The 55,804-nt window shown below is 69.6% G+C and carries 54 protein-coding genes (1 of these 54 cut by a window edge); 28 read left to right on the top strand and 26 right to left on the bottom strand.

The genetic code is table 11. From position 1 onward, the window contains the following. Window positions 1-967: 967 nt before the first annotated feature. The gene (locus ACIBST_RS05030) at window positions 968-2,617 is read right to left on the bottom strand and encodes a hypothetical protein (RefSeq protein ID WP_397169218.1); all 1,650 of its coding nucleotides are present in this window, start codon (window positions 2,615-2,617) and stop codon (window positions 968-970) included. A gap of 2,198 nt (window positions 2,618-4,815) precedes the next feature. Here ACIBST_RS05030 and ACIBST_RS05025 point away from each other — a divergent pair. Further along, window positions 4,816-5,151 (top strand): STAS domain-containing protein, encoded by a 336-nt coding sequence (locus ACIBST_RS05025; RefSeq protein WP_397169216.1) that lies wholly within the window; start codon window positions 4,816-4,818, stop codon window positions 5,149-5,151. 131 nt (window positions 5,152-5,282) lie between these two features. Here the strand turns inward: ACIBST_RS05025 and ACIBST_RS05020 are convergent, their stop codons facing one another. Continuing rightward, on the bottom strand, window positions 5,283-5,534 hold the full coding sequence (locus ACIBST_RS05020) for a hypothetical protein (protein WP_397169214.1): 252 nt from the start codon (window positions 5,532-5,534) through the stop codon (window positions 5,283-5,285). A 234-nt stretch (window positions 5,535-5,768) separates the two neighbouring features. Here ACIBST_RS05020 and ACIBST_RS05015 point away from each other — a divergent pair, with 234 nt between their 5' ends. Both ACIBST_RS05015 and ACIBST_RS05010 read left to right on the top strand, forming a co-directional pair. Further along, the gene (locus ACIBST_RS05015) at window positions 5,769-6,761 is read left to right on the top strand and encodes a magnesium and cobalt transport protein CorA (protein ID WP_397169212.1); all 993 of its coding nucleotides are present in this window, start codon (window positions 5,769-5,771) and stop codon (window positions 6,759-6,761) included. Between the two features lie 302 nt (window positions 6,762-7,063). Next, entirely contained in the window at window positions 7,064-7,273 is a 210-nt protein-coding gene (locus ACIBST_RS05010; protein WP_397169210.1) for a YegP family protein, read from the top strand. Window positions 7,274-7,647: 374 nt separating this feature from the next. On the opposite strand, the gene ACIBST_RS05005 is transcribed toward ACIBST_RS05010, so the two are convergent. Continuing rightward, complete coding sequence (locus ACIBST_RS05005; RefSeq protein WP_397169209.1) at window positions 7,648-11,067, bottom strand: tetratricopeptide repeat protein; 3,420 nt, start codon at window positions 11,065-11,067, stop codon at window positions 7,648-7,650. A gap of 168 nt (window positions 11,068-11,235) precedes the next feature. Here ACIBST_RS05005 and ACIBST_RS05000 point away from each other — a divergent pair, with 168 nt between their 5' ends. Beyond that, a complete protein-coding gene (locus ACIBST_RS05000) occupies window positions 11,236-12,351 on the top strand; it encodes a GlxA family transcriptional regulator (RefSeq protein WP_397169207.1) in 1,116 nt (371 codons plus the stop codon). Window positions 12,352-12,634: 283 nt separating this feature from the next. Then, window positions 12,635-13,657 carry a glycerophosphodiester phosphodiesterase family protein gene (locus ACIBST_RS04995; RefSeq protein ID WP_397169205.1) on the top strand — a complete coding sequence of 341 codons (1,023 nt, stop codon included), beginning with the start codon at window positions 12,635-12,637 and terminating at the stop codon, window positions 13,655-13,657. A gap of 278 nt (window positions 13,658-13,935) precedes the next feature. Here the strand turns inward: ACIBST_RS04995 and ACIBST_RS04990 are convergent, their stop codons facing one another. From ACIBST_RS04990 to ACIBST_RS04980, 3 genes are all read right to left on the bottom strand, one after another. Continuing rightward, the gene (locus ACIBST_RS04990) at window positions 13,936-15,195 is read right to left on the bottom strand and encodes an MFS transporter (protein WP_397169203.1); all 1,260 of its coding nucleotides are present in this window, start codon (window positions 15,193-15,195) and stop codon (window positions 13,936-13,938) included. Continuing rightward, entirely contained in the window at window positions 15,192-16,064 is an 873-nt protein-coding gene (blaOXA, locus tag ACIBST_RS04985) for a class D beta-lactamase (RefSeq protein WP_397169202.1), read from the bottom strand. The genes ACIBST_RS04990 and blaOXA overlap by 4 nt, the downstream gene beginning before the upstream one ends. Window positions 16,065-16,290: 226 nt before the next feature. Continuing rightward, a complete protein-coding gene (locus ACIBST_RS04980) occupies window positions 16,291-17,172 on the bottom strand; it encodes an SDR family oxidoreductase (protein ID WP_397169200.1) in 882 nt (293 codons plus the stop codon). Between the two features lie 86 nt (window positions 17,173-17,258). Between ACIBST_RS04980 and ACIBST_RS04975 the strand changes: the two genes are divergently transcribed. Further along, entirely contained in the window at window positions 17,259-17,837 is a 579-nt protein-coding gene (locus tag ACIBST_RS04975) for a TetR/AcrR family transcriptional regulator (RefSeq protein WP_397169198.1), read from the top strand. A 364-nt stretch (window positions 17,838-18,201) separates the two neighbouring features. After that, complete coding sequence (locus tag ACIBST_RS04970) at window positions 18,202-20,637, top strand: PEP/pyruvate-binding domain-containing protein (RefSeq protein ID WP_397169196.1); 2,436 nt, start codon at window positions 18,202-18,204, stop codon at window positions 20,635-20,637. 271 nt (window positions 20,638-20,908) lie between these two features. On the opposite strand, the gene ACIBST_RS04965 is transcribed toward ACIBST_RS04970, so the two are convergent. After that, window positions 20,909-21,205 carry a hypothetical protein gene (locus ACIBST_RS04965; protein WP_397169194.1) on the bottom strand — a complete coding sequence of 99 codons (297 nt, stop codon included), beginning with the start codon at window positions 21,203-21,205 and terminating at the stop codon, window positions 20,909-20,911. Window positions 21,206-21,477: 272 nt separating this feature from the next. Between ACIBST_RS04965 and ACIBST_RS04960 the strand changes: the two genes are divergently transcribed. Together ACIBST_RS04960 and ACIBST_RS04955 are read left to right on the top strand one after the other, a co-directional pair. Further along, window positions 21,478-22,506: a fatty acid desaturase family protein gene (locus tag ACIBST_RS04960; RefSeq protein WP_397169193.1), complete on the top strand. Its 1,029-nt coding sequence runs from the start codon at window positions 21,478-21,480 to the stop codon at window positions 22,504-22,506. After that, complete coding sequence (locus ACIBST_RS04955; RefSeq protein WP_397169191.1) at window positions 22,503-24,023, top strand: MFS transporter; 1,521 nt, start codon at window positions 22,503-22,505, stop codon at window positions 24,021-24,023. The genes ACIBST_RS04960 and ACIBST_RS04955 overlap by 4 nt, the downstream gene beginning before the upstream one ends. On the opposite strand, the gene ACIBST_RS04950 is transcribed toward ACIBST_RS04955, so the two are convergent. Then, the gene (locus ACIBST_RS04950; protein WP_397169190.1) at window positions 24,020-24,388 is read right to left on the bottom strand and encodes a LysR family transcriptional regulator; all 369 of its coding nucleotides are present in this window, start codon (window positions 24,386-24,388) and stop codon (window positions 24,020-24,022) included. The genes ACIBST_RS04955 and ACIBST_RS04950 overlap by 4 nt on opposite strands. Before the next feature lie 174 nt (window positions 24,389-24,562). On the opposite strand from ACIBST_RS04950, the gene ACIBST_RS04945 reads away from it, so the two are divergent. From ACIBST_RS04945 to ACIBST_RS04925, 5 genes are all read left to right on the top strand, one after another. Beyond that, a complete protein-coding gene (locus ACIBST_RS04945; RefSeq protein WP_397169189.1) occupies window positions 24,563-24,781 on the top strand; it encodes a WHG domain-containing protein in 219 nt (72 codons plus the stop codon). Between the two features lie 55 nt (window positions 24,782-24,836). Continuing rightward, window positions 24,837-25,373, top strand: coding sequence for a TetR/AcrR family transcriptional regulator (locus tag ACIBST_RS04940; RefSeq protein WP_397169187.1), 537 nt, complete (start codon window positions 24,837-24,839; stop codon window positions 25,371-25,373). Window positions 25,374-26,156: 783 nt separating this feature from the next. Continuing rightward, the gene (locus tag ACIBST_RS04935) at window positions 26,157-27,482 is read left to right on the top strand and encodes a hypothetical protein (protein ID WP_397169186.1); all 1,326 of its coding nucleotides are present in this window, start codon (window positions 26,157-26,159) and stop codon (window positions 27,480-27,482) included. 161 nt (window positions 27,483-27,643) lie between these two features. Then, the gene (locus ACIBST_RS04930) at window positions 27,644-28,471 is read left to right on the top strand and encodes an alpha/beta fold hydrolase (RefSeq protein WP_397169184.1); all 828 of its coding nucleotides are present in this window, start codon (window positions 27,644-27,646) and stop codon (window positions 28,469-28,471) included. Window positions 28,472-28,627: 156 nt separating this feature from the next. Then, entirely contained in the window at window positions 28,628-28,981 is a 354-nt protein-coding gene (locus tag ACIBST_RS04925) for a helix-turn-helix domain-containing protein (protein WP_397169183.1), read from the top strand. A gap of 27 nt (window positions 28,982-29,008) precedes the next feature. Here the strand turns inward: ACIBST_RS04925 and ACIBST_RS04920 are convergent, their stop codons facing one another. From ACIBST_RS04920 to ACIBST_RS04900, 5 genes are all read right to left on the bottom strand, one after another. After that, the gene (locus tag ACIBST_RS04920; protein WP_344473378.1) at window positions 29,009-29,599 is read right to left on the bottom strand and encodes an ATP-dependent Clp protease proteolytic subunit; all 591 of its coding nucleotides are present in this window, start codon (window positions 29,597-29,599) and stop codon (window positions 29,009-29,011) included. Next, window positions 29,596-30,222 (bottom strand): ClpP family protease, encoded by a 627-nt coding sequence (locus ACIBST_RS04915; protein WP_397169181.1) that lies wholly within the window; start codon window positions 30,220-30,222, stop codon window positions 29,596-29,598. The genes ACIBST_RS04920 and ACIBST_RS04915 overlap by 4 nt, the downstream gene beginning before the upstream one ends. A 423-nt stretch (window positions 30,223-30,645) precedes the next feature. Then, entirely contained in the window at window positions 30,646-31,716 is a 1,071-nt protein-coding gene (locus tag ACIBST_RS04910) for a hypothetical protein (protein ID WP_397169179.1), read from the bottom strand. A gap of 4 nt (window positions 31,717-31,720) precedes the next feature. Beyond that, window positions 31,721-31,846 carry a hypothetical protein gene (locus ACIBST_RS04905; RefSeq protein ID WP_397169178.1) on the bottom strand — a complete coding sequence of 42 codons (126 nt, stop codon included), beginning with the start codon at window positions 31,844-31,846 and terminating at the stop codon, window positions 31,721-31,723. Window positions 31,847-32,459: 613 nt separating this feature from the next. After that, on the bottom strand, window positions 32,460-33,134 hold the full coding sequence (locus tag ACIBST_RS04900; protein WP_397169176.1) for a TetR/AcrR family transcriptional regulator C-terminal domain-containing protein: 675 nt from the start codon (window positions 33,132-33,134) through the stop codon (window positions 32,460-32,462). A gap of 166 nt (window positions 33,135-33,300) precedes the next feature. Between ACIBST_RS04900 and ACIBST_RS04895 the strand changes: the two genes are divergently transcribed. The 3 genes from ACIBST_RS04895 to ACIBST_RS04885 all read left to right on the top strand — a co-directional run bounded on the left by ACIBST_RS04895 (window position 33,301) and on the right by ACIBST_RS04885 (window position 34,763). Then, the gene (locus ACIBST_RS04895) at window positions 33,301-34,017 is read left to right on the top strand and encodes an NAD(P)-dependent alcohol dehydrogenase (protein ID WP_397169175.1); all 717 of its coding nucleotides are present in this window, start codon (window positions 33,301-33,303) and stop codon (window positions 34,015-34,017) included. Continuing rightward, complete coding sequence (locus ACIBST_RS04890; RefSeq protein WP_397169173.1) at window positions 33,987-34,190, top strand: zinc-binding dehydrogenase; 204 nt, start codon at window positions 33,987-33,989, stop codon at window positions 34,188-34,190. Before ACIBST_RS04895 ends, ACIBST_RS04890 begins: the two co-directional genes overlap by 31 nt. A gap of 96 nt (window positions 34,191-34,286) precedes the next feature. Then, window positions 34,287-34,763, top strand: coding sequence for a DUF6326 family protein (locus ACIBST_RS04885; RefSeq protein ID WP_397169172.1), 477 nt, complete (start codon window positions 34,287-34,289; stop codon window positions 34,761-34,763). A gap of 40 nt (window positions 34,764-34,803) precedes the next feature. On the opposite strand, the gene ACIBST_RS04880 is transcribed toward ACIBST_RS04885, so the two are convergent. Continuing rightward, window positions 34,804-35,358 carry a dihydrofolate reductase family protein gene (locus ACIBST_RS04880; RefSeq protein ID WP_397169428.1) on the bottom strand — a complete coding sequence of 185 codons (555 nt, stop codon included), beginning with the start codon at window positions 35,356-35,358 and terminating at the stop codon, window positions 34,804-34,806. Between the two features lie 145 nt (window positions 35,359-35,503). Between ACIBST_RS04880 and ACIBST_RS04875 the strand changes: the two genes are divergently transcribed. Then, entirely contained in the window at window positions 35,504-36,235 is a 732-nt protein-coding gene (locus ACIBST_RS04875; RefSeq protein ID WP_397169170.1) for a TetR/AcrR family transcriptional regulator, read from the top strand. A gap of 478 nt (window positions 36,236-36,713) precedes the next feature. Here ACIBST_RS04875 and ACIBST_RS04870 read toward each other — a convergent pair whose 3' ends face one another. Together ACIBST_RS04870 and ACIBST_RS04865 are read right to left on the bottom strand one after the other, a co-directional pair. Beyond that, window positions 36,714-37,034 (bottom strand): STAS domain-containing protein, encoded by a 321-nt coding sequence (locus ACIBST_RS04870; RefSeq protein WP_397169169.1) that lies wholly within the window; start codon window positions 37,032-37,034, stop codon window positions 36,714-36,716. 161 nt (window positions 37,035-37,195) lie between these two features. After that, window positions 37,196-37,480 carry a DUF5994 family protein gene (locus ACIBST_RS04865; RefSeq protein ID WP_397169167.1) on the bottom strand — a complete coding sequence of 95 codons (285 nt, stop codon included), beginning with the start codon at window positions 37,478-37,480 and terminating at the stop codon, window positions 37,196-37,198. A 537-nt stretch (window positions 37,481-38,017) separates the two neighbouring features. On the opposite strand from ACIBST_RS04865, the gene ACIBST_RS04860 reads away from it, so the two are divergent. Together ACIBST_RS04860 and ACIBST_RS04855 are read left to right on the top strand one after the other, a co-directional pair. Further along, window positions 38,018-38,224, top strand: a complete 207-nt coding sequence (locus tag ACIBST_RS04860; RefSeq protein WP_370019072.1) for a cold-shock protein — start codon at window positions 38,018-38,020, stop codon at window positions 38,222-38,224. 1,228 nt (window positions 38,225-39,452) lie between these two features. Then, complete coding sequence (locus ACIBST_RS04855) at window positions 39,453-40,628, top strand: hypothetical protein (RefSeq protein ID WP_397169165.1); 1,176 nt, start codon at window positions 39,453-39,455, stop codon at window positions 40,626-40,628. Here the strand turns inward: ACIBST_RS04855 and ACIBST_RS04850 are convergent. Then, window positions 40,603-40,782, bottom strand: coding sequence for a hypothetical protein (locus ACIBST_RS04850; RefSeq protein WP_397169164.1), 180 nt, complete (start codon window positions 40,780-40,782; stop codon window positions 40,603-40,605). The two genes, ACIBST_RS04855 and ACIBST_RS04850, sit on opposite strands and share 26 nt — an antisense overlap. A gap of 432 nt (window positions 40,783-41,214) precedes the next feature. Between ACIBST_RS04850 and ACIBST_RS04845 the strand changes: the two genes are divergently transcribed. Then, on the top strand, window positions 41,215-41,679 hold the full coding sequence (locus tag ACIBST_RS04845; RefSeq protein ID WP_397169162.1) for a GNAT family N-acetyltransferase: 465 nt from the start codon (window positions 41,215-41,217) through the stop codon (window positions 41,677-41,679). 244 nt (window positions 41,680-41,923) lie between these two features. Here the strand turns inward: ACIBST_RS04845 and ACIBST_RS04840 are convergent, their stop codons facing one another. Then, the gene (locus ACIBST_RS04840; RefSeq protein WP_397169161.1) at window positions 41,924-42,589 is read right to left on the bottom strand and encodes a DUF998 domain-containing protein; all 666 of its coding nucleotides are present in this window, start codon (window positions 42,587-42,589) and stop codon (window positions 41,924-41,926) included. Window positions 42,590-42,652: 63 nt separating this feature from the next. Here ACIBST_RS04840 and ACIBST_RS04835 point away from each other — a divergent pair, with 63 nt between their 5' ends. After that, complete coding sequence (locus tag ACIBST_RS04835) at window positions 42,653-42,967, top strand: YciI family protein (protein ID WP_397169159.1); 315 nt, start codon at window positions 42,653-42,655, stop codon at window positions 42,965-42,967. Beyond that, a complete protein-coding gene (locus ACIBST_RS04830) occupies window positions 42,967-44,979 on the top strand; it encodes a sigma-70 family RNA polymerase sigma factor (protein WP_397169158.1) in 2,013 nt (670 codons plus the stop codon). The genes ACIBST_RS04835 and ACIBST_RS04830 overlap by 1 nt, the downstream gene beginning before the upstream one ends. A 329-nt stretch (window positions 44,980-45,308) precedes the next feature. Here the strand turns inward: ACIBST_RS04830 and ACIBST_RS04825 are convergent, their stop codons facing one another. The 6 genes from ACIBST_RS04825 to ACIBST_RS04800 form a co-directional block, all read right to left on the bottom strand. After that, window positions 45,309-45,908 (bottom strand): hypothetical protein, encoded by a 600-nt coding sequence (locus ACIBST_RS04825; protein WP_397169156.1) that lies wholly within the window; start codon window positions 45,906-45,908, stop codon window positions 45,309-45,311. Between the two features lie 474 nt (window positions 45,909-46,382). Then, window positions 46,383-47,294: a hypothetical protein gene (locus ACIBST_RS04820; protein ID WP_397169155.1), complete on the bottom strand. Its 912-nt coding sequence runs from the start codon at window positions 47,292-47,294 to the stop codon at window positions 46,383-46,385. Next, the gene (locus ACIBST_RS04815) at window positions 47,291-47,629 is read right to left on the bottom strand and encodes a PadR family transcriptional regulator (protein WP_397169153.1); all 339 of its coding nucleotides are present in this window, start codon (window positions 47,627-47,629) and stop codon (window positions 47,291-47,293) included. Before ACIBST_RS04815 ends, ACIBST_RS04820 begins: the two co-directional genes overlap by 4 nt. Window positions 47,630-47,919: 290 nt before the next feature. Next, complete coding sequence (locus ACIBST_RS04810) at window positions 47,920-48,792, bottom strand: PASTA domain-containing protein (RefSeq protein WP_397169151.1); 873 nt, start codon at window positions 48,790-48,792, stop codon at window positions 47,920-47,922. Next, on the bottom strand, window positions 48,789-49,289 hold the full coding sequence (locus ACIBST_RS04805; protein ID WP_397169150.1) for a SigE family RNA polymerase sigma factor: 501 nt from the start codon (window positions 49,287-49,289) through the stop codon (window positions 48,789-48,791). Before ACIBST_RS04805 ends, ACIBST_RS04810 begins: the two co-directional genes overlap by 4 nt. A gap of 74 nt (window positions 49,290-49,363) precedes the next feature. Continuing rightward, window positions 49,364-49,522 (bottom strand): hypothetical protein, encoded by a 159-nt coding sequence (locus ACIBST_RS04800; RefSeq protein WP_397169148.1) that lies wholly within the window; start codon window positions 49,520-49,522, stop codon window positions 49,364-49,366. A 146-nt stretch (window positions 49,523-49,668) separates the two neighbouring features. Here ACIBST_RS04800 and ACIBST_RS04795 point away from each other — a divergent pair, with 146 nt between their 5' ends. Then, a complete protein-coding gene (locus tag ACIBST_RS04795) occupies window positions 49,669-50,007 on the top strand; it encodes a beta/gamma crystallin domain-containing protein (RefSeq protein ID WP_397169147.1) in 339 nt (112 codons plus the stop codon). Window positions 50,008-50,257: 250 nt separating this feature from the next. Here ACIBST_RS04795 and ACIBST_RS04790 read toward each other — a convergent pair whose 3' ends face one another. Together ACIBST_RS04790 and ACIBST_RS04785 are read right to left on the bottom strand one after the other, a co-directional pair. Beyond that, complete coding sequence (locus tag ACIBST_RS04790; protein WP_397169145.1) at window positions 50,258-50,707, bottom strand: RICIN domain-containing protein; 450 nt, start codon at window positions 50,705-50,707, stop codon at window positions 50,258-50,260. Window positions 50,708-51,344: 637 nt separating this feature from the next. After that, window positions 51,345-51,869, bottom strand: a complete 525-nt coding sequence (locus ACIBST_RS04785; RefSeq protein WP_397169143.1) for a hypothetical protein — start codon at window positions 51,867-51,869, stop codon at window positions 51,345-51,347. A gap of 145 nt (window positions 51,870-52,014) precedes the next feature. On the opposite strand from ACIBST_RS04785, the gene ACIBST_RS04780 reads away from it, so the two are divergent. From ACIBST_RS04780 to ACIBST_RS04765, 4 genes are all read left to right on the top strand, one after another. Then, window positions 52,015-52,599 (top strand): RNA polymerase sigma factor, encoded by a 585-nt coding sequence (locus ACIBST_RS04780; RefSeq protein ID WP_397169142.1) that lies wholly within the window; start codon window positions 52,015-52,017, stop codon window positions 52,597-52,599. Beyond that, the gene (locus ACIBST_RS04775) at window positions 52,599-53,639 is read left to right on the top strand and encodes a CU044_5270 family protein (RefSeq protein ID WP_397169141.1); all 1,041 of its coding nucleotides are present in this window, start codon (window positions 52,599-52,601) and stop codon (window positions 53,637-53,639) included. Before ACIBST_RS04780 ends, ACIBST_RS04775 begins: the two co-directional genes overlap by 1 nt. Window positions 53,640-53,730: 91 nt before the next feature. After that, window positions 53,731-54,603, top strand: coding sequence for a hypothetical protein (locus tag ACIBST_RS04770; protein WP_397169140.1), 873 nt, complete (start codon window positions 53,731-53,733; stop codon window positions 54,601-54,603). Window positions 54,604-54,862: 259 nt separating this feature from the next. Beyond that, window positions 54,863-55,804, top strand: the start of a protein-coding gene (locus ACIBST_RS04765; protein WP_397169139.1) for a S8 family serine peptidase. 2,133 nt of this gene lie beyond the right edge of the window; 942 of the gene's 3,075 nt are visible here — the first part of the coding sequence; the start codon lies at window positions 54,863-54,865; its stop codon lies off the right edge, out of view.

The following is a 55,804-nucleotide window of genomic DNA, read 5'->3' as shown; positions in this document are numbered from 1 at the left end:
GCTTGACCGGCCACCGGGAGGCTTGCTGGGTCAATCACACCGTGCGCCGGCGCTGCGGAACAGGCGGAACCACATGCAGAAACACTCCCGCAGGTGGTTCCGCCGCTGTTCAGCCGGTCGGCGTACCGGCCCGGCCGGGGGCGACCGGGTCACCCACGCCACCTACCAGACCGTGCTGGGCACAGCCCCTCCCTCAGCGAGGTTGATTAAGGCGATGAGGTCAGCGCCCGCGACGCGACGTCAGCGGCCCGGAGCGCGATCACGGCGAATGAAGGACATGCACCGCGCCACCGCTTCCTCCGCCGCCGGGCGACGTTCACGCCCCTGTGCGGTTGGCCCTTCTGCCGGCCGAGCAAGGCTGTACCGAGGGCGACCACAACGTCGCCGCCCTCGGGGGCGAGGAAGCGTACGGCCAGGAAGTCGGTGTGGAGATGGCCGAGGACGGCGGAGGTCACGCAGGCCCCTTGCGTCGGGCATGTGAGCCACCTGGTCCCCGAACGCCAAGATCCAGACTTCGCCATCTCTCCTGAACCTGTCTGCTGCGAAATCACCGACATCCTGGGCATGGCGGACTGCCTTCACCGAAATGGACGCACGCCCCTGCCGGCTCGCCCGTCACACCGATCAAGACCATCCGGGGGAAGACCGAGGCGAGCAGCCGGGCCACGTTCTGGGCGCCCATGATGGCCTTGGCCAGTTGCGGGGCCTGCCGCAGCCATCGCCCACCATCGACACATCGGCAGCCGTCAGGGTCTACGCTGTGGCGCGCGGCCCCCGCCCGATCTTGGTTTGTCTTCACGAACTCCGAACGATCACGCGGTGGCCGTTGCCACGTGACCCGATCCCACAAGATCGCGAAGTGTCACCGAAGCAGTAGTCATGGACTCCCGGAACCGTCAGGGCCTGGTGAGTCACCACGGATCCCGGCCGAGGTGCCCGGCCCGGCGGCCGGGCACCGGTCGTCGGGTCACTTGACGATGATCTCATGGGTGGCCTGGGCCGGCCCGGTCCCGCCGTCCCCCGCATAGCTCGCGAGGTAGCTGTACCTGCCGGCGTTGGCGGGAATGTCGGTGAACGTGTAACTGCCGTCGGCGTTCACCCTCACCGGCGGGAGCTTGACGGCCTTGCCGCTGGTGCCCTTGACGTACAGGGTGCGCTGCACGGTGAGCGTGGACCCCGGAGAAGGCGGCCTGCCGCCCCCCGCCAGGACGCCGCTCAGCTCCACGGCCGTGCCGGCGACGCCGGACTGTGGCCCTGTCAGGGTGAGCGTGGCTTCGCGCTTGACCGTCACGAGGCCGGAGGCGCTGCTGCGGCGGTGGCCGTCGTCGCCGTCCCAGAACACCCAGTAGATCACCTCGCCGACGTACGGCGGCAGCTCGAAGACGGGCGTGTCCTGGAAGGTGAACGTGCCGTCCTGCCGCGTCGTCACGCCGGTGATCGGCAGTTTCGTCCAGCCGGGCTGGTACTGGATCACCGTGAGCGGCTTGAGCCCGAGCGCCTCGCCATCGGCGCTGGTGAGCCGCCCCTCGACGGTGATCGGCGAGCCTACGTACGCGACTGCGGGGACCGTCACCGTGAGCTTGGTGGCCGGTAGCGCGACGCCCGTCACCCGCCACAGCAGCAGCCGGTCCGTGGAGCTGCGCAGCAGCGCGAAGACGTCCGTGCCGGAGAACGCGACGCCGTCCGGGAGCAGTTCGGCGTCGGGCTGGTCGACGGCGAACAGCTCCGTGCCCGTCGCGGCGTCGTAGAGGGTGAGGTCGGTGCTGCCCCACGGGCCTCCGGCCGCGACGTACGCGCCGTCCGAGCCGAGTGCCACGGAGGACAGGTACCCGTTCCAGCCGTCGCCGTAGGTGCCGGTCGCCGCCAGGGTCCTGGTGTCGTACCTGGAGAGGTGACCGGGGGCGTCGGCCGCGCTGAACAGGGTGCCGCCGTCGGAGCTCAGGGTGAGATCGCGCAGGGAGTCGATGTGCGACTCCTCGCCGTCGATCGTGCCGCGCAGCGCGGGAGCGCCCTCGCCGAGGTCATAGACCAGCATGTCGGCGTGGTGCAGGGCGGTCTGGCCGACCACGAGCGTGTCGCCGGCGGCCGCAAGCACGGGAGGCCGCAGGTGCTCGCCCCCGACAGCCACGGGCGCCGGGACGCTCGCGCTGAGATCCAGGCCGACGACGCCGCCGGGGCCGTTGTCGCATCCGTGCCCCACCCACAACCGCTCGCCCAGCAGCGCCAGGGTGGACGGGCAGGGGTGGGCCGACAGGTCGATCCGGCGGGTGACGGCGAGGCTCGCGGTGTCGATCTCGGCGACCTCGTTCGAGGCGGTGACAGCGGCGTACAGGCGGGTGCCGTCCGCGTTCAGGGCCAGCTGCTGGACGCCGGGCAGGCCGGTGACGACGCCGCCGGTGAGGTTTCCGTCAGTGTCGGCCACGATGATGCGGTCGCCGGCGGGCACGAACACCCGGCCGCCGCCGACGGCCAGGTCCGCGGCGTAGGAGTCGGCGACCCCGAGGTCGGTGGTGGTGCCAGCCGCCGAGGCGGCGGGGGCCGTGACAGTAAGCAGGCCGGTGATCAGGCCGGCGGCACCGCAGTAAGCGGCTAATCGGCGAACCAGGGATGGGGACACGAGAGCCTCCTGCCAAGATGAGAACACGTGTTCTAATAACGTCTCATGGGTGCTCCCGCGTCAAGATCATCCGGCCGTGCGACACCAAACCGTGATCAAGCACCCTCCGGCCTTTAGACCGGAACGATTGTCGGTGCGCGCTGACAAAGTCGCCGCCATGACGATTCCCCTCACGTGGCTCCGCGCCGTCCGCGGCCCGGCGGACTGATGGGCACCTTCTGCCAGATCACGCACTGCGGCGCGAGCAAGAGCCTTTCATGTGCTCACTCGGGGGCTCGCGACACTTGTTCTCGTGGCCCACGGCAGCATCGGGCTTGTCATGGGCCACGAGCTTCACCACTCCAGCCGGTGCCGGGACGAGCCCAGCCAGTCCCGCTCCGCAACAGCTGAAGTGTGAGGGAGGACAGGCACCTGGCGCCTGCTCGCTGCCCGCCTCCCTCACCCCCCGCTTTCGCTGCCCGCCCGTGCCGCCCCTGTGCCCCCGGCCGGCAGCCGCCCATCCTGGGGCCTGTGCGCGGCCCAGGATGAGGCCGTGGGACGGCGTCCGGTCCTGCTGTCCAGCCACGCCGTCCCACGACCGTCCCGCCAGCTCGGCGAACACCGCCATGAACGCCCCCGGGGGGAGGGGAGGACTCGAAGCTTGCCTGCGACTCCAGCATCCTGCCTGACGGCTACTGGCCCTACTGCTCCACGCTCTGCGGAGACTGCCGCCTTCGGCGTGCCGAAGATCACCGCAACGGAGTGGAGGACCTCGTCCTGGCCTCCATGGTGCGGGCCGGTCACCCCCTCCCGCAGGCGCCCACGCCTCGCACCGAAGCTCCCAGGCCGACCGCGGCTTCGGTCCAGCCCGTGCGCTCTGGGCGTGCTCTCCCTCTGACGTTGTCCCGTTGGGAGTGACATGAACCTGCCGGTGCTACTGATCCACGCAGCTGCGCGCCCCACCTCTGGCATGGCTCGCAGTTTCCCGCCCCGATGCGCGGCCCGGCATCGGGACGGCCCAGCCGAGGGGAGGCGGGTCCCGCCGCCCCTCGGCTGCCCTTACGAGTCGCCTCACCCTCCGAGGACTCCCATGCCTGTCCCGCCCCCTGCTCCTGATGGCGGGCTTCTATGGCTTTGTCCCGCCCGGTGAGGAGCCGCCACGCTGGCCATGGCTGATACGGCTGCTGGACGGCTGCGATCGGCTGCGATCTGAGGCGGCCCCCCGCATCAGCTACCGTGGCGCCGAACTCAGGTAAGGGCATGCACGCGCCGCCCCAACGGTAGGCGAGGCCCGCTTGACGAGCGGCACCATGACTGTCACGCGCAAGGCCGATACGGCACTCCCGAGCTCAGCGAGCCCTGGACCAACCCCATCTGGGCTTTTGACACGTCAGGCGACGAGGCCCGGGCAGTGGCGGCAGGCTCGCTCGCCGCCCTCGCCGGTGGCGGGGGATCCTGCCATCCTCACGAAGTGGCCGGCTCGGCCGTAAGCGGCGGCGACGCTGAGTCCGCCGGCGATGCGCGCGATCACCGCGGCGGGGGATCCGAACGCCTGCGGGCGTCATCAGACCGGGTCTCTACGCTCGCGTTCCCCGCCTTGCGCGGGCAGTGCGCATCACCGCGATCAGCACGGCTGCGACAGTGACGATCAGCAGACCCGCCATGGCCGCGAACCTCGTCTCGGGCGCGTTCAGCCATGCCTTCAGTTCTCGTCCCGCCCTGCGCGCCCTTGCTCCGCCAATGGCGGGGACCCTGTCGGTCATCAGCGAGACGATCTCCGCAGTGGCCTGGCGATCTGTGGCCGCGGCGGGCACGGCCGGCGGGCGAGGATGCGTCCGCGGGTCTGGAGCGTTCATCACCGGCCCATTCCCCGCTCACCTCGCTCCTGAACGTCCACCGCGGTGCGCGGAGAACGCGGGCTGTGGAGTCACCTCGATCGGCGTGGAGGTGAAGTGGCTGGAGAGGCGCATCGCGGCCGAGCACTCAGCGGTCCGCCCGGCATGTTCCGCACCGAACTGACCGTCACCGAGCCTGCCTGTGTTGTGGCGACCGCGCCGGGGCCACTGCATCCTGTTCCTGGACGATCCGTACAGGTCCTGGTGGTCGGCAGCGCGGTTTCTCGTGCCTGAAGCGCAGGTGACCTCTAGGCTGACCTGCCAGCAGACATACTCGCCCACATGGGGACGCCTCATGAAAGGACTGGCTTGTCATCGCTTCGTATGCACCATCAGTACTACACCGGCGCGACTGTGATCACGATCGCCGGAGAGATCGATCTGGCCAGCGCCGGCCGCCTGCGTCAGTACCTCGCCGAGGTGGCCTGGTTGCCCGCCGAACATCTGATCCTGGACATGACCGACGTCGCGTTCATGGACAGCACCGGCTTGAGCGTGCTGCTGACGGCCTACACCGCGGCCCGACAGCACGGCGGCATGGTCCATCTGGCCGGCCTGCACGGTGCCCCCGCCCGCCTCATCGAGATCACGCGACTGACCGACCATTTCCGGCTGCACCCCAACACCAGCACCGCGCTGGCTGCCTTGACGACGGGCTGAACTCACGGCGGTTGCCATGCGCAGCTCCAACTCGGGACCGGCATGTCAGGGCGAGCCGGCCTGTGGTCACGACGTCCAGGCGATCATCGCCACGGCTGGCCCCCTCGTGTGGGCGCCAGTACGGCAACACGTCAAACCGGCACGTCGAGGAAGACCTCGAAAGCGGCCTCGCGTTCGTCCTTCGGCGTCAAGCGGTAGAACGCGGCCGTGGTCTGGTCATCAAGCCGATGCAGAGCCCTGCACGTCGGGTGCACTTGCTGCCGGCAGCCCAACTCCAGAAGGGCCTGGCTGACGAACTGGCCTCTGAGCTGCAAGTCCGATCTCGACGGAGTGAGCACGTCAGACTGACCCGGCGCCACTGGCGCGCGACTATCCAGCAGCATGCCGAGAACATCGGTTGTCATCGAGCACGGTTCGCGCCGGATGGACTGAGACGTCAAGGTCGGTGCGTTCCAGCGGTTCCTGGACCTGAGGCAGATCGAAGTGGGGCCGCCAGGCGGGCAGCCGAGGACTGCGACAAGGGAGGAGCCCAGTCCATGCTGACCCTGTCTCCAGCACTGACGTGAAGTCAAGCGGCTTCGGCCGGTGAGTCGCCCCGCTGGGCGACAATGCCGGATGTGATTGTGGACAAGGCGATTTACCGCGACGGCGTACGCCACACCATCCGCGGCGACATCAGCGACGCCTTCGGCGACGCCAGGGCTCGGGGCGGCTGCTTCCTGTGGATCGGCCTGCACGAGCCCAGCCAGGAGGAGTTCGACCTGATCACGAGCGAGGTGAAGCTCCACCCTCTGGCGGTGGAAGACGCCATCCACGCCCATCAGCGTCCCAAGCTCGAACGTTACGGCGACACTCTGTTCGTGGTGCTCAAGACGCTGCTGTACGTGGAGGACGGTTCCGACATCGAGGTCGGCGAGATCAACCTGTTCGTGGGCGCGGACTTCGTGATCAGCGTTCGGCACGGGCAGGCCAACCCGCTGACACGGGTGCGCAGGCGGATCGAGGCCGACGCCGACCTCATGGCCATCGGGCCTGCCGGAGTGCTGTATGCGATCTGCGACCAGGTCGTCGACACCTACTCGGAGATCTCCCACGAGATCGAGCACGACCTCATCGTGCTGGAACGGCGCATCTTCAGCGGCGAGCAGGCCGACGTGACCGAGGACATCTACTCGCTCAAGCGCGAGGTGCTGGAGTTCCGGGCCGCGCAAGATCCACTGATCCCTGTCCTGGAGGAGATGGTCAAGGGGCGGGTGGAGTTGTGCGTCGCGGCCCGCGACCAGTTCCGCGACGTACTCGATCATCTGCTGCGGGTGGACGCCGCCGTCGACGAGCACAACGAACTGCTCACCAACGCCCTGAACGCCCACCTGGCGCTGGTGGGTCGCGAGCAGAGCGCGGCGGCCATGCAGCAGAACGCGGACATGCGCAAGATCTCGTCGTGGGCGGCGCTCATCGCCGTCCCCACCATGATCGCGGGGGTGTATGGCATGAACTTCGACCACATGCCCGAACTGCACTGGCTGCTCGGTTATCCGCTGAGTCTGGTGGTCATGGTCATCGCCGTGATCATCGTGTACCGGCTGCTGCGCAGGAGCGGGTGGTTGTGAACGACACCGCGCCGTCGGGCGTTGGCTGCCGATGAGATGATGCAAAAGAGAGCCCCAGGTGCAAGACGCGCCGACGAGCCACGAGGACGGGTCATCAACGAGGTGCGGCGCCGCAGGTCCGCTCAGGTCATGGCCGCCGGTGGCTTCGCATGCATGGAGGAACTGGTCGGCGTGAGCTCTGGCACGGTTCAGCCGAACAGGGCCCGGAACCGGCGACGCAATGTTTTGGTCATGTTCTCCGGGTAACCGGAGTATCCAGTCCGATGTCTGAATCCCCAAGATCTCGAGACAAGGAGAGTCGCATGGCAGGCCATTATCTTCTGAAGAAGACCCCTTCGGGTTACCGGTTCAACCTGGTGGCAGGCAATGGCGAGATCATCGCCACCAGCGAGAGCTACACGACCAAGGCCAGCGCCCTCAACGGCATCGACGCGGTGCGACGCAACGCCGACAGTCGCATCGACGACCAGACCGGCGAACAGCAGCAGGCCGGGGGCGCTTCTCAGCGGTGACGGCGTCCATCCGGCTGCCGACAAGCTTCAGGGAAGGCAACGGCGGTCGGCTCCGCGCCGCTGCCGCCTTCTCCCGACCGCGCCATCGGCCGGAGCGGTCCGCGCGTTCGTCGTGATCACAGGAACCGCGCGGCCTGGAACAGGCGAGACAGCATGACACTGCTGGAGAAGCCGCTGTAGCTGCCGTTCAGCGCGTGTGGCGGGCCGAAGGTCGGCGCTGTGTCCAAGCGATGTGGAATCTCGTCGCAGGGCAGGGTGTTTGCGCCGCGCACGCCGCGGTGGCGACCCGCGGAGCCGGTGCAGCCTTCACCGGGCGGAGTGGGTCCGTGTCCCGCTGTCGGGTGGAGCGGCCGCGGCGCACCGCCTGCCGGCGGTCACGGTTGCGCGAGCGCCCGGAGCGCGCGGGCCTCTCCCGGACGGTGGCCGGTCTCACGGTGCACGGCCAGGGCGAGGTGGCCCTGGCGGACCGCCTCCGCGCGATCACCGGCGGCCAGCGCGACCTCCGCGAGCGCCGTGTACGCCAGCCCCTCCAGCAGACGGAACGAGCGTTCGCGCGTGATCAGCAGGGCCTCCCCGGCGAAAGCAGCGGCCTCCGCACCGGAATCCCCGCCCGAACCCGTGCCGGAATCCACCGCGCCCGCCAGGCCGATGAGCGCGGCGGCCCGGACGGCCAGGTGCATGTCGCCGGCCAGGTGCAGCGCCCTGCGGTGGTGCTCGGCGGCCTCGGCCCGGCGGCCCGAGCGCCCGCAGACCGTCCCCAGACTGTTGTGCGCCAACGCCTCCGACAGGCGGTCGCCCAGGTCGCGGCTGACCGCCAGGGCGCGTTCGGCCAGGGACCGGGCGGCGTCGTGGTCACCGAGCTCGCAGTGCACCTCGGCGAGGTTGACCAGGCAGGGCAGGAGCACGGCGGACGACCCTGCCGCCTCGGACCGGGCCCGAGCGATGCTCAGGTGTTGCAACGCCTCGTCGAAGCGGCCGAGCAGGTGGCAGACCTCGCCCAGGTTGCGGGAGATCATGCCGTCGGTGTCGGCGGGACGCAGCCCCAGCGCCTGGGTGAGATGGCGGTGGGCGGACTCCAGACGGCCCAGCCGGGCGTGGACCGCCCCCAGGTTGACGAGCTTGGCGGCCTGCCAGAGCGGCAGGCCGTCGGCCTGGTCGCGGGCGATGCCCTCCAGCAGGCAGCGGGCGGCCTCGTGCAGCCGGCCCGTCCGCAGGTGGAGGACGGCCAGGTTGTTCTGGACGGAGGAGACCCCCTCCTTCCAGCCGCCCTCCTCGGCCAGGGCGAGGGCACGGTTGTAGAGCGGCAGCGCCTCCGGGTCCTCCTGGAAGGCGCGCGCGTTGGCCAGGGCGAGCGTGGCGGCCGCCCGCCCGGCCGCGTCGCCCTCCTCGAACGCCGCCGCCATCGCCGACCGCGCGCACGACAGCCAGTGCTGCATGGTGCCGGTGTGCCAGAAATGGCTGCGCAGCGCGTCGGTGAGGAGCCACGCCGAGGCCCACGGGCCCGACCGGGCCGCCTGGTGGACCGCGGCCACGAGGTTGCCCTGCTCGGCCGTCAGCCAGGCGGCGGCGGAGGCCAGATCGCCGAAGGAGCGCACAGCCACGCCCGCGGGCGCCGGGCCGAGCGGCAGCCTGGCGTAGTAGGGGTGGCAGCGGCCGACGGCGGCGCGCGTGTTGAGCAGATACCAGGAGTGCAGCCGCTGCCGGGCCTCGGCGAGGTCGCCGGAGCTCTCCTCCGCGGCGGCCCGCTCCGAGGAGTACAGCCGCAGCAGGTCGTGGAAGCGGTAACGACCGGGCACGTGCTGGTCGACCAGGTAGGCGCCGGTCAGCGCGGACAGCTCCCTCCGGGCCTCGGCCGTGCCGGAACCGGTGAGCGCGGCGACCGCGTCGAGCGGGAAGTCCATCCCAGGCACCAGGCTGAGCAGCCGGAACACCCGGGCCGTCGAAGGGGCCAGCGCCGCGTAGGAGAGCGCGAACGCCGCCTCGACCGCCGTGCCGCCGGCGCCGCCGGTGCTGCCGATCGCCAGCTCCGCCAGCCGGTCGCCGCCGCGCAGGGCCGTGACGTAGGCGGCCGCCGTGCCGTAGCCGCCCCGCTGGATGTTCGCAGCCGCGATCCGCAGCGCGAGCGGCAGGTTCGCGCATAGCCGGGCCAGCTCGGCGAGGACCTCGGGCGGCGTGGCGGCGGCGCCCGCACCGAGGACGTGCGCCAGCAGGCCGGCGGCCTCGCCGGGGCCGAGCACGTCGAGCCGCGTGATCAAGGCGTCGCCGTGGACGTTGAGCCCCGACAGGTCGTTGCGGCTGGTGACCAGGACGGCGCTGTGGCCGCTGGCCGGGATGAGGGGGAAGACCTGCTCGGGGTCGGTGACGTTGTCGAGCACCAGCAGCAGCCGCCGGTCGGCGGTCAGGGACCGGAACAGGGAGACGCGGGACTCCACGTCGGCCGGGACGGCCCCCGGCCGCACGCCGAGCGCGAGCAGGAAGCCGGTGAGGGCGTCGGCGGCGGTCCTGGCGGCCTCGGGGGAGTAGCCGTGCAGGTTGTAGAAGAGCTGGCCGTCGGTGAAGCGCCGGCGCACCCGGTGGGACCAGTGGACGGCGAGCGCCGTCTTGCCGACCCCCGCCGTGCCGCTGACGACCGCGACCCTGGCCGCCGTCGGGGCCGGGTCGCCGATGCCGAGATGGGCGGTCAGCTCCCGTAACTCCCGCTCGCGGCCGGTGAACGTGGCGATGTCGGGCGGCAGCTGGGCCGGAACGGGCGGCCTGGAGGACGGCGGCGGCGGCTCCGCCGACCGGCTGCCGCTGGACGTCACGGCCTGATCGGAGGCCATGGCAGCTCCCGGGCCGTGGGGCGCGACGGCCCCGCGGCGCAGCACCTGGGCGTGGGCGCCGGAGAGCTCGGGGCCTGGCTCGACGCCCAGCTCGTCGCGGAGCCGGCCGCGCAGCTCGCCGAACAGCCGCAGCGCCGCGGCCCGCTGACCGGCCCCGGCCAGCGCCAGCAGGACGCGCGCGTTGAGGCCCTCGTGCAGGGGCTCGGCCGCGACCACCTCCCGCAGCCGCGCCAGCGCCGGCTCGTGCCGCCCGTGGGCCATGGCCAGGTCGGCATAGGCCAGGACGGCGGTCAGGCGCTGCTGGGACACCCCGACCACGACAGGATGATGGGCGGCACGCGGGGCCAGACCGGCGAGCACCTGCCCACGCCACAGCAGCAGCGCCTGCTCGTAGGCCCGCTCCGCCTCCTCCGGCGCGCCTGCCGCCCGGTGGGCGGCGGCGACCGCCAGCGTGGCGGTGAACACGAGCAGGTCGCTCTCGTCGCCCGCCAGCCCGAGCCGGTAGCCCTCGCCGACCCGGCCGATCAGCTCGGTGCCCGAGCCGGCCCGCACCCCGGAGAGGAAGCCGCGCAGCCGCGACACGTGGGTGTGCACCAGATTGTGGTAGCTGGCGGGGATCTCCTCGCCCCACAGGAACTCCACGATGTCGGCCGTCGTGACGACGTGGCCGGCCCGCAGCGCCAGCAGGCCGAGCAGCCGGCGCTGCATGGGCGGCCGCAGCTCGGCGGCGCACCCGCGCACGCGCAGCGTCAGCGGCCCGAGCAGCCCGATCCGCAGCGCCGGGTCGGGCTCGGCGACGGACAGGCCGGCCGCCTCCGCCACCAGGCGGACCGACCTGGCGCGCGGATCGCGCAGCAGGCCCCGCTCGATGTCGCGCAGCGTGCGCACGCTGACGCCGGCGCGGCCGGCCAGATCCTGCTGGGTGACGCCTTCCCGCTTCCGGTAGGCGAGCAGGCTCTCCGCCAACTTCATGCCGACACGCTACTGCTCCGCGCCGACAGGATCTCCTGACCTCCTTCCGGTACGGTGCCGGTGCCCGCCGTTCCCGCAGGTCGTCCGGACGATGGGGGCTCCAGGCGGCGTCCAGTGCCCGGAAAACCGGCTCTCCTACGCTCGGCGTGTCGATCGCAGGGGGTGACGATGTTCCGGTCCGTGGTGGCGTTCGCCGCGAACGGGGTCAGCTCGTACGGGGTGAGCGCGCTGAGCGGCGTCTTCGCCGACCGCTCCCACCTGGGGCTGCCCGCCTTCTCCTTCACCGTCTGCGCGGAGGCCGGCGGCCGGCTGCGGACGGACCTCGGCCTGTGCATGCAGGTGGAGCACGGCCCCGAGGCCATGGACCGGGCGGACCTGATCATCGTGCTGCCGGCCGGCTCCGGCGCCATGACGCTGGGCGAACCGGTCTCGCGGGCCCTCGTCGCCGCCTACCGCCGCGGCGCCGTCGTCGCCGCCTACTGCAGCGGGACGATCCTGCTGGCCGGCACCGGCCTGCTGGACGGACGGCGCGCCACCACCGACCGGCGCCTGACCGGCCTGCTGGCCGACGGCTTCCCCAAGGTCACGGTGGACCCCGACGTCCTGTACGCCGACGAGGGACGCGTCGTGACCGGGGCGGGCGGGGCCGCCGGTGTCGACATGTGCCTGCACCTGCTGCGCCGGGAGTACGGCGCCGCCGTCTCCAACGCGGTGGCGTGGGAGTCGATGGTGGCGCCGCGCGGCGAGCGGGGCCAAGTGCGGTACGTCCCGGCGCCCTCCGGCCACGCCGGGCGCGCGGACGCCGACGGCGACGGCCGCATGGCCGAGGTGCTCGCCATGACACCGGACCGGCTGCGGGACGTCCTGACCGTCGACGACCTGGCCAGGCACGCGTTGATGAGCTCGCGCACGTTCGCCCGCCGCTTCCGCGAGGCCACCGGCACCACGCCCCACGCCTGGCTGACCGGCCGCCGGCTCGACCGGGCCGAGGAACTGCTGGAGACCACCGCCCTGCCCGTCCAGGAGATCGCCAGGCTCGTGGGGTTCAGCTCGGACGCCGTGCTGCGCGACCACTTCGTCAGGCGGCACGGCATCTCGCCCCGCCGTTACCGGCGGGCCTTCAGGGAGCGGGCCGAGGCCGTCCGGGCGCGGCAGGCGTCCGGACGGCCGGGGCCGCTCACCGAGCCGGTCAGTTCTCCTGACCCCAGTGGATCCCGGCAGAGTAGAACGACGTGCCGAAACCGGCTCCGGCCGACGGCGTGCACCCCATCCCCTGGGCGGTGACCGAGCCGGTCCTGCGGCAGTGGTCGGCCGTGCCGTCCCCGTTGCAGTCCACCCGCCCGGGTTCGGCGCCACGCCCTCCAAAGGTACTTCGGGACTGGGGGGCACATTCGGGGAGGAGATCTGCTCGTCCGAAGCGTTCTGCGAACGTTCATGATCTCCTCACGCCAGCGCCGGGACGAGGGGGCGGACAGGCCCTTAGCCTCGCCAAGGTCATTCAGACCCTGAACAAGCGGAGTGTCCCGTGCGTCATCACCATGCCCTGGCAAGTCTGGCCTTCGTTTGCGTGCTCGCCGTGCCGGCGTTCGCCCACGCGTCGACGGCCGACGGCCCCGGCGTGCTGCCCCAGAAGACCCACTTCGACCTGCAGGCCCACCGCGGCGGCCTCGGTATGACGACCGAGGAGTCGCTGGAGGGGTTCGCCAAGGCGTTGCGCCTCGGGGTGACCACACTTGAGCTGGACACCCATGTGACCAAGGACCTGAAGGTGGTGGTCAACCACGACCGGCAGATCAGCGCCCAGAAGTGCCAGGACACCGCGCCCGTCACCCCCGGGGACCCGATGTTCCCGTACGTCGGCAAGTTCATCAAGGACCTGACCCTGGCCCAGATCAAGACCATGAACTGCGGCTACAAGCAACTGCCCGGCTTCCCCGAGCAGGAGGTGGTCGACGGCTTCCGGATGGTCGAGCTCAAGGACGTGCTGGACCTTGTCAGGAGTCACCGGGCCAAGCAGGTCAAGCTGAACATCGAGACCAAGGTCGAGGCGGGCGCACCGGAGCAGACCGCGCCGCGCGAGCTGTTCGTGGGCCGCGTGTTCGAGGAGATCCGCGCCTCGGGCATCGAGCGCCAGGTCACCATCCAGTCCTTCGACTGGGGTGCCCTGATGGAGATGCACCGGCTCGCACCGGAATGGCCGCTGGTGGCTCTGACCAACTACGACTTCCTTCAGGTGGGCAAGCCGGGCGCCTCCCCGTGGCTCGGCGGGCTCGACGCCGACGACTTCGGCGGCGACTTCGTCAGCGCCGCCGCTGCCGTCCCGGGCGTCACGGCACTGTCCCCGGTGTACGGCTTTCCGCAGAACGGCACGATCAGCGACCCGACCTTCCGCTTCTACGTCACCGAGAAGATGGTGTCGGACGCGCACGCGCGCGGCCTGAAAGTGATCCCGTGGACCTGTGACGACCCGGCCACGATCGAGGCCCTCATGGACATGGGGATCGACGGTCTCATCACGGACTACCCGGACCGGGTCCGGCGGATCATGGCCGACCGCGGCATGCGCCTGCCGAAGCCCTACGACAAGTAGCCCTACGACGAGTAGCCCTCGACCGCTCCTGAGCGCTCTCGCGGAGAAGGCGTCCGTCCTGCGGAGTTGCGCCGGCCGCCGGGAGGTTCCGGCGGGTGTCGCGGACGAGGGCGGCGGCGTCGGCGATGGAGTCCAGCTCTGGTGCGGCGCCGGCGCGATGCCTCCGCCACTGAGGCGGACGCGCCGGCGACCTGGCCGCGTTCCAGCTCGGCGTGGTACTCGACGCTGACGCCGGCGAGTACGGCGACCTCGGTACGCAGCAGGCCGGAAACGCCGGGTCATGACCTCGCTGGGCCGCGGACGCCGTCCCTGTGCTCTGCGGCAGGGCTCGGGAAGGTGCCGGCATCGGTCGTGACCGGCCGCATCACCTCTCGGGCGTCAAGCGCCTGGACAGACAGTGGACGGACGCAGGTCGCCGCGACGCAGCCGGTCAACGTCAGGATGGCCAGCGCCGCGGTGGCACCGGCCGGTCCCCGGTCGAACAACCAGCCCACCGCGCTGCCGCCGACGAACGCCAACAGGCCCGACAGGAACGTCTGCACGCCCAGGTACGCCCCGAAACGCGTCGGCGGGGCGAGCCGGACGATCGTCTGGAACACTGCCGGCTGCAGCAGCCCGTCGGCGAGCCCGTGCAGCACGGCCACCAGCACCAGGCCCGTCAATCCGTCGCCCGCGCCGGCCGCCAGCAGCAGATGGCCTCCCGCGGTGAACAGCAATCCCGCGCGCAGCACGTGCGGGCGGTCGGCGCGGCCGGGCACCGCGCACCACGGCTGGACCGCGGCCGACACAACGGCGAGCACGCAGGAGAACACGGCCACCGCTGTCGCGTCCACGCCGCCGAGCGGCACCACCACCGACGACTGCTCCGTGAGCAGCATGGCGGGCGCCGACACGGCCGCGAACCAGACGAAGACCCGGTCCCGCAGCACCGTTCGCACCCCGGAGGCGACCCCGCGCACGACCGGCACGCGCGGGACGTGCCGCACGAGCGAGAACAGGAATGCCGCCGCGCCCCACAGCGCCGCCGCCGTCAGCGCGACCAGCCAGAAGCCCACGTTCAGCAGCGCCAGCCCGAGCAGCGGGCCGAGCACGGCCGCGGCCTGCAACGTGATCGCGTACGCCGCGTATCCGCGCGCCCTTCGCCGTTCGGCGAGCCCGGCCAGCAGCGACTGTGCCGCCGGGTGGAAGAGCGCTCCGCCCGTGCCCAGCAGGACCACGGCGATGATCAGCCAGGGCAGGGTGGACACGGTGCCCAGCAGGACGAACCCGGCCGCGCGCAGCAGGCACGCCAGAATCCCCATCCGTACCGGGCCGAGCACGTCCACCAGCACGCCGACCGGAAGGGAGAGCGTGTGCTGCACGAGATTGCGCAGCGCCAGCACCAGGCCGATCAGCCCGGCGGCCAGCCCGAGGTCGGCTCGCAGGTGCAGGACGACGTGCGTCATGGCCGCGAAGTAGCCCAGCGAGATGGCCGCCTGGACGGCGACCACCACGGTGACCGTGCGACGGTCACCGTGCTCTGCGGATGAGACGCTCACGCGGCGGGCAGGACGTTCAGCCGGTGCAGCAGTTCGCGGGCGAGCGTGGCGCGCTTGGCGGCGTCGCCGTCCTTGGCGATGTCGATGTTCAGGGCGAAGGTGTACACGCGTCCGCCGCGCTCGACCCAGCCGGTCCACCAGCCCGTGCCGGGGCCGGGGGCGTTCTGCCAGCCGGACTTGGCGTACAGCGCGTACCCGTCCTTCTTCTCCTGCAGGATCAAGTCGTGGACGGTGCGCTGGTTCTCGCGCTTGGCGGGCAGGTGCAGCGCGGCCAGCCGTGCCATGAACCGGGTCTGCTCCACCGCCGAGATCTTCAGCGGCCCGTCCAGCCAGAACCGGTCGACCACTGACCCGGTCTGCCGGTTGCCGTAGCCCAGCCGGTGCAACCACTGGCGTTCGCGCGCGAGGCCGATGCGCCGGGCGATCACCTGGAACGCCGCCGCGTTGGAGACGCGGACGGCCTCCCTCATGGTCATGTCCTTCTCCCACTCGGGAAACGGCTGCGGAGTGCCGTCCCAGGGGATCACCTCGTCGGGGCTCTTGACCACGCCCGTCTCCAGCGCGACCAGCGCGTGCGGGACCTTGAAACTGGAGGCGGGCACCATCGGCGTCCCGGCCCGTCGCCGGTCCACCACGGTCGTCTCCTTGGACGACACGTCCAGCAGCGCGAACGTGCCTCGCACGCCGGCCGTGTCGAACACCGCACGCAGGTCGTCGCGCACCGTGGTTCCCGGCCGTGCCTCTGTGGCCGCGGCGGGGGTGCCCGGTGATGCGGTGGCCGCGTACGAGGGAGCACCAAGAAGGGTGAGCGAGGTGAGCGCGATGACGCCCAGCCCGGAATGGAAGGCATGGGGGATTGTCTTCTTCATGCGCAGAGGACATCACGGGACATAGATCGTGTCCAATATCGATATCAACGGAAGACCGATATTCGAATTGGTATGGCCGCTGGCAGATGAGCCTTCTCGCTGCAGTGTTCATGAACGGGCTCGGCCTCGGACGGAGGTGAGACCGGAAGATCGTTTCCCGGCCGGGAGCCGTCGCCATGGCCGGCGGTGCGGCGGCGGCGGGCCCGCCCCTGTTCCGGGCTGCCGATCAGGGCTGGATGTTCTCCAGGTCCTCCAGCAGACTCGGGTGCTTCGGCTCCCAGCCGAGCGCCTGCCGGGTGTGGGTGCTGGTCGAGGGCTGGTCGGCCGCGAAGATGGCGCCGAGAGGACCGTAGGTCTGCACCGGCACGGACTCGACGGGCAGGCCCAGTCGCCGGCCGATGACCGCGGCGATGTCACGCACCTGGTCGCCCTCGTCGGCCACTGCATGCCAGGCGGTGCCCGCTCCGGCCTGCTCCAGGGCGAGCCGGAAGAGGACTGCGGCGTCGAGGGCGTGCACGGCCGGCCAGCGCTGCGTGCCGTCGCCCGGGTAGCCGGACACTCCGCTCTGACGCGCGATCCCGGTCAACATGCCGGCGAACCCGCCCGTGCCCTCATTGTGCACGGTCCGCGGCAGGCGGACGGCCGAGCTCCGGACCCCGCGCGAGGCCAGGCCCAGGACTGCCGTGACCGCGCGACCGCGACCACCGACCGGCCCCGTGGTCGGAATCGGGTCGGCCTCGGTGGAGGCGCGGCCTGGCACGGCGGGCGTGCCCGAGCAGGCGACGAAGGGACGGTCGCTGCCGACGAGTGCCTCGCCGAGGGTGGCGAGGGCGGCGCTTTCCTCGGCGACCGCGTTCGCCAGGGCTTCGGGGCTGCTGAAGTCGTGGGCGAAGGCCAGGTGGATCACGCCGTCGGCCTGAGCGGCACCGGCGCGCAGGACGTCGAGATCGGCCAGACCGCCCCGGATCGGCTCGGCGCCGGCCGCCGAGACGGCCTGCGCGGAGGCGTCGGAGCGGGCGAGTGCGAGGACGGTGTGGCCGTTGCTGAGAAGCTCGGCGACGACGGCGGACCCGATCAGACCGGTGCCGCCGGTGATGAAGACGCGCATGGAATTCTCCCGCGAGTGATGGGACTCTTGTCCCATCACCGTAGCAGAGTGACGGGACAAGTGTCCCATCACGTATGATGGGCGCCATGGGACGATGGGAGCCGGGCGCGCGCGAACGTCTCGTCATGGCGGCCGTCGACCTGTTCACCGAGCACGGGTACGACGCCACGACGGTCGCGCAGATCGCCGAGCGCGCCGGGGTCACCAAGAGCACCTTCTTCCGGCACTTCCCCGACAAACGCGAGCTGCTGGTCGCCGGGCAGGAGACGCTGAGCCGGCTGCTGACCGAAGGCATCGCCGAGGCGCCCGCCGACGCCAGCCCGCTCGAGGCGGTCGCCGCCGGCCTGGAGCGCGCCTCGACCGCGATGGGCCCGATGAGCCGGGAGATCGCCCCGCGGCTGAAGGCGGCCGTCGCCGCCAGCGCCGAACTTCAGGAGCGCGACGCTCTCAAGAGCGTCAGCCTCGCGGCCGCCATGACCGCCGCCCTGGTCGCCCGCGGCGTGCCCGATCCGACCGCCGCCCTCGCCAGCGAGCTGGGCGTCCTCGCCTTCAAGCGGGGGTACGCCGAATGGTCCGAAGGCGACCGTGCCCCCGAGGTCGGGTTCGCCGCCTACCTCTTGAAGGCCCTCGACGAGCTGCGCGCCGCGAGCGCATCGCTGGGCTGACTGGACCAACTCACCCGCTCCTCGGCCGCCTGCCGAGTCATTCCTCAGCCGTTTGGCCGTGCTGATGTCGGAAACCACTCTCATGCCGCGAAGCGTGCGCTGCTGCGTGCTTTCCCGTCGATCGTCGAAGCGGGTACAAGTCAACGACCTTCATGGCGCGGCCTATGGCCCGATGGTGCCGCATGGGGTGAACGGTCCCGATGCAGTGGCAGGCGAGGCACTCCTGGGCCGCTGCACGAGAGTGCCGTGGGGAGCTGCCGAGCGACAGTGAAGACGTGGCCTGGTGCACGTTTTCTGGCGGTGTTAGCGTCGGGAAGTCTGGTCGGACATGTGGTGATGTCGCCGGCCCGGAGGAGAAGGCGTCATGGAATTGATCCCGCTCTCTGACATCGACCGCTCCATGATCGACCTCGTGGGAGGCAAGGGCGCCGGCCTCGGGGAGATGATCAGAGCGGGGGAACGCGTCCCCGACGGCTTCTGCCTGACCGTCGAGTCCTACCGGTCCGGGAATCTGCCGGAGAAGGAGCTGGCCGAAGCCTACGAGCGGCTCGGCGGCGGGCGGGTGGCCGTACGCTCCAGCGCCACCGCCGAGGACCTGCCGGAGGCCAGCTTCGCCGGTCAGCAGGACACCTTTCTCGACGTCGAGGGAACGGGTGAGCTGATCGCCGCAGTCCGGCGGTGCTGGGACTCGTTGTTCACCGAACGCGCCGTCGCCTACCGGGCGGCTGCGGGCGTCGGCGAGGCGGCCATGGCGGTGGTGGTGCAGCGCATGGTGGACCCGGTCGTGGCGGGCGTGCTGTTCACCGCCAACCCGATCACCGGCTGCCGTACGGAGACGGTCATCGACGCCGCCCCCGGTCTGGGGACCGCCATTGTCGAGGGCACCGTGGTGCCGGACCACTACGTGCTCGGGCGGGGGGCGTCGGCCGTACCGAACTCCGACGGCTGCCTGAGCGCGCAGCAACTCGAACACCTGCGCGCGGCCGGGCTGCGCCTGCAGGAGCACTTCGGCTCGCCGCAGGACATCGAGTGGGCGATCGACGCCGGCGGTGTGCTGTGGCTGCTGCAGTCGCGGCCGGTCACCACACTCTTCCCGCTGCCGCCCGACACCGGCGACACACGGCTCTATCTGGAGTTCGGTCACATGCAGGGCATGCTCCGCCCATGCACTCCGATGGGCGTGTCGCTGCTCAAGGCGGGCGGGAGCCTGTGGTTCAAGGCAGCGGGAGCCAGGATCGACCGGCGTGACCCGCTGCCCCGGCTGGTCCCCATCGGCGGCCGGATCTACTTCGACGCGACCGACTTCATGCGCAACAAGACCACGCGCAAGCGCATCGGGACCTCCCTGGAGGTCTACGGGCCGAGAGTCCAGAGCGCCGTGCTGCGGATGCTCGATGACCCACGGTTCGCGCCGCGGCCCGGCCTCCCCTTCGACGTCGGCACCGTGCTCAAGGGCGCCTTGCGCATGCTGCCCGCCGGGATCGCCGGAGTGGCGTCGAGCCTGGCGAACCCGGCTCGTGCGCGGGCCCGCGCCTTTCGCGGGGTCGCGGAGATCAAGCGGATGATCGTCCCACCGGGCGAGTCCGCCACGGCCGCGGAGCGGCTGCGCTGGGTCATCGAGGATTCCCACAAGGCGGTCATGAGCCTCGACATGAACGGGATCCTGTGGCCGCTGGTCACCGGCATGGTGGCCGGGACGATGCCGGCCGTCCTGCTCAAAGGCGTCGCGACGGACGCTGAACTCGACACCGTCCTCGGCGGCATGCCGTACAACGTGACCACCGAGATGGATCTCAAGCTCTGGGACCTGGCCGTGCGGGCGCGCGAGCACCGCGACCTGTTCCTGGACACCCCGCCGGAGGACCTCGCCGCCAGCTACTTCGCGGGCGAACTGCCGGACATCGGCATGAGCGACTTCCTGGACAAGTACGGCATGCGCGCCGCGGCCGAGATCGACGTCGGCGTGCCTCACTGGGACGAGGACCCGGCGCCGCTGTACGCCGTCATCGCCAACTACCTGCGCAGCGGCGATCCTGAGCAGGCGCCCGACGTGCGCTTCAACGCGGCGGCGGTCAAGGCGGAGCAGATGGTCGAGACGCTGGCGCGGCGGGCGCGGCGCAGGCGGCCGGTGCGGGGCCGGCTGGCGGTGTTCTTCATGCGCCGCTCGCGTCAGCTCACCGGGCTTCGGGAGATCGCGAAGTACGCCTGGCTGCCCGCGATCCAGGCGTGCCGGCGACAACTCCTGCGGGCCGGCGCCGACCTGGCCGGCCGGAATCGGCTGGAGCGCGCCGACGACATCATGTTCCTGACGCTGGACGAGGCTTGGGCCGCTGCCCACGATGGGGCCGACCAGCGGGAACTGGCCGCGACGCGGCGCGCGGAGTACGAGCGGGAGCTACGTCGGCGTGCCGTGCCCGGCGCCCTGCTGTCCGACGGGACGGACGTCGAGGCACTCGCCCCCGCCCCGCCGATGCAGGACGGCGTGCTGGCCGGGATGTCCGGAGCGGCCGGGCAGGCGACCGGCAGGGCGCGGGTGATCCGCGACCCGATCGGCGCGCGCATCGAGCCGGGCGAGATCCTGGTGGCGCCCACCACGGACCCTGGATGGACGCCGTTGTTCATGACCGCGGCGGGCCTCGTGACCGAGACCGGCTCTCCGGTGGCGCACGGCCCCACTGTCGCGCGCGAGTACGGCATCCCGGCCGTCATCTGCGTCCGTGACGCCACCAACGAGATCAAGACCGGGCAGCTGATCTCCATTGACGGAACAGCGGGCACGGTGCGCCTGGAACCGGAATGATCACCTGCGAGATGTGGTCGCGGGATGCCGCCCTGCTCCGTGCGTGCGCGTACGCCCTGGGGCGGATGGTCGAGGTCCCGCAGTGCCGGAAACGCAAGGGGCGGAAGGGAAACCGCAGCCTGATCGCTGATCGGCTGCAGGCGTGACGTGTCTGCCGCACGAGGTGTGGTTCTGTCAGCCGGCCAGATGGGTCACATGACGGGATTGTTGTTGGCATAGGCATCCGTGAAGCTGCTGGGGATCGGTCAGTTCCATGACCGGCTGTGAGAACTCACCGCAACAGTCCCACGGCCCGCAGCCCTTGCTCATAACCACCTTCGGTGCAGGCCCAGAATCGCTCGGCCGCATCGATGACCGCCAGGCTCTGGCTCGTCGTCCAGGCCTCGATCATGTCCAGCAAGGCAGCCCCGTCCGCCGCCCACACCTCGGGCGCACCCAAGGCGATCACTGCCGCCACTTCCTGCGCCAGCAGCCGCTCTCTGGTCAGGCGGTCGACGGAGGGCAGCCCGTTCACCGCGTCCACGATCAGCAGGGCTTGCCGCAGGCTGAGCGGAGGCAGGGCCGTCATCCCGCGGCCCGCTTCCGGACGGCGTGCAGCGGCCCTGGCGGCGTCTCGGCACTTGGGGCGACGACTTCGATGCCGGCCACGTGGGCGAGCAGTTCGATCGCCGCCGCCAGGAAGTCTCGTATCCCTTGTCCGGTTCGTGCGCCCAGCCGGCGTGTGTCTCGAACGCTGTCAGCGCGTATGCGGCGTTCTCGATCATGCGCTCATTCTAGTCAAACAATCGTCACAAACAAGTGTTTTGCACAAACGTTCCAAACGTGTGTATGGTCCCAGGCATGGCACAAGCAACCGCAACGGCCACAGCCGTGAGCGACTTCAGCCGCCTGTCCAGACGCGTCAGACAGGCTGGGCTCCTCGACCGCCGCCCCCGCCACTACCTGCGGCGGATCAGCGTGGTGGCAGCCCTCTACCTGTCCGGTGTGGCTGCCTTCTTCCTGCTCGGCGACTCCTGGTTCCAGGTGCCGCTGGCGGCCGGCTTCGCGATCGTCTTCGCCCAGGTCGCCCTCGTCATGCACGACCTGGCGCACCGGCAGATCTTCCTCGGCAGGAGACCGAGCGAGATCCTCGGCCGGCTCGGCGGCAACCTCGGGATCGGCCTCGGATACGGCTGGTGGATGAACAAGCACACCCGCCACCACGCCAACCCCAACCACGAGGACCTCGATCCCGACGTCGTTCCCGACGTCCTGGTGTGGTCGCAGGAGCAGGCCCGCGACAGCCGCCGGCTGGCCCGGCTCATCGGCGGCAGGCAGGCGCTGCTGTTCTACCCTCTGCTCCTGCTGGAAGGGCTCAACCTGCACCTGGGCGGCGTCCGCGCCCTGCGCCGGCCCTGGATGAGACACCGCGTCCTGGAGGGCGCGCTGCTGTTCGCCCACTTCGTCCTCTACCTGGGAGCGCTGGTCTGGGTCCTGCCGCCCGGCAAGGCACTGATCTTCTTCGCCGTCCACCAGGGTCTGTTCGGCCTCTACATGGGCTGCGTCTTCGCCCCCGGCCACAAGGGCATGCCCACCCTGACGGGTACGGCGGAGCTGGACTTCCTGCGCAAGCAGGTGCTCACCACCCGCAACGTGCGTGGCGGCCGCCTCATCGACCTGGCCATGGGCGGCCTCAACTACCAGATCGAGCACCACCTGTTCCCCAGCATGCCCGCCCCCAATCTCCACCTGGCCCAGCCCATCGTGCGGGCCTACTGCGGGCAGCTCGGCCTGCCGTACCACGAGGTCGGCTTCGCGGCCTCGCACGCCGAGGCCCTGCGTCACCTGCACCACGCCGGTGCACCCCTCCGCGAGAAAGGCCGTTCATGAAAGCCGGACGCAAGCAGTGGATCGGGCTGGCCGTCCTGGTCCTGCCCGTGCTCCTGATCTCCGTTGACCTGCACGTCTTGTCGTACGCGCTGCCGTTCATCAGCGCCTCCCTGGCGCCGAGCGGCTCCCAGCTGCTGTGGATCATCGACATCTACCCGTTCGTGCTGGCCGGGCTGCTGCTGCCGATGGGCACGCTCGGTGACCAGGTCGGACGGCGTCGCCTGCTGATGGCGGGGGCCGCGGCGTTCGGCGCCGCCTCCGCGGTGGCCGCGTTCTCTCCCAGCGCCGACCTGCTGATCGTCACCCGGGCCCTGCTCGGGGTGGGCGGCGCCACCTTGATGCCCTCGACGCTGTCGCTGATCCGCAACATGTTCCACGACGACGGCCGGCGCCGGGTCGCGATCGCCATCTGGACCGGCGCCTTCGCCGGCGGCGCCATGCTGGGCCCGCTCATGGGCGGCGCGTTGCTGGAGCACTTCTGGTGGGGCTCGGTCTTCCTGGTCAACCTGCCGGTCATGGCGCTGCTGCTGATCCTGGCGCCGCTGCTGCTGCCCGAGTCGCGCGACCCGCGTCCGGGCAGGTTCGACCTGCTCGGCGTGGCCCTGTCGCTGGGCGCCATCCTGCCCACGATCTACGGGATCCAGCACATCGCGCAGGACGGCCTCGGCTGGGCGCCGGTGCTGGCCATCGTCGCCGGGTCGGTCATGGGCGCCGCCTTCGTGCGGCGGCAGCGCTCGATGGCCGATCCGATGCTGGACGTGCGCCTGTTCGGCAGCCGCGCCTTCACCGCCGCGATCGGCGCCAACACCCTCGGCGTCTTCGCCATGGTCGGCTCCAGCCTCTTCACCACGCAGTACCTGCAGATGGTCATGGGCGCCAGGCCGCTCGTCGCCGGTCTGTACGCCCTGCCCTCGGCGGGCATGGCGATGCTCGCCGCCGGGCTCGCGCCGGTGCTGGTCCGCAAGGTCAGGCCGGGGCTGGTGGTCTGCGCCGGGCTGCTCGTCGGCGCGAGCGGATTCGCGCTGTTGTCCAGGCTGGACGTGACCGGGCAGAGCGGTCTGCTGATCGCCGGGATCATGCTGATGGCCGGGGGTGTCACCCTCGTCCTGACGGTCTCCTCCGACCTGATCATCGCCACCGCTCCGCCGGAGCGGGCAGGCTCGGTCGCCGGGTTGTCGCAGGTGGCCACCGAGTTCGGCGGCGCGCTCGGCATCTCGCTGCTGGGCAGCATCGGCACCGCCGTCTACCGGGCGCACCTCACCGGCGTTCCGGCCCCGGCCCTGGACACCCTCGGCGGCGCTCTGGAGTCGGCGCGCCACCTGCCGGAGCCGGCGGGGACCGCTGTGGCGGCCGCCGCGCGTGAGGCGTTCACCCAGGGCCAGCACTACGCCATGATCGCCGCGGCGGTGGCACTGGTCCTGATGGCGCTCGCCGCGCCGGTCATGCTGCGTGCCGTACGGCAGGCGAACCGGCCACATCCTCGCCTGAACCACCCCGCGAGGCACGAGATGCGCTAGACGCACCGACGGGCGTAGTACCGGACGCCCTTCGCCCCGCAGGGAAAGACGCCCGTGCCCGCCCCCACCAGGGTGAGCACCTCCTGAAAGGTGCCGGCCACCGCCCCGACGGGCGGCGCGCAGGTGTTCGGGAATGGACGACGACGGCCCGACGACACCGCCAGCACGGTCGGCCAGTCCGGGTGCCGTTCGCGGAACACCTCGGCCGTTCTGAAAGCGAGTTGTCCGGTGGCGGGGGCCAGGCCGTCCCGCAGTTGGATGCCGATCGGAGTCAGCCGGCCCCGGCGGGTGGAGCGCTCGAACAACGGAACGCCGACGCGCCGTTCCAGCTTCTGGACGGTCTGGCTGACGTGGGCGCGCGACACCAGTCGGCCGTTCGGCCGAAGTGCAGTTCCTGGGCGAGGGCCAGAAGGTCTCGATCTCGCTGCGCTCCAGGGCCACCGCCCGCACCTCTGTTCGGACGTCTGGCTTTTCTCCCGAATTGACCAGCCGCGAGAGTCGGACGTGCGAGAACCGCCAACGACACAAAGGACCACACCATGACTCTCTCCACCCGCGTCGCCATCGTCACCGGGCCCTCCAGCGGCATCGGAGCGGCGACCGCCCGGCTGCTGGCCGCCCAGGGCGCGCTGCACAGCACCTTCCATGGCTACGTCACCCTGGAGACGGCGGGCGGGTTCGGCCGGACCGAGCGTGAGGTCGATGCGTACTGGTCGCGCGGCCTCCACGCCCTGCTCCGCCAATGGTCCGCCCTGTGACCGAGGGCAAGCGATTGTTTGAAACAGTTGTTCGTGGCGCTGGTAAGATCACCTGATGGGAGTCCCCGAGGATTTGCTGGCAGCGGCCAAACAGTGCCTGTCCGAGCGCGGCTACGCCCGCACGACGGTCCGGGACATCGTGGCAGTCTCCGGCAGCAACCTGGCCGCGATCAACTACCACTACCGCTCGAAGGACGCCCTGCTCGCCCAGGCGATGATCGAAGTCACCGGTCAGGCGGTCGCCGAAGTGCTCAAGGCCTTCCCTGACGAGTCGGCCAAGTGGTTCGAGGAGTTCTGGGCCCGGCTGATCGAGTCGTTCCAGGCCAACCCGATGGTCTGGCGGGCCAACGTCGAGACACTGGCCCAGGCGCCGCACCTGCCCGACGTGCGCACCCGGCTGGCCGAGGGGCAGGCGCTCGCCCAGCGCGAGCTGAGCCATCGCCTGCCCGGCCAGGACGCGGCGGGCGGGCAGGTGCTGCTGACCTTGTTCATCGGCCTGCTGGTCCGCTGGCAGATCGACCCGGACAACGCCCCGACGGCCCAGGAACTGGCCGCCGGACTCCGGTCGGTCGCCCAGGCGGCCGCCGGCTAGCTGCATTGCCCCGTAGCGTTGCCGACGCCTGCACGCGGCGGACCAAGGAGTCCTCTTCACCGGAGACACCCTGTTCAAGGGCGGTTCCGGGCCCGCAGTCGAGCAGCAGCCTGGTTCCGGCGGGGGTGACCAGACGGCCGGAACTGGCCACTCCGTGCGAAGGCATGCCCGCCCGGCAGCCGAGCGCGGCCAGGCGCATCGCTTCGCCCTCGTGGTCGAGCATCCCTTGAGCGTGACGCGGACGTGGATCTGGGGAGCCAACTGCGCCTGACGAACTTGCGAGCCTTCGCCGACAGGAGAGTGGCCTCATCGGACGGCGTGCCACCACCTGGTGCCGAGGGCGATCTGTCGCAGTCGCCCGATGGTGAGAGTGGAGACCTTGCGGACAGGCGGCGCCGGCCGAGGTCACGAACCGCGCAGCCGACTTCTCGCGGGTCGGCGGCTCGGGGCGGCGGAGAAACAACGCGCTGTCGGTCTGGGCTCGCCGACCGGGGTAGCGTCCACGAACGCCTCGATCGTCCCGGCCGGCACGCCGGTCACCCCTTCGACGTCGTCGGAGGCGCGGTCGTACACCCATTCACAAGGTCATCGACATCGTGCCGTGCGCGTGCCTGACCTCTGTGGTCGGTACAGCTAACCGCCCCTACAGGCCCCGTCCCAGCCTGAGGGAAAGCTCTTACCGTACGAACCGGTTCCACTGCAGGTCCGCCCCCGAACCTTGACCAGCGAGCGGACATACCGCGATAACCATCGTAGGCAAGAACACACTTCATGTAGAGGTGCATGTCCGTGTCGCCCCCAAGACAGGAAGACTCGGCGCCGAGCACCGGCGCGCGCTGGCCGGGCTGGGACGAGCAGTTTCCGGCTCGGGTACGTGCGGCCACGGCGCGGCTGGAGATGCCCGCACCGGCGGATGGCGACTTGGTCGTCCGTGACGGGCCGGAGCGGGCGGCGGCCAAGCCCGGGCCGCCGCTGTGTATCAGAGCGGGTTGGCGAGAACCGCTGGAGCGGCTGGTAGCCGCTTACCACCGGCTCATCGAGACGATCGTGACTGCCTATCCGCACGATCCGCGGCTGCGCACTGTGCTGGTCTGGCCTCCGGGGCTGAGGCCCGAGCAGTTCGCAGGGGAGGTGCTCGCGGCCGGGCGGGTACACGTGATGCGGCTGGACGTCATGCCGCAGCCTGACGGCGCCCTCAAGGTGCTGGAGACCAACGCCAACTGCCCCGCGGGCTTGGGCAAGGGCAGCCAGTGCGCGCGCTGGCGGCCGCTGCTGACTGCGGCCGGTGTCCAGGTGCCGCCGCCGCTGCCCGGCGAAGTGCCGCATTGGCTGGGACGCTGGTTACTGCAGGTGGCCGAGCAGGAAATGGGGCGGCGTCCGGAGACGGTGGCGCTGCTGCGGCCGGAGGGAGGCCATCGCACCGAGTTGGACGGGTACGCGCACGCGCTGAACGCCCTGGGCATCGGCGTCGTGGAGGCCGACCCGTGTGAGATGCGCCTGGTCGGCGGTCGTGCCGTCGTCGGCGGGCAGGTGGTCGAGTGCGCCTACGCCAAGATCGGCATGCAGGACATGGCACGGCTGCGGTCCCGGCTCCAGTCCTACGTGCGGGCGGTGTGTTCGGGGGCGCTGTTCGTGCCCAACGGGTTGCGGGCCAGGCTGATCGGCGACAACAAACTGTGCCTGGCCGTCTTGTCCGACCCGCGCTTCGCGGACCTGTTCGACCCGGCGGACTATGCGCTGGTGCAGGGCAGCATTCCCTGGTCGCGCAACCTCGCCACTTGCGATCTCGCCACGGTCGGCCTGATTCGCGGCTGTCCTGATGGCTATGTGTTGAAACGACCGCTGGACACACGGGGCAGGGGCGTGGTGGTGGGCCGGGAGGCGCCCGACTGGAACGCCAGCGTCGATGTCGCGCTGGCCGAGGGGTGGCTGGTTCAGGAGTACTGCGCCGCCCCCGTACTGGAGGCCGACGACGGGCAGGCGCCGCTGCGGCACGACCTCGAACTCGGCGCCATCAACGGCCGCCTGATCGTGGCGGGGTCGCGGGCGAGCCGCGAGGAACGCGTCAACGTCGCCCGCAGCGGCCGAACGCACCCGGTGTACCTGTGAACGCCCTGCGGCCGGGCGGGGTGTCTGCCTCGATGCCGCTGCCGGCGGGACTCTTCGTTCGGGTGCTCGTCATGCCCCGTCTTGGTGAAGGCCGCCGGTCTTCGACTGCGCGGGAACATTCGTCCAAGACTGGCGGCGGGCCGCGCGTGCATGGTCGCCGCATGAGTCGATACGACATTGCACGTTCGCACGGGATGCACGTGGTCCATGACGGCCCGCGGCAGGCGCCGCCGTTGTTGCTCATCCACGGGTCGGGGGCCTCGGGCGGTTTCTGGGGCCCGGTGGTCCCGACGCTGACCGGTCACCATCACGTCATCCGGATCGATCTCCCGGGTTGCGGCCAGTCCCCGCCCGCGCCGTCGTATGACGTGCCCGCGCAGACGGGTCAGGTGGCGGCGCTGCTGGACGACCTCGGGCTTCGCCACGTCGCCGTGGCCGGGCACTCCAGCGGCGGCTACGTCGCCACGGCGCTGGCCGAGCAACGTCCCGACCTCGTGGGTTCGCTTGCGTTGATCAGTAGCGGCCCGAGTCCGGATGCGCTCCTCCGGCAGCCGTTCATCCTCCGGGCGCTGCTGGCCCCGCCGCTGGGCCCGCTCATATGGCCGAGGCGTTCGGATGCGATGATCCGCAAGGGGATCAGCGCGATGGCCGTTCGCCCCGTGGACCTCCCGGACGCCGTGGTCGCCGATGTACGCGGCATCACCTACCGCGTGATGAGGACGGTGCTGCGCCAGAACACCGCCTACATCGCCGAACGGAGCGTGCCCGAGCGGCTCGCCGCCCTCGGCGTCCCCGTGCAGGTGATCTTCGGTGCCGCCGACCCCCGTTGGGAGCCGTCGTCGGCGCACCGATACGAGGCGGTGCCGGGCGCGCGGGTCGAATCGCTGCCCGGCGTCGGGCACCTACCCATGCTGGAAGCCCCCGAGACGATCGGCGAACTGCTGCTGGACTTCACGGCGGCGGGGCCGACGTCGACCCGTGATCCCTGATGCCTGCACTGGCCATGTGTCGCCTGCCGGAATGCCGTCTGACCAGGCGCTCGGTGCGCGCGCGAACGGGCTGAGGCTGGGCAAGGGGGAGCGGAGCTGGTTCTGCTCTGCGCGAAGCCGACAGAGCTCGAACGCGCCATCGATCTATGGTGAGGTATGGCCTCATCCCTGCCGTCGCGTCCAGCGATCGATCGGACCGCCCCCGAGCCGTCTCCGGCTCGCGAGCCGCTGTGGCGGCAGGTGCTCGGTGAGCGCTTGAGAGGGCTTCGCCATGAGCGGGGCGAGAAGTTGAGCGAGACGGCAAGCCGCGCCGGAGTCTCGCCGCAATATCTCTCCGAGATCGAGCGAGGCGTCAAGGAGCCGTCGAGCGAGATGATCGCCGCGGTCGCCGGGGCGCTGGATGTGACCCTGGTCGATCTGACCCTTGCCGTTGCCGAGAGTCTGCGGCCTGCTCCGCAGGGCGCGTCCAGAGGCGCCACCTGCTCGGCGGCGTATGCTCTGGCCGCGTAGCGCGGCTTGCCGGGGTTGTCCACGGGTCTATGAACGCTCCTCGATGATCTGATCGATGAGCCCGTACTCCATGGCCGCGGTAGCGGTGAACACGCGATCGTGATCGGTGTCGGCGCGCAGGGTCTCCACCGTCTGGCCGGTGTGCCGTGAAAGTATGCGCTCGATGTCCGCCCGGACACGTACGACCTCGTCGGCCTGCAAGATGAGGTCGGGGATCGCGCCGCGCCCCTGGGCTGCCGGCTGGTGCAGGATGATCCGTGCGTGGGGGAGAGCGGCGCGTTTGCCCTCGGCGCCCGCGGCGAGGAGTACGGCACCCACCGCGACGGCCTGTCCCACACAGGTCGTCGAAACCCGTGGGCGGATATGGCGCATGGTGTCGTAGATCGCGAGCATCGCGCTCGGGTCTCCGCCTTCGCAGTTGATATAGAACTGGATCTCCGCGTCGGGGTTGTCTGATTCCAGGAAAATCAGCTGCGCGATGAGAGCATTCGCGACGCCCGCGTCGATCGCGGTGCCCAGGTAGACGATCCGCTCGGTGAGCAGGTGAGAGTAGACATCCATGATCCGCTCGCCGCGAGGGTTCGAGGCGATGACGTTCGGGATCGTGTATGAGGTCACTGGCCGACTCCTTGGGTGACGCCGAATCCGAGCCGCGGGCGGTTTTGTGGCGCGATTTCGTCGAAGTTCTGCACGATGGCGTCGATGAAGCCGTAGTCCAGTGCTTCCTGTGCCGTGTACCAACGATCGTGCAGAGAATCCTCGAAAATGCGCTCGACAGGCTGACCCGTGTCCTCGGCGATCAGACCGAGCACCGTGTCGCGCGTATGCCGGAGGTCGCCGGCCTGCAATTCGATGTCGACCGCAGTGCCGCCGATTCCCGCCGAGCCCTGGTGCATCAACACGCGTGAGTGCGGCAGAGCGCGGCGCTTCCCACGGGCCCCCGACGACAGCAGGAACTGCCCGGCACTGTAAGCGATGCCCAGGACGAGGGTCGACACGTCACAGGGAATGAGGCGCATGATGTCGCGGATCGCGAGCATCGACGGGACGGAGCCGCCTGGGGAATGGATCCACAAGGCGATGTCGGACGACGGATCCTGCGTGGCGAGCGCCATCAGCTGGGTGGCCAGCAGGGTCCCGTTGTCGTCGTCGAGAGGGCCGTCGAGAATGAGGACACGCTGCTCATAGAGTTCGCGTCTCATTCGCGTGTTGAACAGCGGAGGTGTCGATTCTTCGCTCATGCGTCCATCTTGGGAGGCGATCCGGGCCGGCGTCGACACGATCTGCCTGGGGCAGATCTGCTGTGAGCAGCGCGAGAGCTCCTGAGCAAGGGCAGCGCGATCGCCGGCCGGTTCGGGGAGCGCGGGCCGACTGCCGGGCCGGGTTCGATGGTCGAATGGGCACGGTTTCGTTCGGCTCCGCTTGTCGAGGCGAACTTCTGGTGGAGGGAAACTGTCATTGGTGGCCGAGCTGGGCGTGCCGGAGCGGGGTCAGTCTGCTTGCCGATATCGCCTTGGTCCTCAGGTCGGTCTTGGCGTCTTTTCGATGCTGACCTTTCTGGGTTAGAGCGGCTACCGCTGGTTTTCTGAGAAGTTCTTGCTCAACCCCTTCAGGGCTTCTGGCGGGCTTTCTTGCAGGCCCGCCAGAAGCCCCGTCTTGCATCCTCAGCCGGCGAGGCCAGGTGCCTCCTGGTTGAGGGGCAATGCCGTGACGCCGGCCAGCGTCTCGTTCTGAGGCCGCTGGTGCTTCATGCGTAGCCGCCGCCAGGCGGTGGTCCACGCCTGCAGGTCCTCCTCAGAGCCGGAGCATGCCCAGACGAAGGCCCGGACCAGCTTCTCGGGCGGCAGGTGGGAGGACTTCAGGGCCTCACACAGTGTGCTTGCGCCGAACGCGTTGCGAGCACGCCGGACGATTTCCCGATAGCTAGGCTCGCCCGCCCAGATTCGGTACTGCTTGAGCAGTTCCACGAACTCGGCGGGAGTTCGCGCGGACAGCGGATCCGGCTTCAGAACATAGCCGGGAAGGTCTGCCGGCGGTCCGAACGGCATTTCCGGCGGCCCGCTCGCCTCCACTGGATTCGGCCGTTGACTGCTGAAGCTTCCGATGTGGGACTCTATCGCCGTGGTTGTGGCCGCGGCCCGAGCGACCCCTGCCTCAGCCATCACGCGCTTGTACTGCTGCTCAGTGAGATTGTATTGCTGCTCAGTAAGCCTCAGCCTTTTCTCCGCCTGTGCACGCCGGACATCGGCGTGCGTCAGCTCTTCTTCGGCACGCGCCCGTAGAGCGTCGGTCCGGCCCAGTTCCGCCATCGCGTCCCTGTATCGGGCGTCGGCGTGCACCAAACCGTCTTCGGCACTCGCGCTACGAGCATCGGCATCTGCCAGCTCTCCCTCCGCACGCGCAACCGCACTGTTCTCCCTGGCGTCCAGCGATCCGACTCTCGCATACACCTGGTCGGTTTCTTCGGCCAGGATCCGTACGGCACGCATGCGGTCCTTCTTGGCCGTGGCCAGAGCAAGTGCCGCCTGCTCACGCCCTTCCTCGGCCCTTGCCAGAGCCCGTTCGGAGCGCTTGTGCTGCTTCTCGGCGGCGACCAGGAGGCCTAGCGCACGCGCACGATCCTCTTCCGCCGACGCCAGGGTCTGCAACGCTTCTCGCATTCGGAACAACGAGTTGTCCGCCGCTACTTTCCCTGCCTGGCGCTGAGGGTCTTCACCACCCTTGCGAACCACCATTCGCTTAGATCGTCTTCGACCGGGGAAGGAGCTGCTGCGTGGCCTTGACCGCCACCGCCGCAGCGCCCGCGATCAGCGCGAGTACTGCCTCCGGCTCATAACCCAGGCGCAGCAGTGTCACTGTGAACACGATGACGATGATCAGAATGACGACGCCTGCACCTGGGAATCGGAAACGAACGGAGAACATCGAGGGGATCACCTACTTGTTGACGGGCTCGACCACGGAAAAGGCCCCGAAAAGCTTGTGATCCCGTCGGCGCCAACCGTCCGGAATCAGGGGCGTTGAACCAATGATGGCCTATGCCGCACGCCTGCTCGGCTTCCATGCGCGGAGCCGATAAATGCTGGTGGGCGCCGATGTTCGGAGGCGTTCGCCGCTGTTCGGCAGCGTTCGAAGTTGGACGCCGCTATTCGCGAGCGTGCGAATATGCCACACATGCTACCGATGTCCATTTTGTACCGCTTCAATGGAGGAAAGTTCGCCTGAGTGTTGGTGAACTTTTCGAAGGGGACTCATCCGTCTCGACCACGGAACACCTCGACCTTGGGGGCCCGCTGCGCCAACAGCGGGCCCCTTCTGTATCACCTTGTGCTGACCGGTCACGGTGCGCTGGTAGGCGTCCTCTTCAAGGGGGCATGAGGTTCGAACGTGGCCACACGAGCTGCCCTCCGCACGACGTGCAGTGCCGGGGGAGCCGTTCCGGTCTGGCCACGCCCACGAGCGCGGTCCGTGAGCGTCGTTACGCGGAGGCTCTCAGGGGTTCGAGGGCGCCCAGGACGAGGTCGAGGCCGAAGACGAACTCCTCCGCCGGGTCGTAGCCGGCGGCGAGGAGCGCCGCGGCGGACTCGTTGAGGAAGGGGAACTCGTCAGAGGGAAGCTGGGGCAGGAAGACGTCCTCGGTCATGTCCGCGAACTCGTCGGCCGTGTCGAACTGCAGGCTGGCCTCCTGCAGGGCGAAACCGTAGACATAGCTGTCGAGCAGCCAGTTGGCGTGCGTCGCCATCAGGACCGAGAAACCGGCCCTCCGCAGGCAGGCGGTGACCGCCTCGCGGTGGCGGAGGTTCGCGGGCCCCGGGGATGTCCGCGACTCCATCAGGCCGATCGCCCACGGGTGGCGCGCGAGAACCTGCCGGGCGGATACCGATCGCCGTCGCATCGCCGACTGCCAGTCGGCCTCTTCGGGCGGGAGCTCGATCTCCTCGAACACGACGTCGATCATGGCGTCCAGCAGCTCTTCCTTGTTCGCCACGTAGTAGTAGAGCGACATCGCGCCCGCGCCGAGCGCGCCGGCCAGCCGGCGCATGCTCAGCCCGTCGACCCCCTCCTGGTCGGCGAGCCGGACCGCCTCGGCCACCACCCGCCGCTTGCTCAGCCCCGCGTCTGACGCGACCTGGCGTCGTTCCCTCGCAGACACGGTTCTCCTCGCTCTCGAACGGCTTGACAATCGTACAGCGTACTACCATAGTACGGCGTACGAAGTACGCTGTACGAACCTGCGACAGCCGCAGCTCGGACGTGAGGAGGCTTCGGTGGGGATCGAACGCCTGGCGCCGGGGGCGAGTCCGGCCGGGGCGCCGACGATGCGGGCCGCCGTCCATTTCCGCTACGGCCCGCCCTCGGTGCTCAGGTCGTCCGAGGTCGAGCTGCCGCTGCCGGGCCGAGGGGATGTGCTCGTCCGGGTGGGCGCGGCCTCGGTCCATCCTGGCGACTGCTTCGTGATGACCGGCGTGCCGTACGTGGTGCGCCTGGCGTTCGGGCTCCGCCGGCCGCGCCACGGCATCCCGGGCAGGGACCTCGCCGGCGTGGTGGCAGCGGTCGGGAAGGATGTCACCGCTCTCCGTCCCGGCGACGAGGTGTTCGGCTGGAGCACCGCCGGAACGCTCGCGGAGTACGCCCGCGTCCCGGCGGACAACCTCGTGTCCGCGCCCGCCAATCTGTCGGTCGTGCAGGCGGCGGCGGTGCCCACGTCGGCGATGACGGCGTTACAGGCCTTACGCGACGTCGCGAACGTTCGTCCGGGCCAGACGGTGCTGGTCACGGGGGCGTCGGGCGGCGTGGGCTCCTTCGCCGTACAGATCGCCAAGGCGTTGGGCGCAGAGGTGACGGGTGTGTGCAGCACCCGCAACGTCGACCTGGTCCGGTCGCTCGGCGCCGACCAGGTCGTTGACTACACGAGAACCGAACTTCACCCTCACCGGGAAGCGCTACGACGTCATCCTCGACAACGTGGAAGCCCGGCCCCCTCGGCCGGATCGTCAAAGCGCGCGTGCTGTCCGGGTTCACCCGTCAGCGGCTGAAGCCCTTCACGTCGATCGAGAAGCGCCAGGACCTGCTCGTCCTGGCCGAACTGCTCACGACCGGGCAGATCACGCCCGTCATCGACCGCGCCTACCCCCTCGACGAGGCAGCCGACGCCCTCCGCCACGTCGCGGCCGGCCACACCCGAGGGAAGGTCGTCGTCACCGTCTGACGGCCGGGCCGGCGAGAACGACCCGACCCGTGCGCATGCACGCCCGAACCTGCCGCCACACCGGTGGACGGACCGCTCCTCTCGAAAGAAGAACCGATGACCGTCGGAACGAAAACCCCGAACGTGCTCGACAACCCGCCGATCCCCGTGCAGGCCAAGCTCGCCGCCGCCTGGACCAGCTTCATGTTCCTCTACATCTACGTCGACTACTTCCACCTCTACAAGCCCGGCGCCGTCGGCGACATCCTGGCCGGCGTCGTCTTCGGGCTCGACATCAGCCCGACGCTGTTGACCATGATGCTCGCGTCCGTGGCGATCCCGGCCCTGATGGTGATGCTCTCCATGACGCTGCCCGCCCGCATGAACCGCGTCACGAACCTCGTCGTCGCATCGCTCTACATCCCCTACTCGGTGGTCAACGCGGCGGGGGAGTCCTGGGACTGGGCCTCCTTCTACGGCCTGTCCATCGGAATCGAGGTGCTGCTCCTGGCCTTCGTCCTGCGCTCCGCCTGGACATGGCCTCGGACCGCTGCGGTCTCGGCCGATCCCGTGACGACCGGCCTTCGCCAGTAGGCATCCGTAGTCGATTCACAGGTAACCGCACCGGTTCGGCTCAGCGGCGGACGCGGTACCGGATGTGGGTGGCCTCCGGTGTGTCGATCACCTGAACGATCTCCAGTTCGATCTCCGACGGCAGGACGTCGAACAGCCGGTGGCCGGCGCCCAGCAGCACCGGGATGTGATGGATCTGCACCTCGTCCAGCACCCCGGCCTCAAGTGCCTGTCGCACCGTGTAGGCGCCGCCACGCACCTGGACGTCCCGGCCCCCGGCGGCGGCCTTCGCCTGCGCCATCGCGCTTGCGATCCCGTCGTTCACATACGTCACCAGCGGATGACCCCAACGGGCGGCCGGGCTGGGCGGCCGGTGACTGGGGACGAAGATCGGGAGACCGTCGTGATCGCCTCCCCAGTGATCCATGAGTTCGGCGGTCCGCCGCCCTGCCAGGACCGCGCCGGCCGCCTTCCATTCGGCTTGGAACCGCTGGATCGCCTCGGACGACGGACCGGGCTGCGAGCCCGCGTCAGCCCACTTGTGCAGCCGCTCGCCGTCCTCGCCACCGAGATAGTCGTTGGGATCGGCGACGTACCCGTCGAGCGACATCGACATGTCGAGCACTGATTTGGACATGGTCCGCTCCTCGTCTGCGACGGTGTGACTCCTCAGTCACGCCGCCTGCTCCGGCTTCGGCGCACTAACTGTGTCTCGAAGACACTGTGTATCCTGGAGACAGTTTTTACAAGGGGAGGCTGCGATGTCGGCTAACGAGGATCCGACGGCATTGGCCGAACTGTTGTGGGGCCTGCGGAAGCCGCGCACCAGGGGCCCCAGGCCTGCCTTCGACCTCGCGCAGGTGGCCGACGCCGCTGTCAAGGTCGCCGATGCCGAGGGCTTGGAAGCGGTCTCGATGCATCGGGTGGCCGCCGAGCTCGGCCTCACCAAAATGGCCCTGTACCGCTATGTCAACGGCAAATCCGAGCTCATCGCGATCATGGTCGAGGCGGCGGTCGGCACACCCCCCGACCTGAGCGGCCTGACCAACTGGCGGGCCAAGCTGGAAGAGTACGCCCGCCAACTGTCCGCCGCCTGGCGACGCCACCCCTGGCTGCCGTCGATCACCGTGGGCGACCGCGTCATGGGTCCACGCGAAACCGGATGGGCCGAAAGAGCCCTCAGCGCCCTGACCGACACGCCTCTGACCGAACGCGAACGGCTGGACGCGGTCATGCTGGTCTCCCACCACATCCGCGCCACCCACCCGGCCGCCACCCAAGGCACCCAGACCTGGACGAACGGCGGCGCCGCCCCCATCATGCGCGACCTGCTACTTCGCAACGCCGACCGTTTCCCGCTGCTGGCCACCACCATGGCCACCCCCTCGGCCGCCACGACCCAGGAGTTCGGCCTGCACGCCCTCCTCGACGGCCTCGAACACACCATCACCCGACGCACCCGAAACGGCGACGAACCAGCAGCTTCTATGTAAGAAGCAGCGCGCCCGACCGGGACGGACGGAGTGGTGCGGTCGCTAAGCCGCTGTCGGACAACGACGGGGGACTCGAAGCCATGTCATGGGCCTGTTCGGGGCCCTGAGGGTCTTATTGGCCGGTGTCGTCGCTCTCGGCTCGCGCAGGGGCCGCAGCCCGTCTGCGGGCTGGGACGTGGTGAAGCCATGTCGGTCAGGCCGCCAAGAGTGCCCGATCGGCCCAGTCCGGCTTCGGCCGGCGCACCGTGATCTCGACATCCTTGGACGCCTGGCCACGCCCCAGCCAGCCGAACACCCGAGTCAAGGTCAAGGCCGCAGGTCAAGCACGATGCGACGAGCCGTGAAGCGGCACAGGCCTGACGGGGGCGCGGGCGCGGCCGATGACTCAGAAGTCGACCAAGCGCATGCTTGAGGGGGTGCGCCGATGGACACGAGGGCGATGGCGTCCGCCTGTCGGGGCGTCATGGCCGGTGCGCCGCTACGCCGTGGTCGGGAACTGGCGGTCCAGTCCGGTGACACGCAGCAGCCGGGCCATTCGCGGTGAGACGCCGCGCAGGGCGAGCGTGACACCCCGTGCCCGCGCCCGGCCTTTCACGCCGATCAGCACGCCGATCCCGCCGGCACCGCAGAAGGTGACCCGGGACACGTCCAGGACGAGCAGGTCGGTGCTGTGATCCAGGGCGCTGATCAGCCGCTGGCGCAGCCGAGCTGTGGTGAAGATGTCAATGTCTCCCGACAGCTGTACGAGAGTCGGCGCCGAGGCGCTCACAGCCTGCGGGGCGATGTCGATGACGGTCATGAAGTTCTCCTCACGGAAGAAGCTGAAGGGTCATGAGATGCCTGCCTGTCGAGGACCGGCCCGGTGTCAGTTCGGGGACACCTGGTCTGCTCGATCAGGTCATGCAGGTCGTACCGGAGTCGGGCCGGCGAGTGCGCGGGGGCGAGGATGGGCGTCGATGCTCAAGCCTGCGCCGCCTGTGCGGTGAGCTTGAGCGTGGCCTCGGCGGCGCCCGCGGGCCGCCCGCGCGCCGGGATCCGGCGCGGGATGTTCTGCCACATATCGCCATGGATGCCGATGCGGAGCGTGACTCGATCGAGCAGCTCGCCGACCGCGGCGACGAGACCGGGCAACTCGGCGGACGCGTCAGGGGAGGAGAGCCGCCGAGCCCTGTCCGCCACGTTTCGCTGATTCGGCGCCGGGTCGATGCTGAGCCGTGCGGGATGAAAGAGAAGTGTCGACATCATGATCGCCGGGCCTGTCCGGGCCCGTTCAGGGGGCCGGTGGTGGTTCGCCGAAGGCGACGCAGACCTGAGTGCCGACGCTCGAAAAGTCTTCGGTAGTTTCACCCTACCTCACGACTTCCAGGATTCCGTAATTCCCGCAGCGTAAGTGGCTGATATCGCAAGAAAACGGGGGCTGGATCCTCGCCCCGCGACGCATGCCCGTGGAGCGACGATGTGTGGACGGTCAGGGCGTTGGCTGGTCGGGCACGGGCGCCAGGCAGTTCAGGACAATTAGCTGCATGAGGTGACAGAAACCTGGAGGAGGTGATTCGTGACCAGGCGCATGAGCGGCGGGGGGCTGCGTATCACGGGCTGTCGTGTGTGCTAGGGTGAAAGCAGTTGCAGTTGTGGTACCCATAATGAACTTGTGTGCACCTGACGGTATGTGGCCTCGGGTGCATTTTTGTTTTCCGGTCTTCTCCGGGTGTGGGCCTATCTCGGCGACGCGGAATTCGTGCATCGCGGATTTCGGCTTGCACCTGCGAAAAGGAGATCGACATGGCTTCTGGCACCGTGAAGTGGTTCAACGCTGAAAAGGGCTTCGGCTTCATCGAGCAGGACGGCGGCGGCGCCGACGTTTTCGCGCACTACTCCAACATCGTCTCTCAGGGCGGCTACCGCGAGCTGCGGGATGGCCAGAAGGTGGCCTTCGATGTCACCCAGGGCCAGAAGGGCCCGCAGGCCGAGAACATCGTTGCCGCCTGACGAATAGCGCCACGAATCAGGGTTCGCACCTTCACGGGTGCGAACCCTGATTCGTTTCCGGCCTCGTGTTTGTACGTAGGGCGATCGGCAGTACGAGATCTACAGCTGGCACGGCGAATCGAGCATGCCATCTCCGGGACCGAGGCAGAACGTCCGGCCGGCGAACTGACCGCGCTCCTGGAAGCCAGGCTGTGGCACACCAGTGGAAGATCGATGAGAGGACCTGATCAACGACGGGACAGCCCGATCTGCTCAGTGCTCCCAGAACGGTGACCGGCGAGCCGTCGCCGATCCCGCCTCCACTGGCGAAAGCGTGCTGACCGCGCTGGTGCCGCGGTCCGCCGCAGCCCCCTCCCTCGTCGCCTACTCGCACCCACCACGTCCAGTCATGCTGGACGAGACCTTCATCCCCGTTTGGAGGTCAGGCCGCCGGCGATCGCGTAGCCGTGCTGCGAGTCGCCGCTGACACCCGGACAGACGGGTCAGCCGCGGTCGAAGGTCTGGACGACGATGAGGCAGGCGAACGCCGCGAGCGCGAGCACGGTCCGGACGAGGTGCAGGTTGAGCCACCGCCGGCGGCTCTCGGCCCAGTCGGCGGGCGCTGAACGGCATCGCCTGAGCGGTCCTCACTCGCGACCTCATCCGGGCCGGCGACGGTGGAGCCGTGCGCGAGGACGTGGTCGCGGATCTCTGGAGCATCGGCGTCTCGCCCCGGGGCGATGCAAATTCCTGCCTGGCTTCCGGCAAGGACGGCGCTTCGCCCGGAATGGCGGGCAGGTAATGATCGCGGACCTGGACGAGACGTCGGGCCAGGGCCCTCGCCGCCGAGTCCGGCGTCCTCTTCGCGCCGACGGACGTCACCAAGGAGCAGGACGACCAGGCAGCCGTCGAGGCCGCCCTGACCACCTCCGGGAGGCTCGGCCTCGTGCATCTCCGAACGGAACGCTCGTCCTCGAGACCCGCCGTAGGGTGCTGAAGATGCCGGACGGCGAGGCGTCGCGCTCCCGACCCTGATGGACTGCGGCGCCGCCGACGCGTTCCTCCAGCTCCGATTCGTCGGACAGCGACAGGGTCCGTGCGGCAGGCGTGATCCCCTGCGCTACCTCGCGCATGATCGTCGGCCCGCACCGCACCTTGGCAGCATGGAGAATCCAACGCGCGAAGGGGCAGGAAAATGATCTTTGAAAGTGGCCCGATGCCCGGATCCTTACGTGCGGCCGTGCTGGCAGTGTCGATCCTTCTCTGCGGCTGCTCGGCCACGCCGGCGGCGGCCCCACCGTCCCCGACCGCCCCGGCCAAGCCGACATCCACCCCCATCTGCGACGGCCGGCTGCCGCCCACGGGGCCGGAGAAGACCGCCTACACCGATCGCATCGATGACTGGCAGCTCGCCATGGCCGTCAAGGACGGGTTTCCCGACGACCTGGCGGTCAATCGGGACGGGACAGTCTGGGTGGTCGGCACGGCCGAGGCGCCGGTGAAGCCCTATCTGGACAAGGAACAGGGGTGCCTGGTCACGACCGACACCGAGCGCCGGGGGAAGGTGTGGCGGTACGACGCGGGTACGTGGCATGTGGTCGCTCCGCCGCGGAGGTGCTCGGACCACCTGTCCAAGGTCGACGTGACCGAGGACGGCAGCCTCTGGGTGTACGGCAAACGGCTGGAGAAGAATGACCAGGTGTCCTGCGTGGCTCGATGGAACGGCAGCGGATGGGAGGCGCGGACCGTCCGAACGGAGGACCCGGCCGAGGAGGCCAAGGCGCTGACCGTCAGCGGCGCCGATCCGTGGTTCATCGACGCCCGGGGGAGAACCGTCCGGCTGACCAAGGGGAAGCTCTCCGCCCACACACCGGTGGCGGAGGCTGACGTGCTCGCGCGAGGGCATGGGGGCGCGCTCTGGGCGGCGGGGGTCCAGGGTGCACGTCGCCTGCAGCTCGCACGATGGGATCGCGGGCGGTGGCAGCGCGTTCCCGACCTGGCGCTGCCCCATCCGAAGGGAGAGCCGAGGGCCTGGCTCGCGTGCGACAGCATGGTCGCGACCGGGCCTGATGACGTCTGGGTGGCCGCCTACTGGACCTGGTACGCGAGCGACGGTTCGGAGCCCGGGCGGCAGGTCCTGGCCCATTGGAACGGCTCGGCCTGGTCGTGGCACACGGGGAAGGTGGCACTGCCGAACAGAGAGGCCGACCTGGCCCCGGATGGGCAGGGTGGCGTCTGGCTCACCTCCCTCGACGACACCGCCCTCGAACACGTCACCGGCCGGCGCCACGAGCCGATCAAGCTACCCGATACGGAGGAGGATTTCGGGCTGGGCATGCGGCTGTCCCAACGTCCTGGCACCCGCGAGGTCTGGGCGCTGAGCCAGGGGAACCTCTGGGTCACTCGCAGGGACGCCGGGTCGTGAACGGCTCCATGGCACCGACGCCGGGGTCGACGACATCACCCTCAACGCCACCATGCGCCGCCTGGCCCGCGCGCACGCCCGCGCCCACGACCACGACCTCAAGCAGGCCGACGCCGTCCTGGACCAGCTTGTGGACACCTTCCGCGACAAGCACGTCCCGCCCGGTCCTGGCCACCATCGCCGAACAAGCCGAAACCACCCGCATTCAACTCCACGACCAGGCCTGACACCCGGCCACGGCCGTCCTTGCCGCCTGCCTGAGCGCTACCGAGACGCGTTCCGGACGCCGCACCGATGCGACCGGCACCGTCCAGGTGGCGCTGGCGCTCCTGCGTGAGGCCGGACATCGCATGGGCTTTGCCGTGACCGTCCGGCGGTCCGGCCAATCCTGCGCCCGCTCGGACGTCACGCCGAAGCCCGGAGGGACGGTGCTGTAGATCGCCCCGCCAACCGCACTGGCCAGCGCGATCCTGGTCGCGGGCATGAAGAAATGCCCCGTCCGCGTGAACCTTGCGATGTCCGGATCCACCTTGCCGCCGGTCACGCAACGTCCGGACCAACCTTGCGACAGGAGGAAGATCGCCCCATGGACGCCGACGACTTCCGCCCACTGTCTGTTCGACCTGGCAGAGCGGCTGATGCAGAGTCCCTGGTGAATCTTGACTCGGTCGCGAGATCCGATGGCGGCCAGCGGCGCGGCAGCATCGAGCGTTGGTGTCGCGACGGGTCTGTCCTGGTGGCCGACAGTCCCGCTGGGCTGGTCGGCTACTGCGTCGTCGAGTACACCTTCTTCGAGCAGGGCTTCGTGACGATGCTCATGGTGGCCGAGTCCGCCCGGGGGCACGGCATCGGCGCGGAGCTTCTGAAGGCTGCAGCAGCCTCATGCCGAACCGCGAAGCTGTTCACGTCGACGAACTTGTCCAACCATCCCATGCAGCGGCTGCTCCTGCGGGCCGGCTGGCGCGCGGTGGGGATGGTGCACGGCCTCGATGAGGCTGATCCCGAGGTCTTCTACCTCCGCTCTCCCCAGAGCGCCGAAAACGCAGAGTGACTCTGGACGAACGCGGAGACCATTGTGTCGAAGCCACCTGACATCTTGCAGTAGGCCCTGACCAGGATCAGGCTCTTGCCCGGACGAGACAGAGAAACCCCGGCGGGCTGCCGGGGTTGCCTGTCTTGTAACGTCGCAAAGTGACGATGCCCGCGCACTCTCGTTGATCTTGATTGTGATCGTTGCCGAGGGTCGTCCGGCGCGTCGACATCGTCCGAGTGGCTCGACGCCCTACCTCTGCGGATCAGCGAGCGTCCGACCAGGTGAGAGAGCCGCGGCGGCGCAGCCGGAAGGCGACCGCGGACACCCACAGCATCGCGCCGGTCACTCCGACGGCCAGGGTCACCGAACCGCCCGGGCCGCCGCTCATCGTCCAGCCGTTCCCGGCGATGACAGCCGCGCCCGCCACGAAGGACGCGACGGCCGAGCCAGGGGCTCCGGCCCGGGAGAAGCGGCGGCCGAGCACGAAGCAGGCCGCGGCCAGGGCGATGAAGGCAATCGAGCCCGAAGCCATGTGCAGCCCGGCGTGCCAGCTCATCGTCGCGGGCGGGCCCGCGGGGGTGCCGACGGGGAAGCCGTCGCCGGCGTCCATCCGGAAGATCCCCGCGGAGATCATCCCGATGCCGTTGACCAGCAGGAGGCGGGGGAGCCACCGGCCGGGAACGGCCCGGCGCAGCCCGTACGAGCCGGCGATCACCAGCGCGCCGACGACCAGGAAGTCGGCCACCTGGACCCAGCCGAGCGAACCGGTCGACAGCTGGCTGAGCGGGTGGCGGACGATGTCGAAGCCCTCGCGGGTGAGCACCTGGGCCAGGTTGACCACCGTCCACAGGGGGGCGGCGACGGCGCCAGCGGTCAGCAGGCTCCGGGTCGAGGCGGCGGGGGCGGTAGTGGTGGTGATGGCGGTCATGTCCGGTGTCCTTTCGTGTTCTACTGCATACGCGACGAACGGGCGATGTGACAGGGAACGCATATGAGATTTCTGCTGACGAACGTGAGCGAGCGCCGCGACGACGAGACGCTGCACGCCGAGATGGGCAGGTTCATCCAGGAGCTCACCGAGGCGGGCGTGCTGCTCGCGACCGGTGGCATGGAGCTGGGCGGCACCGTGCTCAAATCCGCGGGCGGCGAGCTGACCGTGACCGACGGGCCCTTCGCCGAGGCCAAGGAGATGGCGGGCGGGTTCGCGCTGATCGAGGTCGGTTCGCGGGAGGAGGCGCTGGAGATCTCGCGGCGCTTCTTCGCGGTCGTCGGCGACGGCGAGTGCCACATGCGCCAGATCTACTGATGGACGCCGTCACGGCGGTCTGGCGGGAGGAGTCCGCGCGGATCGTCGCCGGGCTGGCCCGGATGCTCGGCGACGTGGGCCTGGCCGAGGAGTTCGCCCAGGACGCGCTGGTCGCCGCGCTGGAGACCTGGCCGCGTGACGGCGTACCGGACAGGCCGGGCGCGTGGCTGACGACCGCCGCCAAGCGCCGCGCCCTCGACCACCTGCGCCGGACCCGGCGGCACGATCAGGCGCTCCGCGACCTTGAGCCCGAGCACCTCGGAGACCGCGAACGACCGGAGCAGGCCGAGGTCGGCGACGACGTGTTGCGGCTGATGTTCGTCTCCAGCCATCCGGTGCTGCCCGCCGAGGAGCGGACCGCGCTGACCCTGCGGCTGCTCGGCGGCCTGACCACCGCGGAGATCGCCCGCGCGTTCCTGGTGCGGGAGGCCGTCGTGGCCGGACGCGTCGCGCGCGCCAAGCGCACGCTCGCCGAGGAGGGGGTGCCGTTCGAGCTGCCGAGGGGGCCCGAGCTGGCGGTACGGCTTGCGTCCGTGCTGGAGGTCATCTACCTGATCTTCAACGAGGGCTACTCGGCCACGGCGGGTGAGGACCTGATGCGGCCCGCCCTGGCGCTGGAGGCGTTGCGGCTCGGGCGGCTGCTGGCCGGGCTGGCGCCGGGCGAGTCCGAGGTGCACGGGCTGGTGGCGTTGATGGAGATCCAGCAGTCGCGCGCGGACGCCCGTACCGGGCCGTCGGGGGAGCCGGTGCAACTGCACGAGCAGGACCGGGGACGGTGGAACCGGGAGCTGATCGCGTCCGGGTTCGCCTCCATGCTGAGGGCGCGGGCGGCCGGCGGAGGGCTCGGCCCGTACGTCCTGCAGGCGGCGATCGCGGTGTGTCACGCGCAGGCGGCCGGCGCGGCCGACACGGACTGGGACCAGATCGCGGCCCTCTACGGCGCGCTGGCACGGCTGCTGCCCTCGCCGGTGGTCCGGCTCAACCAGGCGGTCGCCGTCGGCATGGCGGACGGGCCGGAGGCGGGGCTGGCGCTGGTGGACTCGCTGCTGTCGGACCCGGCGCTGCGGGACTACCCGCCGCTGTCGGCCGTCCACGGCGACCTGCTGGCGCGGGCGGGGCGCGACGCCGAGGCCGGGACGGCGTTCGAGCGGGCCGCCGCCCTCACCCGCAACACCGCCGAACGCGCTTTCCTCCTCACCCGCGCCGCCCGCCATCGCACCGCCTCCTCCCTCGCCCGTGCCGCCCGCCACCGCACCACCTCCTTCCTCGCCCGTACGGCGGGCGTCCTGGACGCGTCCCCGCTCGGCGAGGCCGCGGACCGGTTCCTGGCGCGTACGGACCTGGACGCCGGGACGATCCGGTCGTACGGGCAGACGTTGCGGCGGCTGCGCCTGGACCTGGGGGTCGCCACGCCGCTGGCCGAGATCACCCCCGCCCTCGTGGCCAGGGTCTTCGCCGCCGCGTGGAGCACGGCCGCGCCCAGGACCTGGAACCGGCACCGCGCGGCCGTACGGTCGTTCAGCGCCTGGGCGGGCCTCGCCGACCTGTCGGCCGAGCTGCCCAGGAAGCACGACGACCGCAGGAGACGCCCCGCCGTCGCCGATCAGACCCTGGCCGCGCTCTGGCGGCACCCGTCGCCGCGGGAGAGGGCGCTGTGGCGGCTGGTGCACGAATCGGGCGCCCCGGCCGCCGCCGTCCTCGCGCTCGACGTCGAGGACCTCGACCTGCCCGCCCGCCGCGCCGCCACGATCACGTGGGGCGACGGCGCCGCGGCCCTGCTGGAGGAGCTGGTCGCGGGCCGGACCTGCGGCCCGCTCTTCCTGGCCGACCGCAGGCCCGCCCCCGCCCGGACGCCGGACCCGGCCGACCTGTGCCCCGAGACCGGCAGAGGCCGCCTGTCGTACGAACGCGCCGAGTACCTGTTCAAGCGGGCCTCGGGCGGTTACACCCTGCACCAGCTCGCAGCGTCCGCACGCCGATCGGCACCCGCACCACGCACAGCAGCGCGGTGACCGCCACGTCGGGCAGCGCGCTCTCCTTCAGCACGCCCATCCAGGTCGGTCAGGTCGCGGGCTGGCTGCGTTGATGCGGGGGCTGGTGCGGCCGGCGCCCGTTGTAGTGGATCAGATGCTCCTGGAGCACGGGAGTCAGCTGGCGTTTTTTGCGGATCAGGACGAGGTCCAGGAGCTCGCGGCTCCGAAATCGCCTCACAGCACCGCACCGCGGCGCACCGCCGAACCGCTGCTCTCTGCCCCCCCCGCCTCCCAGCCGGTGTATGGGCAAGCTGACGCCCCTGCCCTTCGGGGAGGGGCGTCGCCGTGTCGGAGAGGAGGGCGGGGCCTCAGCCGACCGTGATCGTGCCGTACGCGTAGGCAGTGAAGCCGTTCTCGTCCCCATTGTGCCGACGGCCGGTCATGACCTGCCCCGGACCCGCCGCCGTGGAGTGGTTGCTCTCCTTCATCAACTCGGTCCAGTAGCGAGAGGTGAGCCGCAGCTCGCTTCCGCGCCAGCGCAGCGTGCCGTACTTGTGGCGGGTGTCACCATTTTCGTCCCCCAAGTGCTGCCTGCCGACGATGACCTGGTCACCGGAACCTAGGAAGTACGAGTTGCTCTCCTTCTGCCTGGTATTCCAATTCCAGTTCTCATGCAGTACGGAGACTCGTTCACCGTCGATGTAGATCCGGCCGCACTGGTTCATGGTCCAGTCGGTCTCGTCCCCATAGTGGGCCCGGCCGATCAGCACCTCGTCCTGCGGGCACTCGAATATGCTGTCCGGCTCCTTGAGGCGAATGAAACTTCCGTAGAAGACCTCGATGCTCGGTGTCGCGGCCTCGAATACCGCCGCATTTTTGGCTACCACCGCAGACGCGGGCGCTGAGGTCAGGGCGGCCAGGGCGGCCGCCGCTGTCGCGACGGTCAGGGCCTTCTTGTACATGTTCATGTCCTTCAGGTTTGTGTCCTGCTTCGCGCGACGTGCGCCTAGAGCACGTGTGCCGGCGGATTACCTCGTCGCTTCCGCGGCAAGGTCGCAGACGGCACTAAAGATCGTCTTGGAGCCGGCTTGCGGCCTGTGCGATGCCAGAACGCTGACATCGCTGCTGAGCTGGGCGTTTGCCGGGCGATCAGGCTGCTCTGTGGTACTCGTCGACCAGTCCCGTGGCGGCCCTTGGCCAAGGTCGTGCCCATGACGGGCGGAGGTAGCGGCCTTGAAGGGGGCGATGATGGGTTGAAACGGCGCTCGTCCTCGGGCGTCCCCGGATCGCGCTGGCGCGAAGCGTCAACCAGCCGAGCAATCGGACCATCAGCAGACGCCGCAGGCGTAGAAACGCGAGTGCCGGGGGATAGAAGGCCAGGCCAGACGCAATAGACGGGTTTCGGCGCCGCACGCGCAACCGAGCCGGCCCCGAGCGGTGTGCTATTTCGGCGGTGGTGGTTTGCGCTTGGTCTTGATGCCCAAGCGCTTCCTGAGCCACTTCACGCCCCCGCAAAAGGCCGGGATGACCGGTAACGCCAGAACTGCGGACCCCCACCCTTGCTGGATGCACACGTTGCTGATCGCCAGAACGAGCAGAGGCCCAAGAACGACCCATGTGCGGAGATGGCTCCTGAGCGTCCAATACAGGAAGATCTGAATGCGACGCATCAGGAAGGCGTGGGGTCGGAGAGCAAATCGGAGTTGGGTCACCTTTCCGAGCTGGCGCAGCGCGTATTTCAGCTGCACGAACTGGCCCGTGCGGGTCTTGGCCAGGAAATGCAGTTCCGCGCGCCATTCCTCCAGGTAGCGGTCCCGGGCCGCGGAAGGTAGGAGGCGCGCCTGTAGCTGGAGCAAACGTAGAGCTGGTGAGGCGAGGTGATTCAGTTCCCGCCGTTCGGTTGGTTGAGCCGAGAGCTTGCGCACCAGGGCGAGGGAGGCGTCGAGGTTCAGGTTGAGCTTGCGGGTGTCGTCTCGCCCGCTGCCGAGGTGGTAGGAGGAGTTGCCGTGCATGGTCAGGCTCAACGACTGAGCCAGCAAGACCGCGTGCGAGGCCGCTCTTTCCAGGTAGACGGTGAGCTGACTGTCGATTTCCAGAGGCAGGGACCGCTGCATCGTGCAACGCAGTGCGCGTGCGAGCAGGATGGCCTGACCAAGAAGCTCCTTGAGCGTGCCAGGGCTTTCATCCACCTGCTTGATGAGGTTGATCTCGATGTAGGCGCCAACGTCCGAGTAGTACGTCAGGTCTCGTTGGAGTTCGCGCGCATACGTATAGGCAGACGAATCCTCTGCCTGTTCAACATGCGCCCCCAGAGCGGCGATGTTGTGAGAAGGGGTGACGTCGCCATCGGTCATGCCAGGTCACCGAGATGCCGGGGCTGACTCATCGAGCTCGATTTTGCGATCTTGGCCTGGGCCTGCGCCAGGGCGATGCGTGCTTGTTCGGCGCCGTCAGTGGTGAGCTTGTAATAGCGACGGCGCGGCCGGCCGACCTCACGGGGATCCACATCCTCGAAGTGGCTCTCAAGCCATCCGACGTGCTCGAAGCGGGCGAGAATGGGATGGATGGTGCCCGGTTGCAGTCCAGCGGCGGCGCAGATCTCCAGCCCGTACATCTCGCGGGTCGGCACCTGAAGGAGAGCGCGAAGAACCAATTGGGTCGGCACCGTCATCCGAGGAGTTGCACCCATGCAGGAACTCTAACTAGGGGTGAGCGGCCAGGTACTCCCTTTCGGCAATTCACCTCCGCCGGCTATCGCGAACTGCACCAACTGCTCATCTTGATGCCGCGCGCCACAAGCCGGAGGGACCTTCGGCGCCTTGTCAGTCGGTCACATGGCCCGCGTCGAGCGGCGCGGACGTCGACCTGCGGCTGTGCCGTTCCAGGGACCGGACAGAACCGCTGTTCTGTCCGGTCAGTGCTACCTGACGGCTGGGGACGTTCGGGCGAAGGACGCCGGGTGGCGACGGTCGGCGCGCGTCACCGGACCGGGCGGACGCCCTTCGCGATCTTCCACAACTCACCCATGGCGTCGATCTCCTTGGCGTACTCGGGGCCGATGAGCACCTTGACGGCCAGGTCCTCGCGGAGCTTCCAGGCGACCGCGGGCGTGATCGGGCCGCCGGCGGCCCCCGAGTCGCCGTCCTTGGACAGTCGTGCGGGGTGGCCGCCGAGGTCCACCGTCTCGGCCCGCGATTCCGGCAGGAAGTCGTACAGGGCGTCCGCGGACGCGCCAAGGGCCACGATCACCTGGACGGCATAGCCGGCCTGCGGGAGGCCCGGCTTCTGGAAGCTGGTGGTGTAGCTCTTGCCGGGGCCGATCACATCGTCCTTCGACCATTTGCCCCACTCGAGCCCGTCCGGGAGGTAAGTGAGCTGGATGCCGCCGAACTTGCGCCCGTCGCCGAGGTCCCCCAGGGCCTGCGGCGTCGGCGCGGGCGGCAACTGGACGTGGAGCGTGACCGTACTGCCCCACGCGACGACCTTGCCGGCGGCCGGTTCCTGCATGCCCACCAGGCCGTTGTCGCTCCGCATCCCGGCGAGCGCGACCTTCAGCCCGGCGTCGTGGAGCGCCTTCGCCGCCTCGGTGGCGCGCCGGCCCGTCACGTCGGGCACGGTCACGTCGTTGCGCATCACGACCTGGTTCTGGCCGGTGTCGGCGGGTTCGCCAGGATTCAGCATCACCGGCACGGTCACGGCCACGGCCGCCGTGACGATCGCCGCCCCCGCCACGCGGAGCCTGGTCACGCGGGCGCGGTGTCTCCGGCGTACGGTACTGCCCACTCCGGGTCCGGCCTGAACCTCGGCGACGTGCGCCGCCATGGCGTCGGCGAGGTCGTCCTCGATCGTCATCTCGTCACTTCCCTTGCGACATCCATGTTCTGGCGGATCCTGGCGAGCCCGCGCGCGGCCTGGCTCTTGACCGTCCCGACCGAGCAGCCGAGCAGGGTCGCGGTGGCCTGCTCGGACTGGTCCTCCCAGTAGCGCAGGACGAGCACGGCGCGCATCCTGGGCGGCAGCCTGCGCAACTCGCCGATGAGCGCGTCGCGCAGGTCGAGGTCGGGGGAGTCGGCGGCGGTCTCGGGCGGCCGGGCGAACATGATCTCCTGGACGACCCTGCGCCGCCTCGCCCTGCTGATCGCCGCGTTCACGACGACCTTCCTCGCGTACGCCTCGGGGTTGTCGTGCCTGATCCGCGGCCAGTTCCGGTAGACCTTCTCCAGCGCGTGCTGGACCAGGTCCTCGGCGTCGTGCTGCGTCGCCCCGCACACCAGGATCGCGGTACGCAGCAACGAGGTGCTTCTCGTGGCGAGGAAGTCGTCGAAGGCAGCCTCGTCGTCATCTGTCATGAATGAAGGTCCCCTTTCGCCCTCCCAACGCGCGAGCCCGTCCGGAGGCTGAGTGCCTTCTCGAAGAGCCGAGGTCAGATGACGACCACGCCGTCCGCGCGCAGGGACGCCTGCTCCGGCGGCGAAGGGGACAGCAGGTCGGCCGGCACCTCGTCGGTGTGCTCGCCCAGCTCGGGAGCAGCCAACGGCGGGACCTGGCAGCCGCCCCGCGCCAGGCTGGCCCAGCGGGCCATCACTACCCCCAAAGACTGGGGGAGCCTTCGCGCTCTCGTAAGCTACAACATCATTTCGTTACCGATAGTAATCAGCCAAGTACTCAACGTTCATGATGGGTGGGCAGCACCTGCTGCCCTGGGACCCCCCGGAAGGAACCGCAATCGTGCGACGCACACTGACCACCTTGGCTGCATTCGCCGCAGCCGCCGCACTCACCATCACCGTCCCCGGGGGCCCCGCCTTCGCCATCGACCACGTCGAATGCCGGGGCGGCGAGAACTTCCTGAAGATCTGGTCACACTCCGGCGGACGCCAGAGCGTTGACTGCTACGCCAACAGGGGCAGGACGGACTTCGGCGGATGGTGGGTCGACCGGATCTCCACCGGCAACAACGATCTGATCTACTACGACGCCAACGGCGACTCGGTGAGGATCACTCGCTGGACCGAGATCAGCTTCCCGAATCGCCCTCCGAAGGTGGCCTCCATCGAGATCCTGTGAGACGTCGCCGTCCGGATCCCGGACAGGTCGGCCTGCTCGACGTGGTCGGGGGCGGGGAACAGCTTGTCCAGGCGGGCTGCTGTGACGGCGCGATCGCCGCAGCGCACGGCCTTGCGGCGCTCCAGCCGCCGGGCGGGGTGGTCGCCGGCAGGTCCTTGCGCTGGGCTCCGGCGGCGAAGCTGAACCGCGATGTCAGGTACGTCCGTGCCATCCGGCGCGCGGACGGCACGGACGTACCGAACCTTGTGACTTACCAGTTGGCGTCGCTGATGGGCTCCAGCCGGAACTTCTCGTTGTCCTGGTTACCGGAGTCGTACTGGTTCACGCTGGCGCCGTAGTCGAGGCTGGCGTTCTCGATGGCCAGTACCTTGCCTGAGTGCTTGACCACGATGCGGACGTAGCCGTCGCCGGCGTCGCGCAGTTCGAACTTCTCGTTGTCTTGGTGGCCGGAGTCGTACTGGTTCAGGCTGGCGCCGTAGTCGAGGCTGGCGTTCTCGATGGCCAGTACCTTGCCTGAGTGCTTGACCACGATGCGGACGTAGCCGTCGCCGGCGTCGCGCAGTTCGAACTTCTCGTTGTCTTGGTGGCCGGAGTCGTACTGGTTCAGACTGGCACCGTCCTTGAGGCTGGCGTTCTCGATGGCCAGCACCTTGCCCGAATGCTTGACGATCAGCCGAGCTCGCGGAGGGAAGGGAGCCATGGTTACCTCCTTGGTAGGGGAAAACGGGGATAGGGGCCTGACACACACCGGATGGTGTGCCCTGCCAGTGGTGAACAAATTGAGTCGGTCGACATTCAAAATGACAGATATTCTTCAGCAACGAATCCCGACAGATGCGCCGGTCAAGAAAGTCCGGGATGAACTGTCGAATCCCGACGCGAGCACCAGCGACATGCCCGCCTGTCCCGAATGTTCGGCGAAGAGTTTGTGGACGCCGGTAGGATCGCGGGCGGGCTTGATTTCAATTACTGGTTGACCGGCCGTCTCTTCCCGGTCCGCTGCATGACCTGGAATGCGTCCTCGATGCCGATCACCAGCTGTAACTGCCTATTGATCAGGCTGGCGACAGCAGGAGTGGCCATATGATTCCCTCCAATCGGTGATCGAGGCAGCGGCGCGCCGTTCGTCTCTATGAAACTTGATTGCGAGCGGGAAATCACCCTCCAGTCGTGGCCACATGCGGACAGGGTTCAAGCGTCTGCAACTTAATCGCGCCAGCGGTGTCAGGTGAGATCGCCACGACGGGTCCGGAATCGACGCCAAACTACGCGGAGCCATCGTCCATGGATGGGTGTCTAAAAGACTATGTCCATGTATCGCCGCCGCTTAGCCGCTATCAGCCAGTGGACAGGTGATTGTTGATGTGGGTACGTGAAAGTGGCAGCGCCGGGAGCAATGCCGTTGCGTTCTCGGTTGATGGGCGCTTGCCGGCTCGATGAGGCAGCTGTTCGGGGGAGCTGGTAACGGTAGACGTCGGCGGCGTGGGGGTCTCCGCGGGCGCCGGCGTGGTCATGGGGGCCGGCGCGGACGTGGGTATGGTGGTCACGCCCGCTGTGGTGGCGGAGGGGGCCAGGGTGAGGGCTGCGCCGTGGTGCGCGCGGCCGACGCTGAGGTGGTCTTGGGCAGGCTGCTGGGTGACGAGGAGGGCCAGGCTGACATCCTGCTCGCGGTGGACAAAGGCAGACAGCCACGGCAGGTTGCGCGCGGCGCAGGTCGGACAGAGCATGCCGCCGCCGTAGTAGTCGCCGCGGTTCGTGGCCCCATGACGAACGGCGTGGAGGAGAGCCGGTGGCGGCCCGGAACTCGCGCTGAGGGTGAGGGCATGAACATTGATCCATGCCCGTTGGCGGATCGCCGACATGCTCCCGGTCCCTGAAACCGAGAAACCGCGTCTCAGGCCGCCGCGCTCACCGGACGGCAGGCCGGCGCTGCCTGGACGGAAATTGCCGTGAAGAAAACCTGCCGAGCGGCGAACACTGGATGACAGTCGCCTTCGGAAGGACGCCATGACTGCACCACCTGACGCCAATGACGTGATGGAAGACGTCACCGTGGTCGAGCGGTCGCTGCACAGTCCCGAGCTTTTCGCCCTGCTGTACGACCGGTACTTCACCGAGCTCTACCGCTACCTGGCCGCCCGGCTCGGCGGCGAGCAGGCCGAGGACCTGGTCGCGGACGCCTTCCTGCTCGCCTTCCACGGCAGGCACGGCTTCGACCCGCAGCGGGGCACCGTGCGGTCGTGGTTGTTCGGCATCGCCACGAACGTCGTGGCCCGGCACCGCCGCAGGGAGGGCCGCCGCCTGAACGCGCTCAGCAAGGTGGCGGCCGAGGACACCGCCGACGGGCCCGAGGACCAGGTGACCTCGCAACTGGCGGCGCTGGCCAGCCGCCCGCAGCTGGTACGGGGGCTGAAGGGCCTGGCGAAGGGTGATCGTGACGTGGTGTTCCTGCTCGTGTTCGGCCGGCTGGGTTACGAGGAGATCGCCACGGCCCTGGACATCCCGGTGGGGACCGTCGGGTCCCGGATCAACAGGGCGCGCAGGAAGCTGCGCAAGGCCCTCGGCGACGTCAACCCGATCGGGGAGTGGTGATGGACGAGTTGAAGCTGGTCGAGGCCGTGTTCGCCGAGCCCGAGCCGACGCCGGAGGCGGCGGCGAGGGGACGTGACCGCCTGCTCCGCCAGGCGCCCGCGCCACGTCCGGGCCGTTCGTGGCGCAGCGCGCTGCCGATCCGGCGCGTCGCCCTGGTCGGCGCCATGGCGGTGCTGCTCACCGGCGGCATCATCGTCACCCAGACGAGTCTGGGCGGCTCCGATCCGCGTACCCCCGGGCATCTGCTCGCCGCTCCTCCGGCCGACGCCAAGGCGCTGCTCACCCTGGCCGCGCGGGCCGCCGCCGACCGTCCCGACACGGTGCCCGCCCGCGGGCAGTACGTGCACACCAAGACGCTGGTCCAGCGCAGTCTGCACACCAAGGGCGAGTCGGGCGAGACGCAGTACACCAGGGTGCTCGTCAGCGAGGAGCGGTGGGAGGCCGCCGACGTGGGCAAGCCCTGGCTGAGCCGCAGCCAGAGCCTGTCGGGCACGGGACCGGCGCCCCGGAGGTACTGGGACCACGGCGTCGAGGACATCGTGTACGAGCCGGGAACCTGTCCCGGCCGGCCGGCCTACGCGCGGCTCGGCGCCTGGCCGACGGACCCCGGTCAGGTGCGCGCGAAGATCGTGACCGACACGGGCGAGGACCCGCTGCGCATCTGGCACGCCCTCCAGAGCCTGGTCCGCGAGTCCGTGGTGCGTCCCGGCCTGGGAGCCGCGCTGTACCAGGTCGCGGCCGGGCTGGACGGCATCGTGCTCGTCGGCGACGCCGTGGACGCCGCCGGCCGCCCCGGCCTGGCCGCCGCCATGGACGAGGGCGACGGCACCCGGTCCGAGCTGATCTTCGATCGGACGACCTATCGCTATCTGGGCGAGCGCACGGTGAGCACCAGGGACCGCAAGGTGAAGGTGTCCTCGGGCGTCGAGTACATCGAGAAGAAGGGCACGGTGACCGGCAGCGCGGTGCTCGCCGTCGACCTCGCCACCGGCCTGCCCGAGGTGTCGCCGAAGGCGTCCCGCATGAAGATCCCCTGCTGAGACTTTCCCTCTGATCCGGCCGTTCCGGCCGTGAGTTCTGTTTCGCATGCCTTCCGACAGATCCGGCATGCCGTCAAAAAGGAGAACATCGATGTTCATCGTCAAGGCGATTGCGGTCACCCTGCTCGCCGGCTCGTTCGGCGGGCCCGCGTCGCCGCCGTCCGGGGACGCCGCCGCGTACGAGAAGCAGGCGCAACTGGAGGCCGAGCGCGTCGCCTGCATGACCGAGCGGGGCCTGGAGTACGTGGCCTCCCCGGAGACGCGCTACAAGTGGCAGCCCGGGGAGCAGGAGCGGCTCGCGGGTGACCTGAAGGCGCTGCGGGCCTACCGGGCCAAGTACGGCTTCGGCGTCTGGTCGGTGAACGTCTATCCGAAGGACGAGGTGGTCAACCCCGTCCAGCAGGACAACCCGAACAACAAGCTGCTGATGTCGCTGTCGGCGGGTGAGCTGAAGAAGTGGCGCGCCGCCGACGAATCCTGCTTCTCCCGGGCGGTCAAGGAGGTGCTGGGCAAGACCGTCACCTCCCAGGACGACTACGGCGACCAGCTCGAAGAGGCGGTACGGAAGTCGTTGAGCGTCCTCGACCAGGACAAGGAGCTCGTCCAGCTGGGCAAGCAGTTCGCCGCATGCCTGGGCGTCAACCAGACCGAGCCGGCCGAGCTGGACGGTCTGAGCCACGCGAAGATCGTGCGGCAGGCGTCCGACGTGGCGAAGAAGGCGTGGAAGGGCGAACTGCCCAAGGGCAAGACCGTCATCTTCCGGCCGAACCTGAAGCCCGCGCAGGCCAGGCCGTACCTGGACAAGGAGATCAAGGCGGCGCTGAAGGACCTGGAGTGCGGCAAGGACTTCTACCCCGCCTACTCGCCCAAGGCCATGGAGATCACGTCGGGGGTCTACCGGGAGTTCGGCCGGGAGGGCGCGGCACAGGCGATCCCGTCCCGGATCTACCGCAAGCTCGTCTGACCACAGCACGCCAGGGGGCCGCTCGTGGCGCGCGGGCGGCACCCCGATTCCTCCGCCTCCAAGGTTCCTGCCGGTGGCACGGCAGAGTCGCTTCCCAGGCCATCAGCGTCTCTGCCCCATCGGACGAGCAACTCCCCGCACATCGACCACGAGAGAGCAGATGACATCAACACACGCAACCCTCGCCATGCTCGTGGCGGGATGTCTCGTCGCCAGCGGATCCACGAGCGCCGCGCAGGCGGCAGAGCCGGTCTCTCCGGTGACCGAAGTGCCGGGCTCGGTGACGCTGCTGACCGGTGACCGGGTGACCGTCACCGCGAACGGTCACCGGATCGAGCCGGGACCGGGCAGAAAGGAGCGCTTCGACGTTCAGCGCCGTCAGGGCCACCTCCACGTCATTCCAGAGGACGCGAAGCGGCTGCTGGCACAGGGGTTGCTGGACGAGCGTCTGTTCGACGTCACGCAGTTGCTCACCTGGCGATACGGCGACGCCCACAAGGCGGAGATACCGCTGATCGTGCAGTCACCCCAAGGGAAGCCGGCGCAGAGGCTCAGCGGAACACGGAAGGCGAAGGAGTTCGCCGGGCTGGGGCTGGCCGCCACGAGCGTCCCCAAGGTGACCGCGGGCCAGACCTGGCAGAGTCTGGTCGGCGACGCCCGGTCACTGGCCGCGGGCAAGTCGAAGATCTGGCTGGACGGCAAGCGGCCCCTCACCCTTGACCAGAGCGTCAAACAGATCGGGGCCCCGCAGGCGTGGCAACAGGGGCTGACCGGAGCCGGTGTCACGGTCGCCGTGCTCGACTCCGGTTACGACGCCACTCACCCCGATCTCAAGGACGTCGTCACGCAGTCGCGCAACTTCTCCGACGAACCCGACATCACCGACAACGTTGGACATGGCACCCACGTTTCGTCCATCGTGGCAGGAGCCGGAGCCAAGTACCGGGGCGTCGCGCCGGGGGCGAAGATCGCGCTCGGCAAGGTCGGCGGCGAGTACGCCGGCGAATCGGCACTGCTGGCAGGCATGGAATGGGCCGCCGCCGAAGTCAAGGCGAAGATCATCAACGTGAGCGTCGGCAGCCCGGACACGCCCGGCGTCGATCCGGTGGAGCACGCCGTCAACGCCTTGTCGGCGCGGACGGGAGCGCTGTTCGTCATCGCGGCGGGCAACGACGGAACATCTGGCTCGGTCAGCAGCCCG

Source organism: Nonomuraea sp. NPDC049684 (assembly GCF_044465345.1).
Lineage (GTDB): Bacteria > Actinomycetota > Actinomycetes > Streptosporangiales > Streptosporangiaceae > Nonomuraea.
This window is presented reverse-complemented; position numbering and strand designations above follow the sequence as displayed.

Coding starts and splice junctions, on each gene's coding strand:
- blaOXA (WP_397169202.1), bottom strand. CDS start 16,064: ATGAAGAAGACAATCCCCCATGCCTTCCATTCCGGGCTGGGCGTCATC.
- ACIBST_RS04910 (WP_397169179.1), bottom strand. CDS start 31,716: ATGGTGGTTCGCAAGGGTGGTGAAGACCCTCAGCGCCAGGCAGGGAAA.
- ACIBST_RS04970 (WP_397169196.1), top strand. CDS start 18,202: ATGGAATTGATCCCGCTCTCTGACATCGACCGCTCCATGATCGACCTC.
- ACIBST_RS04825 (WP_397169156.1), bottom strand. CDS start 45,908: ATGAACATGTACAAGAAGGCCCTGACCGTCGCGACAGCGGCGGCCGCC.
- ACIBST_RS04835 (WP_397169159.1), top strand. CDS start 42,653: ATGAGATTTCTGCTGACGAACGTGAGCGAGCGCCGCGACGACGAGACG.
- ACIBST_RS04830 (WP_397169158.1), top strand. CDS start 42,967: ATGGACGCCGTCACGGCGGTCTGGCGGGAGGAGTCCGCGCGGATCGTC.
- ACIBST_RS05020 (WP_397169214.1), bottom strand. CDS start 5,534: ATGCTGCTGGATAGTCGCGCGCCAGTGGCGCCGGGTCAGTCTGACGTG.
- ACIBST_RS04770 (WP_397169140.1), top strand. CDS start 53,731: ATGTTCATCGTCAAGGCGATTGCGGTCACCCTGCTCGCCGGCTCGTTC.
- ACIBST_RS04840 (WP_397169161.1), bottom strand. CDS start 42,589: ATGACCGCCATCACCACCACTACCGCCCCCGCCGCCTCGACCCGGAGC.
- ACIBST_RS04785 (WP_397169143.1), bottom strand. CDS start 51,869: ATGTCGGCGATCCGCCAACGGGCATGGATCAATGTTCATGCCCTCACC.
- ACIBST_RS04790 (WP_397169145.1), bottom strand. CDS start 50,707: ATGGCTCCCTTCCCTCCGCGAGCTCGGCTGATCGTCAAGCATTCGGGC.
- ACIBST_RS04955 (WP_397169191.1), top strand. CDS start 22,503: ATGAAAGCCGGACGCAAGCAGTGGATCGGGCTGGCCGTCCTGGTCCTG.
- ACIBST_RS04895 (WP_397169175.1), top strand. CDS start 33,301: ATGCGGGCCGCCGTCCATTTCCGCTACGGCCCGCCCTCGGTGCTCAGG.
- ACIBST_RS04860 (WP_370019072.1), top strand. CDS start 38,018: ATGGCTTCTGGCACCGTGAAGTGGTTCAACGCTGAAAAGGGCTTCGGC.
- ACIBST_RS05005 (WP_397169209.1), bottom strand. CDS start 11,067: ATGAAGTTGGCGGAGAGCCTGCTCGCCTACCGGAAGCGGGAAGGCGTC.
- ACIBST_RS04885 (WP_397169172.1), top strand. CDS start 34,287: ATGACCGTCGGAACGAAAACCCCGAACGTGCTCGACAACCCGCCGATC.
- ACIBST_RS04870 (WP_397169169.1), bottom strand. CDS start 37,034: ATGACCGTCATCGACATCGCCCCGCAGGCTGTGAGCGCCTCGGCGCCG.
- ACIBST_RS05025 (WP_397169216.1), top strand. CDS start 4,816: ATGCACCATCAGTACTACACCGGCGCGACTGTGATCACGATCGCCGGA.
- ACIBST_RS04780 (WP_397169142.1), top strand. CDS start 52,015: ATGACTGCACCACCTGACGCCAATGACGTGATGGAAGACGTCACCGTG.
- ACIBST_RS04805 (WP_397169150.1), bottom strand. CDS start 49,289: ATGACAGATGACGACGAGGCTGCCTTCGACGACTTCCTCGCCACGAGA.
- ACIBST_RS04810 (WP_397169151.1), bottom strand. CDS start 48,792: ATGACGATCGAGGACGACCTCGCCGACGCCATGGCGGCGCACGTCGCC.
- ACIBST_RS04980 (WP_397169200.1), bottom strand. CDS start 17,172: ATGCGCGTCTTCATCACCGGCGGCACCGGTCTGATCGGGTCCGCCGTC.
- ACIBST_RS04875 (WP_397169170.1), top strand. CDS start 35,504: ATGTCGGCTAACGAGGATCCGACGGCATTGGCCGAACTGTTGTGGGGC.
- ACIBST_RS04820 (WP_397169155.1), bottom strand. CDS start 47,294: ATGACCGATGGCGACGTCACCCCTTCTCACAACATCGCCGCTCTGGGG.
- ACIBST_RS04775 (WP_397169141.1), top strand. CDS start 52,599: ATGGACGAGTTGAAGCTGGTCGAGGCCGTGTTCGCCGAGCCCGAGCCG.
- ACIBST_RS04815 (WP_397169153.1), bottom strand. CDS start 47,629: ATGGGTGCAACTCCTCGGATGACGGTGCCGACCCAATTGGTTCTTCGC.
- ACIBST_RS04960 (WP_397169193.1), top strand. CDS start 21,478: ATGGCACAAGCAACCGCAACGGCCACAGCCGTGAGCGACTTCAGCCGC.
- ACIBST_RS04945 (WP_397169189.1), top strand. CDS start 24,563: ATGACTCTCTCCACCCGCGTCGCCATCGTCACCGGGCCCTCCAGCGGC.
- ACIBST_RS05010 (WP_397169210.1), top strand. CDS start 7,064: ATGGCAGGCCATTATCTTCTGAAGAAGACCCCTTCGGGTTACCGGTTC.
- ACIBST_RS04925 (WP_397169183.1), top strand. CDS start 28,628: ATGGCCTCATCCCTGCCGTCGCGTCCAGCGATCGATCGGACCGCCCCC.
- ACIBST_RS04800 (WP_397169148.1), bottom strand. CDS start 49,522: ATGGCCCGCTGGGCCAGCCTGGCGCGGGGCGGCTGCCAGGTCCCGCCG.
- ACIBST_RS04940 (WP_397169187.1), top strand. CDS start 24,837: ATGGGAGTCCCCGAGGATTTGCTGGCAGCGGCCAAACAGTGCCTGTCC.
- ACIBST_RS04845 (WP_397169162.1), top strand. CDS start 41,215: ATGGACGCCGACGACTTCCGCCCACTGTCTGTTCGACCTGGCAGAGCG.
- ACIBST_RS04880 (WP_397169428.1), bottom strand. CDS start 35,358: ATGTCGATGTCGCTCGACGGGTACGTCGCCGATCCCAACGACTATCTC.
- ACIBST_RS04935 (WP_397169186.1), top strand. CDS start 26,157: ATGTCCGTGTCGCCCCCAAGACAGGAAGACTCGGCGCCGAGCACCGGC.
- ACIBST_RS04975 (WP_397169198.1), top strand. CDS start 17,259: ATGGGACGATGGGAGCCGGGCGCGCGCGAACGTCTCGTCATGGCGGCC.
- ACIBST_RS04930 (WP_397169184.1), top strand. CDS start 27,644: ATGAGTCGATACGACATTGCACGTTCGCACGGGATGCACGTGGTCCAT.
- ACIBST_RS04865 (WP_397169167.1), bottom strand. CDS start 37,480: ATGATGTCGACACTTCTCTTTCATCCCGCACGGCTCAGCATCGACCCG.
- ACIBST_RS05000 (WP_397169207.1), top strand. CDS start 11,236: ATGTTCCGGTCCGTGGTGGCGTTCGCCGCGAACGGGGTCAGCTCGTAC.
- ACIBST_RS04965 (WP_397169194.1), bottom strand. CDS start 21,205: ATGACGGCCCTGCCTCCGCTCAGCCTGCGGCAAGCCCTGCTGATCGTG.
- ACIBST_RS04915 (WP_397169181.1), bottom strand. CDS start 30,222: ATGAGCGAAGAATCGACACCTCCGCTGTTCAACACGCGAATGAGACGC.